The 57,671-nt window shown below is 64.9% G+C and carries 40 protein-coding genes and 1 riboswitch (2 of these 41 only partly in view); of the genes, 17 read left to right on the top strand and 23 right to left on the bottom strand.

Annotation, left to right across the window (positions count from 1 at the left end; all coding sequences use genetic code 11):
• Positions 1-2,039 carry the 5' portion of a TonB-dependent receptor gene (locus tag FHT08_RS02220; protein WP_180969623.1) on the bottom strand. It extends 244 nt beyond the left edge of the window, so the window shows 2,039 of its 2,283 coding nt (coding positions 1-2,039); its start codon is at positions 2,037-2,039; its stop codon lies beyond the left edge, outside the window.
• A 297-nt stretch (positions 2,040-2,336) separates the two neighbouring features.
• Here FHT08_RS02220 and FHT08_RS02215 point away from each other — a divergent pair, with 297 nt between their 5' ends.
• Positions 2,337-2,954 carry an HAD-IA family hydrolase gene (locus FHT08_RS02215; protein WP_166774163.1) on the top strand — a complete coding sequence of 206 codons (618 nt, stop codon included), beginning with the start codon at positions 2,337-2,339 and terminating at the stop codon, positions 2,952-2,954.
• Between the two features lie 197 nt (positions 2,955-3,151).
• Here the strand turns inward: FHT08_RS02215 and FHT08_RS02210 are convergent, their stop codons facing one another.
• Complete coding sequence (locus FHT08_RS02210) at positions 3,152-4,378, bottom strand: acetylornithine transaminase (RefSeq protein ID WP_166774753.1); 1,227 nt, start codon at positions 4,376-4,378, stop codon at positions 3,152-3,154.
• A 72-nt stretch (positions 4,379-4,450) separates the two neighbouring features.
• Between FHT08_RS02210 and FHT08_RS02205 the strand changes: the two genes are divergently transcribed.
• Positions 4,451-5,323 carry an ion transporter gene (locus FHT08_RS02205; RefSeq protein ID WP_166774752.1) on the top strand — a complete coding sequence of 291 codons (873 nt, stop codon included), beginning with the start codon at positions 4,451-4,453 and terminating at the stop codon, positions 5,321-5,323.
• A gap of 497 nt (positions 5,324-5,820) precedes the next feature.
• On the opposite strand, the gene FHT08_RS02200 is transcribed toward FHT08_RS02205, so the two are convergent.
• The 4 genes from FHT08_RS02200 to FHT08_RS02185 all read right to left on the bottom strand — a co-directional run bounded on the left by FHT08_RS02200 (position 5,821) and on the right by FHT08_RS02185 (position 9,674).
• Positions 5,821-6,762, bottom strand: coding sequence for a YiiG family protein (locus FHT08_RS02200; RefSeq protein ID WP_166774162.1), 942 nt, complete (start codon positions 6,760-6,762; stop codon positions 5,821-5,823).
• Between the two features lie 108 nt (positions 6,763-6,870).
• Complete coding sequence (locus tag FHT08_RS02195; protein WP_181126159.1) at positions 6,871-7,842, bottom strand: YiiG family protein; 972 nt, start codon at positions 7,840-7,842, stop codon at positions 6,871-6,873.
• A gap of 228 nt (positions 7,843-8,070) precedes the next feature.
• Positions 8,071-8,886, bottom strand: a complete 816-nt coding sequence (locus FHT08_RS02190; RefSeq protein ID WP_166774161.1) for an NAD(P)-dependent oxidoreductase — start codon at positions 8,884-8,886, stop codon at positions 8,071-8,073.
• A gap of 128 nt (positions 8,887-9,014) precedes the next feature.
• Positions 9,015-9,674 carry a serine/threonine-protein kinase gene (locus tag FHT08_RS02185; RefSeq protein WP_104536227.1) on the bottom strand — a complete coding sequence of 220 codons (660 nt, stop codon included), beginning with the start codon at positions 9,672-9,674 and terminating at the stop codon, positions 9,015-9,017.
• Positions 9,675-9,832: 158 nt separating this feature from the next.
• Between FHT08_RS02185 and FHT08_RS02180 the strand changes: the two genes are divergently transcribed.
• Positions 9,833-11,920 (top strand): bifunctional DedA family/phosphatase PAP2 family protein, encoded by a 2,088-nt coding sequence (locus FHT08_RS02180; protein WP_166774160.1) that lies wholly within the window; start codon positions 9,833-9,835, stop codon positions 11,918-11,920.
• A gap of 338 nt (positions 11,921-12,258) precedes the next feature.
• Here the strand turns inward: FHT08_RS02180 and FHT08_RS02175 are convergent, their stop codons facing one another.
• The 4 genes from FHT08_RS02175 to FHT08_RS02160 all read right to left on the bottom strand — a co-directional run bounded on the left by FHT08_RS02175 (position 12,259) and on the right by FHT08_RS02160 (position 16,148).
• Positions 12,259-13,143, bottom strand: coding sequence for a bestrophin family ion channel (locus tag FHT08_RS02175; RefSeq protein ID WP_166774751.1), 885 nt, complete (start codon positions 13,141-13,143; stop codon positions 12,259-12,261).
• Between the two features lie 140 nt (positions 13,144-13,283).
• Positions 13,284-13,880, bottom strand: a complete 597-nt coding sequence (locus FHT08_RS02170; protein WP_104536230.1) for an LON peptidase substrate-binding domain-containing protein — start codon at positions 13,878-13,880, stop codon at positions 13,284-13,286.
• A complete protein-coding gene (gene mpl, locus FHT08_RS02165) occupies positions 13,877-15,247 on the bottom strand; it encodes a UDP-N-acetylmuramate:L-alanyl-gamma-D-glutamyl-meso-diaminopimelate ligase (RefSeq protein ID WP_208408807.1) in 1,371 nt (456 codons plus the stop codon). Before mpl ends, FHT08_RS02170 begins: the two co-directional genes overlap by 4 nt.
• Positions 15,248-15,584: 337 nt before the next feature.
• Positions 15,585-16,148 (bottom strand): adenylate kinase, encoded by a 564-nt coding sequence (locus tag FHT08_RS02160; protein ID WP_166774158.1) that lies wholly within the window; start codon positions 16,146-16,148, stop codon positions 15,585-15,587.
• A 157-nt stretch (positions 16,149-16,305) separates the two neighbouring features.
• Here FHT08_RS02160 and FHT08_RS02155 point away from each other — a divergent pair, with 157 nt between their 5' ends.
• Positions 16,306-17,562: a 6-phosphofructokinase gene (locus FHT08_RS02155; protein WP_104605095.1), complete on the top strand. Its 1,257-nt coding sequence runs from the start codon at positions 16,306-16,308 to the stop codon at positions 17,560-17,562.
• Positions 17,563-17,822: 260 nt separating this feature from the next.
• Here FHT08_RS02155 and FHT08_RS02150 read toward each other — a convergent pair whose 3' ends face one another.
• Positions 17,823-18,347 carry a hypothetical protein gene (locus tag FHT08_RS02150; protein ID WP_104605097.1) on the bottom strand — a complete coding sequence of 175 codons (525 nt, stop codon included), beginning with the start codon at positions 18,345-18,347 and terminating at the stop codon, positions 17,823-17,825.
• Between the two features lie 249 nt (positions 18,348-18,596).
• On the opposite strand from FHT08_RS02150, the gene FHT08_RS02145 reads away from it, so the two are divergent.
• A complete protein-coding gene (locus FHT08_RS02145) occupies positions 18,597-20,624 on the top strand; it encodes a sodium-translocating pyrophosphatase (RefSeq protein ID WP_166774157.1) in 2,028 nt (675 codons plus the stop codon).
• A gap of 130 nt (positions 20,625-20,754) precedes the next feature.
• Here the strand turns inward: FHT08_RS02145 and FHT08_RS02140 are convergent, their stop codons facing one another.
• Complete coding sequence (locus FHT08_RS02140) at positions 20,755-21,243, bottom strand: hypothetical protein (protein WP_166774156.1); 489 nt, start codon at positions 21,241-21,243, stop codon at positions 20,755-20,757.
• 196 nt (positions 21,244-21,439) lie between these two features.
• Here FHT08_RS02140 and ppa point away from each other — a divergent pair, with 196 nt between their 5' ends.
• Both ppa and FHT08_RS02130 read left to right on the top strand, forming a co-directional pair.
• Complete coding sequence (gene ppa, locus FHT08_RS02135) at positions 21,440-21,976, top strand: inorganic diphosphatase (protein ID WP_002804918.1); 537 nt, start codon at positions 21,440-21,442, stop codon at positions 21,974-21,976.
• A gap of 113 nt (positions 21,977-22,089) precedes the next feature.
• Positions 22,090-23,238 carry an HDOD domain-containing protein gene (locus FHT08_RS02130; protein WP_166774155.1) on the top strand — a complete coding sequence of 383 codons (1,149 nt, stop codon included), beginning with the start codon at positions 22,090-22,092 and terminating at the stop codon, positions 23,236-23,238.
• Positions 23,239-23,533: 295 nt separating this feature from the next.
• Here the strand turns inward: FHT08_RS02130 and FHT08_RS02125 are convergent, their stop codons facing one another.
• The 4 genes from FHT08_RS02125 to thiC form a co-directional block, all read right to left on the bottom strand.
• Entirely contained in the window at positions 23,534-26,377 is a 2,844-nt protein-coding gene (locus FHT08_RS02125) for a TonB-dependent receptor (RefSeq protein WP_166774154.1), read from the bottom strand.
• 48 nt (positions 26,378-26,425) lie between these two features.
• Entirely contained in the window at positions 26,426-27,319 is an 894-nt protein-coding gene (locus FHT08_RS02120; RefSeq protein ID WP_024940093.1) for a helix-turn-helix domain-containing protein, read from the bottom strand.
• A 110-nt stretch (positions 27,320-27,429) separates the two neighbouring features.
• Complete coding sequence (locus FHT08_RS02115; protein ID WP_166774750.1) at positions 27,430-29,760, bottom strand: winged helix-turn-helix domain-containing protein; 2,331 nt, start codon at positions 29,758-29,760, stop codon at positions 27,430-27,432.
• 422 nt (positions 29,761-30,182) lie between these two features.
• Complete coding sequence (gene thiC / locus FHT08_RS02110) at positions 30,183-32,060, bottom strand: phosphomethylpyrimidine synthase ThiC (RefSeq protein ID WP_166774153.1); 1,878 nt, start codon at positions 32,058-32,060, stop codon at positions 30,183-30,185.
• A 114-nt stretch (positions 32,061-32,174) separates the two neighbouring features.
• A riboswitch (TPP riboswitch) is annotated at positions 32,175-32,272 on the bottom strand.
• A 429-nt stretch (positions 32,273-32,701) separates the two neighbouring features.
• Between thiC and FHT08_RS02105 the strand changes: the two genes are divergently transcribed.
• Both FHT08_RS02105 and FHT08_RS02100 read left to right on the top strand, forming a co-directional pair.
• Positions 32,702-35,473 (top strand): TonB-dependent receptor, encoded by a 2,772-nt coding sequence (locus tag FHT08_RS02105; RefSeq protein ID WP_104605201.1) that lies wholly within the window; start codon positions 32,702-32,704, stop codon positions 35,471-35,473.
• A gap of 347 nt (positions 35,474-35,820) precedes the next feature.
• The gene (locus FHT08_RS02100; protein WP_243848927.1) at positions 35,821-37,758 is read left to right on the top strand and encodes a prolyl oligopeptidase family serine peptidase; all 1,938 of its coding nucleotides are present in this window, start codon (positions 35,821-35,823) and stop codon (positions 37,756-37,758) included.
• A 9-nt stretch (positions 37,759-37,767) separates the two neighbouring features.
• Here FHT08_RS02100 and FHT08_RS02095 read toward each other — a convergent pair whose 3' ends face one another.
• Complete coding sequence (locus FHT08_RS02095) at positions 37,768-39,606, bottom strand: methyl-accepting chemotaxis protein (protein WP_166774152.1); 1,839 nt, start codon at positions 39,604-39,606, stop codon at positions 37,768-37,770.
• An 87-nt stretch (positions 39,607-39,693) separates the two neighbouring features.
• A complete protein-coding gene (gene ggt, locus FHT08_RS02090; RefSeq protein WP_166774151.1) occupies positions 39,694-41,403 on the bottom strand; it encodes a gamma-glutamyltransferase in 1,710 nt (569 codons plus the stop codon).
• Between the two features lie 471 nt (positions 41,404-41,874).
• On the opposite strand from ggt, the gene FHT08_RS20120 reads away from it, so the two are divergent.
• The 6 genes from FHT08_RS20120 (at position 41,875) to FHT08_RS02065 (ending at position 47,805) form a co-directional block, all read left to right on the top strand.
• Positions 41,875-42,009: a hypothetical protein gene (locus tag FHT08_RS20120; protein WP_258077176.1), complete on the top strand. Its 135-nt coding sequence runs from the start codon at positions 41,875-41,877 to the stop codon at positions 42,007-42,009.
• 36 nt (positions 42,010-42,045) lie between these two features.
• Positions 42,046-43,047 (top strand): ketol-acid reductoisomerase, encoded by a 1,002-nt coding sequence (ilvC, locus tag FHT08_RS02085; RefSeq protein WP_104645129.1) that lies wholly within the window; start codon positions 42,046-42,048, stop codon positions 43,045-43,047.
• Between the two features lie 42 nt (positions 43,048-43,089).
• Positions 43,090-44,811, top strand: coding sequence for an acetolactate synthase 2 catalytic subunit (ilvG, locus tag FHT08_RS02080; RefSeq protein ID WP_166774150.1), 1,722 nt, complete (start codon positions 43,090-43,092; stop codon positions 44,809-44,811).
• Positions 44,795-45,052, top strand: a complete 258-nt coding sequence (locus FHT08_RS02075) for an ACT domain-containing protein (protein WP_104605111.1) — start codon at positions 44,795-44,797, stop codon at positions 45,050-45,052. The genes ilvG and FHT08_RS02075 overlap by 17 nt, the downstream gene beginning before the upstream one ends.
• Before the next feature lie 75 nt (positions 45,053-45,127).
• Complete coding sequence (locus FHT08_RS02070; protein WP_104645131.1) at positions 45,128-46,246, top strand: threonine dehydratase; 1,119 nt, start codon at positions 45,128-45,130, stop codon at positions 46,244-46,246.
• Complete coding sequence (locus tag FHT08_RS02065; RefSeq protein WP_104645132.1) at positions 46,243-47,805, top strand: 2-isopropylmalate synthase; 1,563 nt, start codon at positions 46,243-46,245, stop codon at positions 47,803-47,805. The genes FHT08_RS02070 and FHT08_RS02065 overlap by 4 nt, the downstream gene beginning before the upstream one ends.
• Before the next feature lie 1,469 nt (positions 47,806-49,274).
• Here FHT08_RS02065 and leuB read toward each other — a convergent pair.
• The 4 genes from leuB to leuC form a co-directional block, all read right to left on the bottom strand.
• Entirely contained in the window at positions 49,275-50,348 is a 1,074-nt protein-coding gene (leuB, locus tag FHT08_RS02060; protein ID WP_104645133.1) for a 3-isopropylmalate dehydrogenase, read from the bottom strand.
• Positions 50,349-50,385: 37 nt separating this feature from the next.
• Positions 50,386-51,174, bottom strand: a complete 789-nt coding sequence (locus tag FHT08_RS02055) for a class I SAM-dependent methyltransferase (protein ID WP_166774149.1) — start codon at positions 51,172-51,174, stop codon at positions 50,386-50,388.
• Positions 51,171-51,818 carry a 3-isopropylmalate dehydratase small subunit gene (leuD, locus tag FHT08_RS02050; RefSeq protein WP_166774148.1) on the bottom strand — a complete coding sequence of 216 codons (648 nt, stop codon included), beginning with the start codon at positions 51,816-51,818 and terminating at the stop codon, positions 51,171-51,173. Before leuD ends, FHT08_RS02055 begins: the two co-directional genes overlap by 4 nt.
• A gap of 71 nt (positions 51,819-51,889) precedes the next feature.
• Entirely contained in the window at positions 51,890-53,329 is a 1,440-nt protein-coding gene (leuC, locus tag FHT08_RS02045) for a 3-isopropylmalate dehydratase large subunit (protein WP_104645134.1), read from the bottom strand.
• A gap of 120 nt (positions 53,330-53,449) precedes the next feature.
• On the opposite strand from leuC, the gene FHT08_RS02040 reads away from it, so the two are divergent.
• Positions 53,450-54,334, top strand: coding sequence for a LysR family transcriptional regulator (locus FHT08_RS02040; protein WP_104605123.1), 885 nt, complete (start codon positions 53,450-53,452; stop codon positions 54,332-54,334).
• A gap of 36 nt (positions 54,335-54,370) precedes the next feature.
• Here FHT08_RS02040 and FHT08_RS02035 read toward each other — a convergent pair whose 3' ends face one another.
• Positions 54,371-57,379, bottom strand: coding sequence for a ligand-binding sensor domain-containing diguanylate cyclase (locus tag FHT08_RS02035; protein ID WP_166774147.1), 3,009 nt, complete (start codon positions 57,377-57,379; stop codon positions 54,371-54,373).
• A 275-nt stretch (positions 57,380-57,654) separates the two neighbouring features.
• Here FHT08_RS02035 and FHT08_RS02030 point away from each other — a divergent pair, with 275 nt between their 5' ends.
• Positions 57,655-57,671: the beginning of a TetR/AcrR family transcriptional regulator gene (locus FHT08_RS02030; protein WP_047127206.1), read on the top strand. The gene runs 637 nt beyond the window's last position; 17 of the gene's 654 nt are visible here — the first part of the coding sequence; it begins with the start codon at positions 57,655-57,657; its stop codon lies beyond the right edge, outside the window.

Below are 57,671 nucleotides of genomic sequence, written 5' to 3'. Positions count from 1 at the left end.
GTGTATTTGGTGTCGAGGTTGGCGAAGAAATGCTCGCCCTCCCAACCGCCGTTGAGGCTGAACATCACCTTGGGCGAGTCCGGCACTTCGTTGCCTTCCACCTGCACCAGGTTGCCGCTGACCGGGCCGAAATAGTTGTCCTGGAACTCGGATTTGTTCCAGGTCAGCGACGCTCCCAGCCGCCAGCCCGGTGCCGGCTTCCACATGCCGGACACTTCCGCACCATAGGTCTGCACGTCGCCGACGTTGGCGTAGATCGTGGGTGCGACCACCAATGGGTCCGGGTCGGTCAGCGCGATGATGCGGTTCTCGTAATCGATCTTGTAGGCAGCGACGTAGCCGCTCCACTGGCTGGATTCGGCGCGGATGCCGATATCGATATTGGTCGATTCCTCCGGCGCGATATCCGGATTGAATGCGCCCGAGGTCAACGCCAGCCGCGGCGCCGAGCTGAAGTTCTCCGCGTAGTTGGCGAATACCTGCACGCCGTCGGCGAGCTGGAAGCTGGCGCCGACCTGCGGCTGGAACCAGTCGCTGTTCTTGATGGTGACATCGCGGCGCACGCCGACATTGAAGTCATCGAGATTGGCGATGCCGTTGTAATCGCGTTTGACATCCAGCCCCTTGGCGCCGAACTCCATGGTGAGCCGGTCATCGAGCAAACGCAGCGTGTCCTTGATGTAGAGCTGCTTCACCTCGGTGGAGAAGTGGTTGTCGTAGTAGATGACGATCGGCAGCGAGCCCTTGAGCAGTGCGCCGGTGGCCGGGTCCAGGTTGTACAGCGGGCGCACCTGGTCGAAGTCGTAGTTCTCGTACCACGCACCGACTTCGAGCTTGTTGTGCTCGGTCTCCCACGACACCGCGGTGGTCACGCCGTAGCGATCGCCGCCCATGATTTCCTCGCGCCGCGTCATCGCACCGACGCGGGTGACATTGCCGTTGGCATCGACGATCTGCGGGTCGTTGATGGCGATGTCGGTGCGCCCTGGCGTACCGGCGATGGCATCGTTGTACAGGCCAGTGGCCGTGCTCGGCGGCGTGCCGCCGACGCCGTAACCATGCTTGTTCTCGTAGTAGCCGGTGAAGGTGAAACCGATCGCATCGTTGAACAGGAAATCGCCGTGCAGGCTGAGCAGCGAGTCGCGGCGGCCGTTCTGCCATTCGCTGTAATGCTCGGCATCCACTTCCGGATTGCCGGTGATGCGTTCGTGCAGATCCCACGCCACCGAGCCGTCGGAGTTGTACGACTGCACGTCGTAGTCCTTGCGGTTGTTGTAGATCCAGCCCAGGGTCAGGTGGCCCACGTCCCAGGCCTGGCGGATCTTGGCTTCGAAGTGATCGCTCTTCTGCGTGGCCGGTTCCATGTCCCACACCCCGCCCTGCGTGCGCGAGGCAGACAGATAGGCGCTGGGGCCGCCTTCCCACCAGTCCGGCGTATCCAGCCGCACGAAGCTGCGTACCAGATCGTCCGAGCCGATGGTCTGGGTGAGATTGCCGCTCCAGCTGTCGCCGCCCTTCGGGGGCAGGCTGGTGTAGCGGATCGCACCGCCAAGTGCGTGGTACGAAGGCTGGGTGACATCGCCGGAACCGGCCGACACGGTGACGTCGAGCAGGTTCTCGCTGGACACGTAGCGGGTGATCGGGCCGCCTTCGCGGGTGTCGAAGGTTTCGATCGGAATGCCGTCCAGGGTCACGCCGATCTGGTTGGCGGAAAAGCCGCGGATGGTCATCGAGTCGCCGAACTCGTACAGCCCGAACGGATCGGTGGTCTGCACATTCACGCCGGGCAGGCTCGCCAGCAACTGCTGCGGTGCCACGCCGGGCACCTGGGCCTGGATCTCGGCAACGGAGATGGAAGCCGTGGTGCGCGTGGAGCCGGTACCGACCACGCTGACCGCGTCCAGCGTGCGCGCTTCCTGTGCCAGGACGGGCAGGCTGTGTGCGCCAGCCAGCACCAAGGTCATCGAAGCCAGCGTGCGACCACGCGTGGCAGTGGTGAGAATGGCGGCGACCGACGCCGCCAGTTGATCGGTGTTCAAGCGCTTGCGCATGCAATCGACCCCCTGGATGGTGTGACGTGCTGAGTGACCGGGCCCGCTCCCCAAGACCGGCTGACACCGCGGATGCGGCATGCATCGACCATACCCAGCACAGTTCCACCGCAAGCGCCGCGCGGAGGGTAGGGGCGGCGCGGGTGGGTAGGTTGCTGCCGAATTCAACGATCTGAATGGGTACCATCCCTACCCACCTGCGTGGATCCGGACATACCAGGTCTTGCACGCTTGCCATCCCGTGGTGAATCGACAACGCTGCCCCGCCACATTCCGAGTGCACCCATGCCGCCTGCAGCACCGTCCCTGTTACTGCTCGATTTCGACGGCGTGCTGGCCAGCTACTCGCGGCCGCGCCGTGTGGCGGCGCTTGCCAATGCGGCGGCGCGCACGCCGCAACATGTGCAAAAGGTGTTGTTCGAGCAGGGCCTGGAGCGCGCCTACGACGCCGGGGTGATCGACACGCCCGCCTATCTGGCCCAGCTCAGCGACGGCCTTGGCTGCGCGATCGATCGCGCCACCTGGATCGCCGCACGCGTGGCGGCATGCCGCGCCGACCCGGCAGTGCTGACGCAGGTGCTGGCGGTGGCGGCAACCACCGCGGTGGCGGTGCTCACCAACAACGGGCCATTGATGGCGGAAGCGATTGAGCGGATCGTGCCGCCGCTGTTTCCGCTATTGCAGGGCCGCGTGCTGTGCAGCGGCGCGCTCGGCGGCCGCAAGCCCGATGTGCAGGTGTATCAGCGCGCGCTTGCACAACTGGATGCTAGTGCTGCGCGCACGTTGTTTGTCGACGATCTATTCGTCAACGTCCGCGGCGCGCGTGCCGCCGGTCTGCATGCGGACACGGTGCGCGATGCGCGGGCGTTGCGGCGGGTGTTGAAACGGTATGGGCTGGGGTGAAGGGCCGGGATTGGGGATTGGGGATTGGGGATTGGGAATCGTTGAGCATCACGAAAGACTGATCACCCTCAAGGGTGACGCAAGACGCTGCTCGCAGCGTTGAACGCGTCGAAGAAACGCAACGACCCGCGCCGCTTACCCCACCGCGCTTACCGTCGCGGCACCCGCCACGACGGTGCAGAACGCGCAGGACTCCATCACTTCTGCGCCACGTACTCGGCAATGGCCAGGTGCAGGCGTTCCAACCCATCGGCCAGCTCGGCATCGGTCAGATTCAGTGCCGGCACGAAGCGCAACACATCCGGCCCGGCCTGCAGCAACAGCAGGCCATGCTTGGCGGCAAAATCCAGGATCGCCCCGGCCTGCCCGGCATGCGCCGGCGCCAGCACTGCGCCCAGCATCAGGCCACGCCCGCGGATCTGGGCGAACAGGCCGAACTCGGTGTTGAGCGCCTCCAGGCCGGCGCGCAGCGCCGCCGACTGACGCGCTACGTTCTCGGCGATCTGCGGCGAGGCCAGCTTGCGCAGTGCCACGCGCGCCACCGCCGCGGCCAGCGGGTTGCCGCCGAAGGTGGTGCCGTGCGCGCCGAACTGCATGGTTTCGGCCACCTTGGGGCCGGCCAGCATCGCGCCGATCGGGAAACCGCCACCCAGCGCCTTGGCCAGCGTCACGATGTCCGGCGTCACCTGCTCCTGCCAATGCGCGAACAGCGTGCCGGTACGGCCCATCCCGCACTGGATCTCGTCCAGCACCAGCAGCGCATCGTGCTGGTCGCACAACGCACGCACGCGGCTCAGGAAGCCCGGCGCCGCCGGCATCACCCCGCCCTCGCCCTGGATCGGCTCGACCATCACCGCGGCCACATCGCCCGCGGCCATGGCCGCTTCCAGCGCAGCGACATCGTTGAAGTCCACATAGCGAAACCCGCCGGGCAGCGGCTCGTAGCCTTCCTGATACTTGGGCTGCGCGGTGGCGGTGACCGCCGCCAGGGTGCGCCCATGGAAGCTGCCGCGGAAGGTCACGATCACGCGCTTGTCGGCCGGGCGGCCCTGACTGCTGGCCCACTTGCGCACCAGCTTGATCGCCGCTTCGTTGGCCTCGGTACCCGAATTGCACAGGAACACCTTGTGCGCGAAGCGCGAGGCGGTGACCAGCTCTTCGGCCAGCTTCAGCGGCGGTGCGCTGAAGAACACATTGCTGGTGTGCCACAGCTTGCCGGCCTGCTCGGTCAGCGCGGCCATCAGATCCGGATCGTTGTGGCCCAGCCCGCTGACCGCGATGCCGGCAGACAGGTCCACATACTCACGGCCCTGATCGTCCCACACGCGACTGCCCTGACCACGCTCCAGCACCACCTGACGCGGGCGGTACACCGGCAGGTAGTAATGCGCGAGGGACAGGGGCGAATCGGCAGCGGTGCTCATGATGGTGGGTCGCAGAAGCGGAGGGAGAACGCGCATTCTCGCGCATTCGCCGGCCTGCGGCACAATGCACGGATGCGCCCCTTCTCCGATCCTCAGCTCACTCCTGCCACCGACCACGGCTGGCGCCGGCAATGGTTCGACATCATCTACCGGCACGACACCCGTCCGTCGCGCAATTTCGACCTGATGCTGGTGGTGGCGATCCTCACCAGCGTGGTGGTGATCATGATCGACAGCGTGCCGCGCATCCATTCGCATTCGGCGCACTGGCTGGTGCCGCTGGAATGGGCGTTCACGGCACTGTTCACCATCGAATACGCGTTGCGCCTGGCGGTGGTGCGGCGCCCGCTGCATTACGCACTCAGCGTATGGGGCGTGATCGACCTGTTCTCGATTCTGCCCAGCTATCTGTCGTTCTTCGTGCCCGGTGCGCAGACGCTGCTGGTGGTACGCGTGCTGCGCATCCTGCGCCTGTTCCGCATCCTCAAGCTCACCCGCTACATCGAAGAAAGCGGGCAACTGGTGGACGCGCTGTGGCGCAGCAGGCGCAAGGTGCTGGTGTTCCTGTTCAGCGTGCTCACCATCACCGTGATCGCCGGCGCCACCATGTATGTGATCGAAGGACCGCAACACGGGTTCACCAGCATCCCGACCAGCATGTACTGGGCCATCGTGACCATGGCCACCGTGGGGTTTGGCGACCTGGTGCCGCAGACTACGCTGGGCCGCTTCATTACCTCGGCGCTGATCCTGATCGGCTACAGCATCATCGCCGTCCCCACCGGCATCTATACCGCCGAACTGGCCAGCACGCTGCGCGAAGGTGGCCACACCGGCAAGCGCGATGCGCGCAATTGTCCACGTTGCGGACTGGAAGGCCACGCGCCCGACGCACGCTATTGCCGCCAGTGTGCCGAGCCGCTGCCGGAGATCTCCAACGGCTGACGCGCCGATCTGCGAGTTTGCTGCAGGGCCCTTGCCCGCCCACCATCGCAGGACACGCCGCAAGTACGTCCTTGTAGGCTCTGGCGCGGCATCCATGCCGCTCAAGGTCCCGCGACGGTGGACGGGCAAGGACCATCGAAGATGGCCGGTGTGCATGTTGCAAGCAGGTAATAAGGTGCGTTGCTTGTGTAGTGGCCTGCTCACTTACTTGTCCAAGGCAAGCCGAGCAATGAGCAGGCTTTCAATGAAGCAACCTGGAATCTCTCTGATGCGGTGTCTGTGCCGGTTGCGGGACCCTTGGCGGCATGGATGCCGCAAAAGCGCCTCTACGGACGGATTCACGACGTGTCCCGCAAGCGGTGAGGGCATCGCGCTCTCGACCGACTCTGCATGGAAGCATCCAACGGCGCTGAAGTTCTAGATCGCAGCGTCTTCGAAGCTTGCACAATCGCCTGCGCGATGTGCTTACACAACGCGACAGAGATGCGTGCACAACATCAATGCGACATCCGGTTGCTCATGTCGATCAGATCGTTGTAGCTGGCCAGCACGGCGTGGCGGGTGCCACCCGGCGGCATCGAACCGCTTTCCAGCAGCATCTGCTCGCTCTTGTTCAATGGTGTCTTGGTGCGGATACGCTCGACCAGGCGCCCCGACTCGCGCGCAAGCTTGTCGGCGGAACGTTCCATGTGGCCCCACATCGCATCGCCCTGGCCGACCTTGGCCTTCTGCGCCTCTTCCAGAATGCTTTGGTAGCGCGTGAGCTGGGCCTGCGCTGCGGCAAGATCCGGCGTGTCGCTGTCGAGCACCTGCACCAGCTGCTTGCCTTCGCCGATGATCTTCAAGTGATACCAGGAGGCGCTGCGGCCTTCTTCTTTTTCGATCGCATCGATCTGCGCCTGGCGACGCGTGTCTTCGTTATGTTCAAGCGCGGTATTCATGGCTTGGCCGGCTTCGAAGAACGCGTGATAGGCCTGCATCAGCGGTGCGTGCAGCGCCTTCATGCCGTTGCCGTCGTCGCGCAGATAATCCTCGCGGTCGTAGTAGCGCACCGCCTCGCCGATACGCTCGTTGAGCGTGGTGAAACGTTCCTGATAGGTCTTTGCCACCGGGTCGAGCTCGGGGCTGGCGGGCGTTTGCGCCAAGGCCGCGGTCATCGGCGCGCCGCATTCGTCCACGTGATGCGACAGTACCGTGCCCGGTGCATGGATACCGCTTTCCTTGCCGGTCGGACCAGCCTCGGGGTCCTGCATCCACTCGATGTATTGCTGATAGCTCTCATGGATCGGCTGCTCGACGCCGTTGAAGCACGTGATGTAGGCATTGATCTTGTCGGCGCCTTCCACTGCGGCGGCGGGCGCGTCTTTCTGGCAGCCGGCAAGCAGCGCGGCGAAAGCCATCGCCGCGGTGAGCGGCGCATAACGAAGTCGATGGGTCATTTCAGGTTCCGTTGATGGGTTGGAGAAGGTGGCGCCGCAACGTGCGGCCGAATGACATCTGGCGCAGCCGGTCACCGGCACGCGCGCGATGGTTGAGGACAGCGGTGATTACTCACGATTGCTTTCGGACACCAGCGCGTTGTAGGTGTTGAGCAGCTTGCGCGACGAGCCTTCGGGCGCCAGCGAAGAGCTATTCAACCAGCCCTGTTCCATCTTGCTATAGGGCGTTTTTTCGATCACGCGTTTCACCCGCGCCTTGGCTTGTCTGCGGAAAGTTTCCGCAGCGGTTTCGAAGCTGTTCCAGGTCAGCCTGCCTGGCTCCTGATCGGCCACCGTGGCATGTGCCTCATCGGAGAGACGGTTGAAGCCGTCCAGCAAAGCGTTGACCCGCGGCACGTCGAACTGATCTTCTTCCAGCGCATCGGCGATCTTCTTGGCGTCGAGCATCATCGCCAGCCGGTAGTACTCGCGCGTGCGGCCCTCGCCCTGCTCCAGCAGCTTGAGTTTTTCGCGTTGCGCCGCGTCGTTTTGCATGTCCAGTTCGGCACTGAAGGCAGTACTGGCATCGGCATAGTTTGCCAGCGCCTCCATCAGCTCCGGGTGCAGCTGTTTACCCTTGGCGAACTGGTCGTCTTCGTAGTCCTGACGCGTGTAGTAATCGGCCACCGCGTGACTGATCGGCTGCAGTGCCTTCAATGCCGCGCGATAGTCGCGTGCCGCCTTGTCCAATGCAGGCAGCGATGGTTTCGCCGCGGCGGCCGCGCTGATCGGCGCATAGCACTGCCTCATGTCGTCGTGGTCGATATCGTACGGACCGGTCATGCCGGACTCGCGACCGGTCGGGCCGGCGAACGGGTCCTGCATCCAGCCGGTGTAGTACCTGGCGCCGGCGTGCACCTTCGCGTTGACGCGGTTGAAGCAGTCGATGTAGGCGCCGAGCTTGGTGTTGAGGCCCTGCAAGGAATCCAGCTGTCCTTCAGTCGTTTTGCTATCGGCACCGGTTGCAGGCTGCAGCGGCTTTCCGCCGCAGCCGGCTGCCAGGACGGACACCGAAGCTGCCATAACAAGCACACGAAACATCGAAAACACGCGCGATACATTCCCTGTTGGAAACGTTTTCAGCCGCGTACGATAGCAAACCCTACTGTGAACCTTTTGTGCTTACTGCAGGGCGGGCGTGACGTGGTTGAGCTTCTGGGCCGCGGCCGATGGGCAGCCATCCCCTTACGCCGAAAACGCTGCAACTGCGCACGCTGATCCGGGGTGCCCCTCCTGTCCGGCCGGCGCGCGGTGCGATGTTGGCCACGCTCAGTCGAGAAACAGATCCGGCAACAACGCACGCGACGGGTCGACCGCATAGCCGCTCAGGTCGGTGATGCCGGCCTGGGCCAGCACCTGGTCGTCGATCAGGAACTGGCCATGAAATCCGGCCGCCTGGCGCGTCAGCACCGCATGTGCCGCGTCGGCCATGATCTCCGGCCTGCGACACGCGGCCGCATCCACGCCATCGATCATGTTGATCGCATCGGTGGCGATGACGGTGCGCGGCCACAGCGCATTGATCGCCACGCCCTGCGGGCCGAACTCGGCTGCCAGCCCCAGGGTCACCAGGCTCATGCCCATCTTCGCCAGCGTGTAGCCGGTATGCGCGCCCCACCACGCCGGGTTCAAGGACGGTGGCGGAGCCAGCGTGAGGATGTGTGGATTGGGCGCCTGCAGCAGATGCGGCAGGCACGCTTGTGCGCACAGAAAACTGCCCCGCGCGTTGACTTGCTGCATCAGGTCGAAGCGCTTCATCGGGGTGTCCAACGCACCACGCAACCAGATCGCACTGGCGTTGTTGACCAGGATATCGATGCCGCCAAATGCATCGATCGTCGCGGCAACGGCCGCACGCACCTGGTCTTCGTCGCGGATATCGCACCTGAGCGCCAGCGCCTGCCCACCGGCCGCGGTCACCGCCGCGGCCGCGCTATGGATGGTGCCGGGCAACTTGGGATTGGCCACTGCCGATTTGGCCGCGATCGCCACATTGGCCCCATCCCGCGCCGCCCGCAACGCAATCGCCAGCCCGATCCCGCGCGAGGCACCGGTGATGAAGAGGGTTTTGCCTTTCAAGGTCATGGGATTGGGGAATCGAGAATGGGGAATCGCAAAAGCTTAGCGCCTTGAATGTTCAGCAGCCTATGAACGATCAGCCGCCGCGATGCGCACTACCGATTCCCTACTCCCGATTCCTGATTCCCCGCCCCTCAAGGCTTCGGCCCCTGCCCCTCGTTGTCTTCCCAATGCAGCACGCGGCGGGTCACGAAGCGGTAGACCGGCTTGCCGGTGGCGAACCACAGCTTGCGGACCCAGGAGGTGCGCTTGAGCACGCGGCGTTCCACCGGGGTGATCGCGGCCGGGCAATACATGCGCTTGTGCTTGAGCAGGTGACGCAGGTCTTCGCGTGCAAGCAGACGCATCCAGGGCGCTCGGGGATGGCCGCGTACCGCCAGCTGGAAATCGATGACCGCCGGGCAGCCGTCGTCCTGCACCAGCCAGTTGGCTTCCTTGGCCAGATCGTTGTGCGCCACCCCGCGGCGGTGCAGCTGCTGCAACAACTTGCGCGCGCTGCGGAAGTAGGCCAGATCGCCGCGCGGCGGGCGCTGATACATCGCATCGCCGGCCAGGTAGCTGCGATCCAGATGGCGTCCGTCCCAGCGCAACAGACGCGGCGTCCGCGCCAGGCCGTCCAGCTGGCGCAGGGCCAATGCCTCGCGCCGCGCCAGCCACCAGGCCACGCCGCGCAGCAGCCACGGCGCCACGCTCAGGTCGCGCCGCACAAACAGGCGGTCGGCGTCGCGAATCAACAGGATGCGCCCGAAGGTATCGGACTTCAGCGGCAGATTGCCGGCAGGATCGTCACTCATCCCCCATTGTAGGCGGGGCGCCTGCATCGCTACAGCACGCGCTGCCAGCACGCCACGCACCGGTGCTGCGTCGTCCGCTCGCAACCTCAGGTGAAGCGGACAGGCCGATGTGAGGACGGCGCAAGTCACCCGTCGCCATGCCCACCTATAATCGCGGGATGAATTCATGGATCGACGCCACGCTGGAGTGGATCGGACACCACCCCACCCTGGCTGGCGTGGCGATCTTTGCCATCGCATTTTGCGATGCGGTGATCGTACTCGGTGCCATCGTGCCGGCGCTGCCGTTGCTGTTCGCCATCGGTGTGCTGATCGGGTTGGGTCAGATCAACGGGCCGTACGCGGTGGCCTGCGCCACCCTGGGCGCCTTCGTCGGCGATGCGCTGAGTTTTTGGGTCGGCCATCGTTGGGGCCACCAGTTGCACACCTATTGGCCGTTTCGCCGCTACCCGCAGCTACTGGAGCGTGGCGAGCTGCTGTTTCGGCGCAATGCGTTCAAGAGCATCCTGATCGCGCGCTACGTGGGCGCGGTGCGGCCGTTCGTGCCGGCCATCGCCGGCATGGCGCACATGCCGTTCAAGCGCTATCTGGTCGCCAGCGGCCTGGCCTGCATCTCGTGGGCGCTGCTGTTCCTGGTGCCCGGCTGGGTGCTGGGCACTGCCTACGACGCGGTGGCCGCGGTCGCCGGCCGTCTGTTCGTGGTGGTCACCTTGCTGGCCGCAGTGATCGGCCTGGCCTGGGCGATGGTGCTGTACTCGTACCGCTGGTCGGCCGGCCATCTGGATGCCTTGCTGGCGCGGCTGCTGGAGTGGTCGCATCGACATCCGGTGCTGGGCAACTGGTCGGTGAGCGTGTTCGACCCGCGCCGTCGCGAGTCGGTACCGCTGGCGATGATGGCGCTGATGCTGTTGCTGCTGGGCTGGGGCTGGTTCGTGTTGCTGATGGTGGTGCTGGCGCATGGCGAGCCGCTGCGCGTGGACCTGGCCGTGCACGATCTGATGCTGGCGCTGCGCAATCCGCTGGCCGACTACCCGATGGTGGCGCTGGCGTCGCTGGGCGACTGGCAGGTGCTGCTGCCGGCGATCGCGGCGGCGATGGGCTACCTGGCCTGGCGGCGCCGCTGGATGGCAGTGACGCACTGGGTGATCGCGCTGGCCTTCGGCCTTGCGTTGACACAGTTGCTGGGTGCCACCGTGCAGGTGGTACGCCCGCCGGCAGCCAGCAGCGGCTTCGGGTTTCCGTCGGTGGCGGTCACCATGGCCACGATCGGCTTTGGTTTCTTCGCGCTGCTGATCGCGCGCGAGCTGCCGGGCCGGCGCCGGGTGTGGCCGTATCTGGTCAGTGGTGCGATCGTGTCGCTGATCGGCTTTGCGCGCCTGTATCTGGGCGCGCACTGGCTCAGCGACGTGGTCGGCGGCATGCTGTTCGGCATCTTCTGGCTGCTGGTGCTGGGCATCGCCTACCGCCGTCGTGCCACCCGCGCGTTCTGGGTCAAGCCGGTCTCGTGGATCTTCTACGGCGTGTTCCTGACCTGCGCGGTCGTGTTCGCGCCGCGCGATCTGCATGCCAAGCTGGCCAAGTTCGAACCGCCGCCGCCGTCACTGATGGAATTGCCTGCCAACGACTGGTGGAATGGCCAGTGGCGCCTGCTGCCCGCACGCCGCAACGAATTCGACGACGACCAGCGCTGGCCGCTGGACGTGCAACTGGCCGGCCCGCTGGCACCGCTGCAGCGTCAGCTAGAAGCACGCGGTTGGCGGGTGCAACCGCAGGCTGGCTGGGAACAGGCGCTGCATCTGCTCGATGTCAGCGGCCGCCCGGACGAGGTACCAATCCTGCCGGCCACGCTAGACACGCAGGTGGAAGCCCTGCTGATGGTGCGTCACGCTGCGCCCGGCCATGTGCATGTGTTGCGCCTGTGGCCAGCGGCCGCACGCCTGCAGCCCGGCGCGCAGCCGTTGTGGGTGGGCAGCACGCAGACGCTGCGCTACAGCCGGCACTTCAGCCTGATCGGCCTGTGGTATCCGCTGCGTGGGGTCGACCCGGCACTGAGTGCATTGCGCCAGGCACTGGACCCGTTGCCGTATCGCCTGGAACAGCGTCGACGCTCGCAGGTACCGGTGATCCTGATCGACAGCACGGCGGGAAATGCGATGCAGCAGGAGGACAAAGACAACGCTGCACCGCAGACGGAAACCACGGCATCCAATCCGGCTGCATCGGGTCCATCACGACAGCGCCGTTGATCGATCGGGCAATAGCGATCGGTCAACGAACGCGTAGTCCTGTAGATAAGACCTGCTAATAAAACTTCTTGAACGCTGTATCGATGGCGGCAACGTGGTCGCACCGCTTGGATGCAGCCGAATGTTCAGGTCACCAGCCTGGTTAGTCGAGCGCGCGGCGCCCTCACCGCTGGCGGGACACGCCATGCATCCGTCTGTGGAGGCTCGGTGGCAGCATCCCGCGACGGCTCTACAACCGACGCATCCGCACCGTTCGATCACCTCTCAAGGTGATCGAGAGCTTGCGCTTCAGCGCCGTTTGGATACGCACAAGCCGCATTGGTGCAGGCGCGAAGCACTCACCACAACACGCCATCCACCGGCTGCGTCGGCTCCGGCGCCCGTTCGCCGATCGCCTGCAGCACATCGATTTCCACCGTGCGGCACATGCTGTCCAGCGGCAGGTCGTGGATGGTATTGGCGAACGGGTCGACCAACTCGTCGCCGATCTTGAGCACCGCCAGGAACATCAGGCCGGCCACGGTCGACCCCACAGGCGTTGCGTACTGCAGCGTTTCCACCAGGCCGATCGGCAGCAAGACGCAGAACAGCCGCGTAAACAGGTTCGGATAGAAGCGGTACTGATATGGCAATGGGGTATTTTTCAGCCGTTCCATGCCGCCCTGTGCGTTGGCGATATCCACCAGGATGCGCTCGACACTGGCTTGCTGGATGCTGTCGATCCAGCCATCGCGACGCGCCTGTTCGATGTTGCGCCCGGTGATGTCGAGCAGGCCATTGGCGACATTGGTGCGCGTGATCACCGCAGCCACTTCGTCGGCATGCAGACGCGGCTCCAGCGCCATCGCCACCGGAAGCCGACGTAGCTGGCACCGCAACGCATTGACATAGGCGATCTGGCGCAGCGCAATGGTGCGTCCCAGCGCTGCCGCTTCCGGCGCGGACAGGATGCTGACGCTCAGGCGCACCAGATTGCGCGATGCATTGATCATCTGGCCCCACAGCACACGCCCTTCCCACCAGCGTTGGTAGGTCGAGTTGGCGCGAAAGCCCAGGAACAACGCCAAAGCCGAACCGAAGATGGTCAACGGCAACGCGGGCGCGCGGAACGGCAGCACGTAGTAGATGATCGTGATCAATACGTCCCATACGAACAAGACCGCCAGGGTTCGCCAGACCTGACTGAACACATCCGCCACACGCGGTTTGACATCGATGATCAAGGCACACCCCATGGAGCGATAACGAATGACGCCGATGCACACATCCACTGCATGGATGCCATCGTGAGCGCACTCAAGCGTGGCGAGTGTGCCGTTGCGAGGGTGCAAGCGCGGTGATGGGTCGCGCTTGTCTTACCGCGTCACGGCATCCAGGCGAGCAACTGGTCCAGACGCCGATGCGGATCGTCCTGCTGCAACAGCGACAGACGCTGCTGTTCGGTCAACGGCAGCAGCTCGGCCAGCCGCCAGCCTACCCATGCCGCCTGGTCCAGCAGCTGCGGCCCGGCAGAGGCGAATTCGCCGCCGACCTGTTCGAGCATGCGCTCGAGCACGGTTGCCAGCAGGCCATGCTCGGGCCGCAGTTCATCGTCGCTGTCGGGCTCGCACCAACTTACCTCGCCGACCACCAGCCCGTTGTCGCGGATGCGCGAGCGCTGCACACGAAAGCGACGCGTGCCGCGCAGGCGCAACACCAGCACGCCATCGGCACCGACATCGAAATCCTCGATACGCACTTCGGTGCCGAACGCAGCCGGTGTCGCCGGCACGCCGACTTCAGTGCCATCCAGGATCAGGCACACGCCGAAGCTGCTACCGGTGCGGCCGCTCTCGCGCACCAGATCCAGATAGCGGCGCTCGAACACGCGCAAACCGATTGCCGCACCCGGCAACAACACGCTGTGCAGCGGAAACAGCGGCAAGGCGCTGGTGTCGGCGGTGCTTGTGAGGTCGGTCATGGGGCCAATTGCGCCAGGAAGCGACGCGGCGCGCCATCGAAACCGCCATTGGACATGAACACCACATGGTCGCCCGGTTGCGCGATCTCGCCCAGCGTCTGCAGCAATGCCTCCACGTCATGCGCCACATGCGCTTCACCGCGCACCTGCGCGATGATCGGTGCGGCATCCCAGGCCAACTCGGGCCGATGCAGAAACACCACCGCATCGGCATCGCGCAACGACGGCGCCAATGCCTGCGCATGCGCGCCCAGCCGCATCGAATTGCTGCGCGGCTCCATCGCCACCAGTACGCGCGCCGCGCCGACCTTCGCACGCAAGCCTTGCAAGGTGGTCGCAATCGCGGTGGGGTGATGGGCAAAGTCGTCGTACACGGTGATGTCGCGTGCCTGCCCCAACAGCTCCAACCGCCGTTTGACGCTTTGAAAGCGCGCCAGCGCCGGCATTACCGTCGCCGGATCCACGCCCACCGCATGCACGGCCGCCAGTGCCGCCAATCCATTGAGCACGTTGTGCCGACCGACCAGCGGCCACTGCACCTGGCCGATCTCCACCCCATGCCGCAACACCGCGAACGCGCTGCCGTCGGCGGCGATCAAGCGCGCGCTCCAGTCGAGGGAGGCATCGAAACCGAAGCGCTCCACCGGCGTCCAGCAGCCCATCGCCAGCACCTCGGCCAGGCGCGCATCCTCGCCGTTGACGATCAGCCGCCCGCGCGCCGGCACCGTGCGCACCAGATGATGGAACTGGCGCTGGATCGCGGCCACGTCCGGAAAGATGTCGGCGTGGTCGTACTCGAGGTTGTTGAGGATCGCCACCAGCGGCCGGTAGTGCACGAACTTGCTGCGCTTGTCGAAGAACGCGGTGTCGTATTCGTCTGCTTCCACCACGAATTCGCGTCCCTGGCCCAGCCGCGCAGACACGCCGAAGTCTTCGGCCACGCCACCGATCAGAAAACCCGGCGCGCGCCCGGCGGCTTCCAGCAGGTAGCTCAGGATGGTGGTGGTGGTGGTCTTGCCATGCGTGCCGGCGACAGCCAGAGTGTCGCGGCCCGGCAGCACCTGCTCGGCCAGCCACTGCGCACCGGAGGTATAGCGACGCCCGGCATCGAGCACCGCTTCCACCGCCGGGTTGCCGCGCGATAAGGCATTGCCGATGACGACATCGCTGGCATCTGCCGAGATATTGGACGGCGCGTAGCCTTGTGCCAGCGCGATGCCGAGGGTTTCCAGTTGGGTGGACATCGGCGGATAGATGGCCTGGTCGCTGCCCTCTACCTGCCAGCCCAGCTCGCGCGCAAGGGCGGCGACACCGCCCATGAAGGTCCCGGCGATGCCGAGGATGTGGAGTTTGGTCATGGAGCGCATTGTCGCCGATCGCCGGAGGTGCGGGCCATTCCGCTCACTGCCGAGCGCGGTATCGGCAAGCCCCTGCCACATCGTCATAAATGTCCCGATGTGCGAACTGCGTCACCTTCATCACCATGCTGAACGCCAGTCGCGACCCCTTTAGTCCTACTCCCCCGACAGGCCAAACTTCCCAGGCAACTCATGCTGTGGAGCGCTGAGCAAGCTCGTTACCGGCGTTGTTCTGCCCCGGTCGTCCCATACGCCAGGGGCGTCTGTTTTTGCAACGTCGCGCGAGCCGCACCAGCTGCCAGCGCGCGGCTCGGCGGACCGGGCACACTGCCCGGCCCCAACCGACTCAGCGACCGAGCGCGGTGCCGATACGCTCCAGCACTTCATCCAGCGAGCCCACGCCGTCCACGCGTGCCAGCTTGCCGCGCTGTTCGTAGAAACCGATTACCGGCGCCGTGGAGTCGGTATAGACCTGCAGGCGCTTGCGCACCGACTCGGGATTGTCGTCCTCGCGGCCCTCGGCCTTGGCGCGGCCGGCAATACGCTCGACCAGCAACTCGCTGGCCACGTCCAGCTGCACCACTGCATCCAGCGGCTGGCCGATCTTGCCGAGCAGGTCATCCAGCGCATTGGCCTGCGCCACGTTGCGCGGATAGCCGTCGAGGATGAAACCGTTGGCGACATCGGCCTGACCGAGCCGCGCCTCCAGCATGCCAAGCAGAATCTCATCGGAGACCAGATCACCGCGTGCCATCACTTCCTTGGCCTTCAGGCCAAGCGGTGAGCCGGCGGCCACTTCGGCGCGCAGCAGATCGCCGGTGGAAATATGCGGGATCTCAAACTTGTCTTTGAGACGTGTCGCCTGGGTGCCCTTGCCCGAACCGGGCGGTCCCAACAGAACCAATCGCATCAGTGGACTCCACTTTCGAATAAAAACGCGTTGCGGTAGGCGGCGTTAGACTCAGGTCTTCGCCAGCGCTGACCGTATGGTCCTGCAGCTTACCGCATCCGGGGAATGTCCCGGCACTGTCCCCTGCGCCATGTCCCGTGTGAGGAGTCCGCCCCCTATGTCTACTGGCAACTTGTTATATGCCCAATCCGGCGGCGTCACTGCCGTCATCAACGCCACCGCCGCCGGGGTGATCACCGAGGCGCGCGCGCGCAGGATCAAGGTACTGGCCGCACGCAACGGCATCCTGGGCGCATTGCGCGAGGAGCTGATCGATACCTCGAAGGAGTCTGCCGCCGCGATCGCCGCACTGGCGCAGACCCCCGGTGGCGCGTTCGGCTCGTGCCGCTACAAGCTCAAATCGCTGGAGGAAGACAACGCCAAATACGAGCGCCTGCTCGATGTGCTGCGTGCGCACGACGTGCGCTGGTTCCTCTACAACGGCGGCAACGACTCGGCCGACACCGCCTGGAAGGTCTCGCAGCTGGCCAAGGCCTATGGCTACCCGCTGCACTGTATCGGCGTGCCCAAGACCATCGACAATGATCTGGCGGTGACCGATACCTGCCCCGGCTTCGGCTCTGCGGCCAAATACACCGCGGTGTCGGTGCGCGAGGCCGCTCTGGATGTCGCCGCCATGGCCGACACCTCGACCAAGGTCTTCATTTACGAGGCGATGGGCCGCCACGCCGGCTGGCTCGCCGCCGCCGCAGGCCTGGCCGGCCAGGGCCCGGACGATGCGCCGCAGATCATCCTGCTGCCCGAGCGTGCCTACGACCAGGCCCGGTTTCTGGCCAAGGTCAAGCAGGTGGTGGAAAAGGTCGGCTGGTGCGTGGTCGTGGCCAGCGAAGGCATCCAGGACGCAGACGGCAGCTTCGTCGCCGATGCCGGCGGCGCGACCGATTCGTTCGGCCATGCGCAACTGGGCGGCGTTGCATCGTTTCTCGCTGCGCAGGTCAAGCAGGAACTCGGCTACAAGGTGCACTGGACGCTGCCCGATTACCTGCAGCGTTCCGCACGCCACCTCGCATCCGGGACCGATTGGGAACAGGCGCAGGCCGTCGGCAAGGCCGCGGTGCAGTACGCACTCAAGGGCATGAACGCGGTGATCCCGGTGATCGAACGCGTCAGCGACGTGCCGTACCGTTGGAAGATCGTGCCGGCCCCGCTGCACAAGGTGGCCAATCACGAAAAGAAGATGCCGCCCAGCTTCCTGCGCAAGGACGGCTTCGGCATCACCGAACGCGCCCGTCGCTATTTCGCCCCGTTGATCAAGGGCCAGGCCCCACTGGCCTACGGCAGCGATGGCCTGCCGAAATATGTGACGTTGAAGAATGCGGCAGTGGCGAAGAAATTGCCGAAGTGGGAGGGATAAACGTCGGCGTGGGCGATCGGAAGGGGTGGTGGACACTGCAAAACCATACACCCGCTCGCACATCTGTCTCAGTGCTCATGCACCGCGACACGGGATGCGGGCCATCGATACAGCGCTTACCGTCGTGGTCCAGGTGTTTGACGACGCTGATTGACGGATACGCCGCTGCGACGATGCATGCGTTTTATGAAGCGTCATGCAAACAACCCCGGCCTGGCCGGGGTTTGTTGTCAATAGAGTGACTGACGCGAACGCCCGGGTTACCGACAGGCCTTGCCTTCCACCGTCATCTGCGCAGCGAACATCGGCACCTGCGGGATCTTTCCGGCGGCAGCCTGTTGCTTTGCATCTTCCAGGTAGATGCGCGATTGGCCTTGGCCATCGAGCTGCGGCTTGGCATCCACCGGCTTGCGCCAGACGCGCACCACTGCCTGCTGCGCAGGGCAGGCAGCGCTGGGGACGCGGATCACGTCGTTGAAGATCCAGCCCGACGCGACACTGGGGGTGGCCTTGGCGAAATCCACGAAGCGCGCGCGCGGTTGACAGGTGGGACTGCTGCGTACAATCGACAACGTATACGGCTGCGCAGCATTGCCGGTGAACACGCCTTCCAGGCGCGCACAGGCTTCGGGGATCTGGCGCAGGGTGTGCACGGCGCCGACCGCTTGGGCGGTGCCGGCTGGGCGTTGTTTCAGTTCCGGTGTCGGTTCGGCAGCGAGCGCATGGGCGCTGAGCAGTACTGCAGCGATCGTCACGGCATATTTTGACGCGGCATGGTTCGACATAGTCACTCCTGGATCGGCTCGATCACGTTGGCCGCAGGCTGTCATGCCGCGACTGAACGACGCGCCAAAGCCGCGGTGCTGGCAGCGGCGCCAGCGCCGGCGCATACTCGCCCGCAATCCGGCCACCCGAACATCGCGACGCGCATTACGGCTGCCATGGCCGTCGAGTCCGTATTCGCCACTCCACTCGCTGCGTGCATCGCCCTTGGTTCGTCCCGACCGGACGACATCCATTCTCTGGGAGGGGTCATGCTGGAACACTACGGGTTACCACTTGCGCTGGGCTGTGCGGTCCTGGCAATCGTCTATGGCGGTGTGTCGGCACGCTGGGTGGTCGCGCAGCCGAGCGGCAACGCACGCATGCAGGAGATCGCCGCCGCGATCCAGGAAGGCGCACGCGCGTATCTCAACCGGCAATACCTCACCGTTTCGATTGCCGGCGGCGTGCTGTTCGTCCTGGTCGGGCTGTTTCTGAGTTGGTACACCGCCATCGGGTTTGCGATCGGTGCGGTGCTGTCCGGGTTGGCCGGCTACATCGGCATGAACGTATCGGTACGCGCCAACGTGCGCACGGCCGAGGCCGCACGCCATGGCATCGGCCGTGCGATGGACGTGGCGTTCCGTGGCGGCGCCATCACCGGCATGCTGGTGGTGGGGCTGGGATTGCTCGGGGTAGCCGGTTACTACGCGGTGCTGCAGGCGATGGGCCTGCCGCTGGAGCGCAACCTGCATGCGCTGGTGGGGCTGGCATTCGGCTCGTCGCTGATTTCGATTTTCGCGCGCCTGGGTGGCGGCATTTTCACCAAGGGTGCGGATGTGGGCGCGGATCTGGTCGGCAAGGTGGAAGCCGGCATCCCCGAGGACGACCCGCGCAATCCGGCGGTGATCGCAGACAATGTCGGCGACAACGTCGGCGACTGCGCAGGCATGGCAGCGGATCTGTTCGAAACCTATGCGGTCACCGTGATCGCCACGATGCTGCTCGGCAGTCTGACGCTGACCGAAACCGGGCCGCATGCGGTGCTTTATCCGTTGGTGCTGGGCGGTGTCTCCATCATCGCTTCGATCGTGGGCGCCTCGTTCGTCAAGGTCAACGCGGGCGGCTCGATCATGGGCGCGCTCTATCGAGGCGTGATCGTCTCCGGCCTCTTGGCCGCACTCGCCTACTGGCCGATCACCCAGTCGCTGATGCGCGACAACACGCATGGCGCCATGGCCTTGTACGCCTGCGCATTGATCGGCCTGGTGCTCACCGGCCTGATCGTCTGGATCACCGAGTACTACACCGGCACCCAGTACAAGCCGGTACAGCACGTGGCCGCCGCAAGCACCACCGGCCACGGCACCAACATCATTGCCGGGCTGGGCGTCTCGATGAAATCCACCGCGCTGCCGGTCATCGCGGTGTGCGCGGCAATCTGGGGCGCGTTTCATTTCGGTGGTTTGTACGGCATTGCGACCGCAGCCACTGCAATGCTGTCGATGGCCGGTATGATCGTGGCGCTGGATGCGTACGGGCCGATCACCGACAACGCCGGCGGCATCGCCGAAATGGCCGAACTGCCGCCGGAGGTGCGCAACATCACCGATCCACTGGATGCGGTAGGCAACACCACCAAGGCAGTTACCAAGGGCTATGCGATCGGCTCGGCCGCGCTGGCCGCGCTGGTGCTGTTTGCCGACTACACGCACAACCTGCAGGCGGCCAATCCCGGCCAGGTCTTCGCCTTCGACCTGTCCGACCACAGCGTGATCATCGGCTTGTTGATCGGCGGCTTGATCCCGTATCTGTTCGGCGCGTTGGCGATGGAGGCGGTTGGGCGAGCGGCAGGCGCGGTGGTCGAAGAAGTGCGTCGCCAGTTCCGTGAGATCCCGGGGATCATGGCCGGCACTGCCAAACCGCAATACGACCGCGCAGTCGACATGCTGACTCGCTCGGCAATTCGCGAAATGATCCTGCCCTCGCTGCTGCCGGTGGTGGTGCCGGTGGTGGTCGGGCTGCTGCTCGGCCCGCGTGCACTGGGCGGATTGTTGATCGGCACGATCGTGACCGGCCTGTTCCTGGCGATTTCGATGACCACCGGCGGCGGGGCCTGGGACAACGCCAAGAAGTACATCGAAGACGGCCACTTCGGCGGCAAGGGCAGCGAGGCGCACAAGGCCGCCATCACCGGCGATACGGTAGGCGATCCGTACAAGGACACCGCCGGGCCGGCGATCAACCCATTGATCAAGATCATCAATATCGTGGCCCTGCTACTGGTGCCGCTGCTTTGAGGACCACGTGCCGCAAGCTGCGGGCCGATCGAAGGTGATGGAAGCCGGGACCCGGCACGTGCCAACCCGCGCTCCGGGTCCCAGGCGCCGCGCCAGGTCCTGCGATTGCTTGCAGCGCTTATCGGGCCGCTCAGAGGCAACCGATCAAGCCGTCATAGATCGGCGGCGCGCCACCGGGCAGCGGCTCGAACAGCGGGTTGGTCACCGCCAGGGTGCGGTACATCTCGTCCAGATGCGTCCCAGCCTTCAGGGGTGCCGTGCAGCGCCAGACCCGACTGTCCGAGCGCAGGTACCCGCTGCCGGGATCGACGCTCACTTCGCTGGCACCGAAGGTCCAGATGCAGCTGCGCACCACGCCGCTCACCCGGTGCACCGAGCAGCGGAAGCGTAGCGGCTGGTAGTCGCTGAACTCGCCGCCGCAGAAGGTGTCGCCGCAGATCTGGTCGAAGTCGTGCTCCAGCCGCTGTTCCAGATCAACAAAGGCTTCCCAGCCTTCGCCGTTGGAGGGCCAGTCCACCGCATCGACGAAAGTCGGCAAGGATGCCGGTGTCGCCGCAGTGGCGAGCTGGGCGACACCGGAGAGCAGCAGCACAACGAGCAAACGCACAGGCTTGAACATGGCAGTTCCCGAGCAGTGGATGAGTCTGCAGCGTGCTCCGTGCCCTGGGCTGCGACGATCGGGCAACTCCCTTGGATGAATGCGGGCTATGCCGCACACGGCGGTCAGAACATTGCCCATTCAGTGTCGCTGCACCGCAACAGCCGAACGCGTAGAATCGCGCTCCACACTGGATGACGCCTCGGGAGTTACGCGCATGGGTCTTGAACTGGTCACCTCCGGCAAGAATCTGCCGGAAGAAATCAATGTCGTCATCGAAATTCCGAAGGATTCGGAGCCGGTCAAGTACGAAGTGGACAAGGCCAGCGGCGCGATCTTCGTCGACCGCATCCTGTCCACGCCGATGCGTTACCCCTGCAACTATGGCTATGTGCCCAACACCCTGTGCGGCGACGGCGACCCGGCCGACGTGCTGGTGGTGCTGCCGCTACCGTTGGTACCCGGCTCGGTGGTGCGTTGCCGTCCGGTCGGCGTGCTGCGCATGAGCGACGAGGCCGGCAGCGACGAGAAGATCCTGGCGGTGCCGATCGAGAAGATCTTCTCCGGCTACGCGCATATCGAGGATATCGACCAGGTGTCCAGCCACTGGATGGAGCGCATCGGCCATTTCTTCGAGCATTACAAGGACTTGGAGAAGGGCAAGTGGGTCAAGCTGGATGGCTGGGGTGGCGCGGCCGAGGCCAAGCGCATCCTGGTGGAGTCGGTGGAACGCTATAATTCCGACGCACCCTGATCCAACGACCGTGATGCAGCCCCGTGATCGCGGGGCGATCGGGATCACGCTTTCGGCGTGATCCCGATGACTGCCGGCGGCGGATTGGGTACATTGCCGACAGCGTTTGGCCGGTGTCTGTCACTGGTGACTCTTGGGGAAGTGTCTTGCGTATTCTGTTTGTTGGGGACGAAGCCAGCCTTCCGTCCGAACTGGGCGACTATGTCGCCGATCTGGGTGATCAGTGGCAAGTGCAGCAGGTGGCCGACGGCAACTCGGCGATCGAGGCGGCCGCGTTGTCGCCGTTCGATGCGGTCATCGTCGCCCCCGTCCTGCCCGATCTCACGTCCGCCACGTTGCTGGGACAGATCCGTACGCTGCGCCCGGACACCATCCGCATCGCCTTGATCGATGCCCAGGATGGTCAGCGCACGCCGCCGGCGCGCATCATTGGCGTGGCGCACCGCTTCCTGCCGATGCCGCTGGCCCCGGAAGTCCTGCTCGAAGCCATCACCAGCCTGGAAGAACTGCGTGACCTGCTCAGCGATCCGCGCTTGCGCGCTGCGATCGGCCGGATCGAAAAACTGCCGTCGCCGCCGCATCTGTATCTGAGCCTGATGCATGCGCTGGAAGAAGACGAGGGCGCCGACGCGGCCGATATCGCCAAGCTGATTGCCGGCGATCCGGCAATTGCGGCCAAGGTGCTGCAGCTGTGCAATTCCGCGTTCTTCTCCGGCGGACGCAGCATCACCGATCTGCGCACGGCAGTGACCCGCCTGGGCGTGGCAACGCTGCGCGATCTGGTGCTGGCCAGCGAAGTGTTCTCGGTGCAGACCCTGACCCCGGCCGAGCGCAATGCGATGCAGCGCCGCGCCCTGCTCTCCTCGCGACTGGCAGCCAAGGTGTTGCCGCCCACCAGCGCAGAACTCGGCTCCACCGCCGCACTGCTGGCCGATATCGGCCTGTTGCTCCCTGGCGTGCGCGACGAGCGCGAACCGCCATTGGAAGGCGGCGACGATCGTCTGGGCCATACCGAAGCCGGCGCGTACCTGCTCGGCTTGTGGGGCCTGCCGATGCCGATCATCGAAGCGGTGGCCTTCCATCGCCACCCGCAGCGCTCCAGCCTGCGCAGTTTCTGGGTGACCGGCGCGGTGCATGTGGCGACTGCATTGGCCAGCGGCGAAACCGTGGACGAGGAGTACCTGTCCAAGGTGGGCGTGCTCACACGCTTGCCGACCTGGCGCGAACAGGCCGATACCTTGCTGGGGCTTGCTGAGGCTTGAGCTGCCTGCAAAAAAAAAGCGGCGAAAGCCGCTTTTTTTTTGCCGCTCCGCTGCAACAAGGCTGCACTGGAACACCGTCGCAGAGGTGCGGCTGGCACATCCCTTCCAATCGGCGGCTTGCCATATCCACGCAGATGTCATCAGTGATGGCGGTCGTGTCCGGATCGTCAGTAAGGTCGCTTGGCGAGCGGACGATCGGAAAGGCCGACAGTGCCTTCATTCATCCCATCCACCTCCGCAAAAAGAAAAGACGGGCCTTGCGGCCCGTCTTCTTGTGTTACAGCGCGTCGATGGATCAGAAACGCTGGGTGTACTTCATGTACACGAAGCGACCGATTTCGAAGCCGCCGTAATAGGCGAAGCTGCTGTTCGGTGCGGAGTACTGAAGCGGACCGCGGTGATCGAACACGTTGTTCGCGCCCAGTGCAACCGTCGCGTCCCAAGGCGCCTTCCAGTTGACCTGCAGGTCGTGGAAGGTGTTGGAGCCGGTGTGGCGCAGCGGATCGGATTCGCCGTTGGCGAAATGGTCTGGTGCATCGCAATAGCCCTCGGCCAGCGTGATGCAACTTTCCTTCATGCCCGAGTAGTAACGCAGGGTGTAGTTGACGCCGAAATCACCCAGCGCCCAGTTCACGCCAACATTGGAACGCACGCGGAAGATGCCTGGCTCGCCAACGCGGCCGATCATGATGGCGTTGCCCGCGCTGTCCTGGCCGGCTTCGTCGTACTTGCTGACGTAGCTGGTCTGCCAATCCAGGGTGAAAGAGCCGATTGCGGTTTCGGGCAACCGGTACTTAACGCCTAGATCGTAGCCTTCGGTTTCCATCTGGCCGAGGTTGGCCACGCCGTAGGTCATCGACGAGATATGGCCGTCAGCTGCACGCGTCACGCCTGCGCAACGTTCCGAATTGCCGAGCACGTAGCAGTCGCGCAGGATGCGGTCGACGCTATCGGCGATGATCATGTCGTTGATCTCGTAGCGGTACCAATCCAGCGAGATATCCAGGCCCTGCACCCAACGCGGGCTCCACACCAGACCAGCGGTCTTGCTGGTGGAGGTTTCCGGCTTGAGGTTCGGGTTGGCACCGCTGACGAATTCGTCAGGCGTCTGGCACGGATAGGTCGTGCAAGGCACGAAGCCCTGGCCGAGCTGGGTATAGCCCAACGGTACACCGGCATTGGTGCAAGCCGCATTGCCGTTGACGCTGTTCGGAGCACCGACGCCGCAAGGATCGATGTAATCCTCGAAGCTGCTGCTCAGGCCACCGTACAGGTCGCTGATGGTCGGCGCGCGGAAACCTTCCGCATAGGTCGCACGCACCAGCAGGTCTTCCAGCGGACGCCAGGTCAGGCCGAACTTCGAGTTCAGCGTATTGCCGAAGTTGCTGTAGTCCGAATAACGCGTCGCAGCGTTGAAGGTCAGTTCCTTGGCGAATGCGACGTCGCTCAGCAGCGGCACATTCAATTCAAGGTAGACCTCATCCAGCGAGTACTGGCCCTGCGTGGTCTTGGCACCCAGGCCCGTACTCTCGCCCGACTGCGCGAATGCATCAGGAGAGAAGCGACCTTCTTCCTTGCGGTGTTCATAGCCAACGGCAATGCCCAGATCGCCAGCCGGCAGTTCAACCACCGAACCGGACAGGTTGGCAGTGAAGCTGGTGGTCTTGGTCAGGCCGGTATCGGTGAAGGTGGGGAACAGGAATTCCTGCAATGCCGGATCGGCAAGCGAGCCCTGACCTGCAACGTTATACGGCAGCAACGGATTCCACGGACGGCAAGCCGACAGAGGGGTCGGGTTGGCAGCAGTGCCGCATTGTGCAACGCCCTGGCCGTTGATGAAGGACGGGCCCAGTGCCTGACGCGATGCGATCAGGCTCATGTCGCCATGGCTGCGCTTGGTGTTCTCGTTGCGATTCCACAACGCGCCAACGTCCCAATCCCAGGTCTTGCCACCGAGATCGAAGTAGCCGCTCAAGGTCGGCGCAAACCGCAGGGTCTTGAGCTGATTTTCAGTGGTGCGCGGCACTTCCCACAGACGGCGACGGAAATCGACGTCCTGGCCAACCGGGTTGAACGCGCTGCCGGCTTCCAGCGGCGTGCCGAACGAGCCGGACTGGTACGGATAACCCGCGATCTGCCCGTCGGTCGTGCGCTCGTTGTAAGCGATGTCGGCATTGAAAGTGATGGCATCGGCAACGTCATAGTTGACGTTGGCAAACACCGACTTCCGCTCGATACCGGTCTGCACCATCATCTGCTGGTTCGAGTTGGCGTACTCGGCCGGGGTGATGGGGTGATAGTCGGCCGGGTTGTTCGGGTTACCGCCGGCATTGAGGGTCTGCCACACCGCGGTGTCCGGATCCGCGCAGTCGACCTGCAGCGGATTGCACCAGGAGCCATTCTGGCTGATCGGGCTCCAGCTGTTCGGGGTGGAGTTGGGACCACGCGAGCCATCGCGGCTGAACCAACGGTTCTTGGCGAACACCGGATCCTGCTTGGAATACTCAGCCGACAGCGTCACGCCACCGCGTTCGCCCTGCGAACCGACAGTGAAGGAGTACTGCGTGGTATCGCCGTCGCCCTGACCAAACTGGCCGAACTGCACGCTGGCTTCAGCGCCGTCGAAACGCTTGCGGGTGATGACGTTGACCACACCGGCAATGGCATCGGAGCCGTAGATGGACGAGGCGCCATCCTTGAGCACTTCGATACGCTCGATTGCCGACATCGGAATCTGGCTGAGATCCTGCAGACCGGAGGTCGATGCACCCAGACGCTTTCCGTTCACCAGCACCAACGTACGCTGCGCACCGAGGTTACGCAGATCGACGTAGTAACCGCCGACGTCTTCGCCTGACGACAGCGCATCAGCACGCGAAATCGCCGGCGAACCAGCGGAGGTCAGGTTCTGCAGCACATCGGCGACGGAGGTCAGACCCTGCTTTTCCAGTGCCTGACGGTCAAGCGTCAAAATCGGCTGCTGGGTCTCGACATCGGCGCTGCGAATGCGCGAACCGGTGATCTCGATACGGTCCAGCGTGGTGGTCGATTCTTGCGCGACGGCAAATGCCGGCGTCAACGCGATCGCAATACCGGCGGGCAACAGGCCCAGCCGCACTGCGGAAGTGCGAAGGTTCATCAATCTCTCCAAGGTTCGTTAGTGGCGCGTTAAGCGCCCCTGTGCAAATTACGATTGCGTGAACATCGTCGCTTTGCGCGTCACGTTCCGTGGCTTTGCCGAATCTGGCGGATTTGTCGTTTGGTCGCGGTAATGCGACGCGGAGACACCGAAGCGCGCACGAAACGCACGCGCAAAGCTGCAGCAATTGTCGAAGCCGCTTGCGGCGGCAACCTCACCGATCATCATCGAGGTGTCGCGCAGCAGATCGGAGGCGCGCTCCAGCCGCAGGCGTGCCGACAGGGCCTGCGGGCTTTCTTCGTACAGGCTCTGGAACGTCTTGGAGACATACCAGCTGGAGAAGTTGGTCAGCTGCGCCAGTTCGGCGATGCGCACCACCCGGTCGCTGTTGCCTTCCAGATACAGCCGGGCGCGTTGCATGCGGCCGAAGACCTGACGGCGACGGCTGCGCGAACGACCCGGGCAGCGCTGCTCCTGCGCGATGAAGTCGCGTTGCATCGCAGCCAGGTGCAACAGCAGGGGGCGTGCCGATGCCCCCCCGCTCTGCGCAGCCGCGTTGCGCCACAAACGCAGTGCAATGCGCAGATCGCCACGCGACAGCTGGCTGCGTCCCGGATATAGCGTGGCGTCGGTCAACTCGGCCAGGGATTGCAGGCTGTCGCCATCGAGACTGACGCCGACACAGAGCGCGCTGCGGTCGGCCTGCACGGTGGGATGCGATTCCTTGTCGAAGGCGATCCAGTCGCCGGCGCGCAGACGGAAGCGCCCTTCTTTGGATTCTACCCAGGCGCGGCCGCGCAACTGCACCCATAGCGTAAAGGTGGCGGCGGCGGTCCGGATGCTGCCCAGGCGCGAGACCGCCAGACAGGTCGTCGACGTCGGCTCGCTGGCACCGTCCAATGAAAGTGCGAGCCCGCGATCTGCGGTGATGACCTGTTGCATGGTGGCAGCCCCCTGTACAAAAGAAGGCGTAGTGTTTTGCCGAATCTGGCGTCAGTCAGGAAGTTCCGACGAAAGTCTGCCGAAATTGCCACGAAGTCTTTCCGAAAAACTTACGAGGCGATGTTTTTTAGAAAGATCAACAGGTTGGGCATCACGCCCAGGGGCGTTGCCAGGCGTTCCGGCAATGGCATGAAGGCGATCGCGCTGCCATCTTCCTCCGCCAGTGCCACATACAGCGCACCGCTGCGCTGATCCACGCTGAAGCCGTTGATGGTGGTGTACTTGGCCACGTCCAGGCATCGCCCGTCACCACCGCGCAGGTCGCTGTCATAGGTGGCACAGATGTCGGTGGACGCCAGGTAATGCAACTGACCACGCGCGCCGGGCGCCCAGCTGCGATAGCGCCAGCGCGATGGCTGCTGTGGATCGACCGGCTGCAAGGTGTCGGCCGCCAGCGACGGGGCGACCTGCCATACCCCACCGCCGGTCAAGCGCGTCAGCAGGACCTGGCCACTGACGCGGTCCAGCCGCAGCTGCGAGACGTCCTGCAGCGACGCCAGCGCGCGCCATGGAGCGCTGCGTCTGTCGTAGAGCGTGGCGAAGGTACGCCCGTCATCGGCGGCGGCCAGCACCAACAACCGATCGGGATCGGGAAGATGGATCGTCTGCAATGGTCGCGGCTGCGGTACCGGTAGCCGCAGCGCCTTGCCGGTGCTCGGGGTCACTTCGAACAGTGCCGCATGCCCCTGCGCGTCGCTGCCGCTGACCAGCACGCGTTGCGAGTCGGCCGACCAGTCAGCGGCCTGACGCGCATCCGGCCGCACGCCCTCGATCAGGCGCACCGAGCCGGGTTTGCCGACATCGCCCCACCACAGGCCGTACGCACCGGAGCGGTTGGAGGCGAAGATCAGCTGGCGCCCGTCCGGCGCGATCATCGGTTGGTCGTCGCGCCCGCTGGAGGGAAACAGCCGGCGGCGGATGTAGCCGCCGTTCATGGGGTCGTGAAGGACCTGATACACGCCGAATTGCGGTTTGCGCTGCACGAACACCAGATGCCCGTGCGCCACATCCGGTGCCTGCGCATCGTCCACCCCGAGGTCATGCAGGCTGCGGTCGACCAGATCGAGCCGGTAGAGCCGCGCTTCGCTGTCCACACGGCGCCCGAAGATCAGGCCGCTGCCGTCGGGCAACCAGCTCCAGCCGCGGATATCGGCGTTGTCGTGGGTCAGTCGTTCGGCGGTTCCGCCGCTTGCCGGAACGCGCCACAGATCGCCAAGCTGCGGATTGCGCACGAACACGATCCAGCGCCCGTCGGGCGAATAGCGCGGCGTGTAGTCGAAGTCGGTCGGCTGCGCGCTATAGCCCAACGGCTGCCACTGGCCGGTTTCCAGATCCAGCCGACGCATGCGCGACGCCCCGTATGCACCCGTCATGCTGCCGAACAGCAAGCCGCGGCCGTTCGGCGACCAACTGAAACTGAGCATGTCCGCGCCGTCGCAGCGCGCCACCTCGCGTGCGGACGCCGGGCCGGCGGCGGCGGCAATCATGATGCGGCAGGTGCCATCGGGCGCCTGCCGCGAGAAGGCGATCTCGCGTCCGTCCGGCGACCAGGCCGGCAGCCGATCGGAAATGCCGGCCGCCGGCGTCTCCAGCACGCGCGGATAGGCGTTGTTGGTGGTCTTGACCAGGATCGAGGTGCCCGCACGATCGCTGGTCAGCGAGGCGTACGCCACCATCGCTCCGTCCGGCGACAGGCTGGGCGTAAGGTCGAAACTGCCACCTGCGGTGATGATCTGATAGGGGCGCTTGGGGCTGCCGAGCACTGCCGAGGTCGCCGCGTCGCGGGCTGGCGCGCGCATCCACAGCGTCCGCGCCGCCAGCCCCAGCACCACCAGCAGGGCCACGCCGGCCACCGCCAGGGCCATCCAACGGCGCTGCTGCACTGCAGCCGGCGCGGGCCGAACCGATGGTGGAATCTGCGGGGTTGCCGGGCTGCGCTCCAATGCGGCAGTGGACGTGACGCCGACTGTGCGATCGCGCTCGCCAGGCACGTTATTCGATGCGGTTGCAGCCGTTGCACGCACGGCAGCATCGGCCGAACTGTCGGCCTGCTGTTCCCACGCAACCGGGGCCAGCAGACGATAGCCGGTCTTGGCGATGGTCTCTATATGTGCGAAGCGCTGGCTGTCGTTGCTGGCCAATGCCTTGCGCAGTTGCGTGACCGCCTGGGTCACCACGTCGTTGGTCGGCAGGGTGTCGGGCCAGACCTCGGCCAGTAGCTGATCGCGCGTCACCACCTGGCCCGGCTGCCGCGCCAGCGTCAGCAATACTGCCAGGGATTTCGGTGCCAGCCGCGCGGCGCGCCTGGCGCCCGGCGCATGCACTTCGCGTGAGGCGACGTCGACCACACACTGGCCGACACATAACCGGCCAGATGGCATCGCATTAGCGGGAGGAACACTCATCGGCAAAGACACGCATCGGCATGCAAGGACCACAAAGAACGCATCACGCAGTTCGCACGAAACGCCAAATTCAGCAAAGGACCACGACCAACTGTGTCATGCATCCATTTGGTGCAAATTTTACTCTATGCCTCGTTGCTTCCCTACGACAGGTGGCGACGTCAGGCTCTCTCTCTCTCGCCGACGAATTCAAATAATTACGATGTCCCCTTCGCGCCTCTGGCGCGATTTTTTTATCTGCGATTCATAAAAATGCCGCGAAATGCTTGCGGGCTGTAACCGCTTGCATTGCAGTCGCAGCACGGCACTTGCGTGCCGCGCCGCGATCTGCCTAAGCCGAAGCTGAATTTTTCCTAAGCAACCAATCGGTTTGCTGCACGCAACGACGATGCTGCATGTCAGGTGGCGCGATACACCTGCGCGCCTTGCGCCCGAAACTGCGCCGATTTTTCTTCCATTCCCGCCGACAAGGCATGCGCCTCGCCCATGCCGTGCTCGGCCGCGTAATCGCGCACGTCCTGGGTGATCTTCATCGAGCAGAAATGCGGCCCGCACATCGAGCAGAAGTGCGCCAGCTTGTGCGCGTCCTTTGGCAGGGTTTCGTCATGGAACTCCTTGGCCTTTTCCGGATACAGTCCGAGATGGAACTGGTCGTCCCAACGGAATTCGAAGCGCGCCTTGCTCAAGGCGTTATCGCGCACCTGCGCACCGGGATGCCCCTTGGCCAGGTCCGCCGCATGCGCGGCGATCTTGTAGGCCATGATGCCGTCGCGTACGTCCTGCCGGTTGGGCAGGCCCAGATGTTCCTTGGGCGTGACATAGCAAAGCATCGCGGTGCCGAACCAGCCGATCATGGCCGCACCGATCGCGCTGGTGATGTGGTCGTAACCGGGCGCAATATCGGTGGTTAGCGGCCCCAAGGTGTAGAACGGCGCCTCGCCGCATTCGCGCAGCTGCTTGTCCATGTTTTCCTTGATCAGCTGCATCGGCACGTGCCCCGGACCTTCGATCATGGTCTGCACATCGTGCTTCCAGGCGATCCTGGTCAATTCGCCCAGCGTTTCCACCTCGCCGAACTGGGCTGCGTCGTTGGCATCGGCAATGCAGCCCGGGCGCAAGCCATCTCCCAGCGAAAACGCGACGTCATAAGCCTTCATGATGTCGCAGATATCCTCAAAGTGCGTGTAGAGGAAATTTTCCTTGTGATGGGCCAGGCACCATTTGGCCAGGATCGAGCCGCCGCGCGAGACGATGCCGGTGACCCGCTTGGCCGTGAGCGGCACGTAGCGCAGCAGCACACCGGCGTGGATGGTGAAGTAATCCACGCCCTGCTCTGCCTGTTCGATCAAGGTATCGCGGAAGATGTCCCAGGTGAGCTCTTCCGCACGCCCGTCGACCTTTTCCAGCGCCTGATAGATCGGCACCGTGCCGATCGGCACCGGCGAATTGCGGATGATCCATTCGCGCGTTTCGTGGATATGCCTGCCGGTGGACAGGTCCATGACCGTGTCGCCGCCCCAGCGGATCGCCCACACCAGCTTTTCGACCTCTTCTGCAATACCGGACGACACGGCGCTGTTGCCGATGTTGGCATTGATCTTGGTCAGGAAATTGCGACCGATGATCATCGGTTCGCCTTCAGGGTGATTGATGTTGTTGGGCAGGATCGCGCGACCGCGTGCGATTTCATCACGCACGAATTCCGGCGTGATGCGTTGCTGGATCGCGGCGCCGAAGGCTTCGCCCGGATGCTGCTTGCGCAGGATCGCATCGGTCACCGCTTCCAGGCGCTGGTTTTCGCGAATCGCCACGAATTCCATTTCCGGAGTGATGATGCCGCGCCGTGCGTAATGCATCTGGGTGACGTTGGCGCCGGCGCGCGCCGCGCGTGGCAGACGCCGTGCAGGAAAACGCACCGCATCCAGGCGCGCATCGCGCTCGCGGCCGCGGCCGAAGCTGGAACTCAGGCCTTCCAGGGCCACGGTATCGCCACGCTCGTCGATCCAGCGCGCGCGCAGCGGCGCCAGACCCGCGACAAGATCGATCTGGGCATGCGGGTCTGTATACGGCCCGGAGGTGTCGTAGACGCTGAGCGGGGCATTGTCTTCGCCACCGAACAGGGTCGGTGTGCGGGTCAATGCGATCTCGCGCATCGGCACCTGCAGATCGGCGCGCGAGCCCTGCACGAAAATCTTGCGGGAGCCTGGAATCGGCTGGGTCACAGCCCCGGACAGCGACTGGGCTTGTTGCTGCAAAACGGTAGGCGCGGCATGCATGGCGTTCGTCCTGTGTGCTGGAAGACCAGCACCCACGGCGCTGGCTCTGCGAAGGATTCGCAGGCGGACGAAGCGGCGGCGCTCAATGGCGATGCGCCCGTGCAGGCACGGACCATCGCATCTAACGAAGCTTCCCTACGCCGGTATCAGCCGGATCAGGTTCGAAGGGACTATCTCAACCGCAGCGCACTGCGGTACCCCCACTTCGGCGGCGATTAAACCACATCGCCCCTTGCGCGGCTGAAAAATGTTGCGGGGCGTCGGCAACGCGCTCGGCGCCGAGCTGCGTCAGTGGCCCATTCCGTGCCGGACATTCGCCGCGCCTGCCTGGCTGCAAGCACAGCAGTTGTGGCGCCCGACAGCGACATATGTCGGTGCATGGCATCGCAGGTCAGGAACGCACACGCGCAACGTCGCGCCGGCATTGCATGGCGCGTCCACGCACTGCGCGCGTCACACCGCGACAGGACGCCGTCTGGTGAAAAACGGCGGCGAAATCCGCTCGTTAAATTCCCGCTAAGCCTACGTGTCGTGCCGATGAAATTGCATGCATGCAGGTGCCATCCAACGGGGATCGCGCTGTCGCTCCTCCTCTACCGGGAATCGCCGTACACATGACTATGCTCCCGCTCCACCCGACCCTGCGTCGGGGCTCGCTCGCGATCGCCATCGGCCTGTGCATCACCACCAGTGCTGTCGCTCAGGAACAGACCGACAAGAGTCCGACCAATCTGGACAAGATCGAAGTCACCGGCTCACGCATCCGCTCGGTCGATGTGGAAAATTCGCAACCGGTGCTGGTGCTCACGCGCCAGGACATCGAAAAGCAGGGCCTGACCTCGGTGGCCGATGTGCTCAAGCGCATCCCCTCCAACGGCGCAACGATGAACTCCACCGTCAACAACGGCGGCGACGGCTCGGCCACGGTGAGCCTGCGCAACCTGGGCGCCTCACGCACCCTGGTGCTGGTCAATGGGCGGCGCTGGGTGTCGGGCCTGTCCGGCTCGGTGGATCTCAACACCATTCCGTCGGCCATCGTGGAGCGCGTGGAAGTGCTCAAGGACGGCGCCTCGTCGATCTATGGCTCCGATGCCATTGCCGGTGTGGTCAACATCATCACCCGTTCCGATTTCGATGGTGCCGAGGTCAACGCCTACGTCGGCCAGTACGGCCAAGGCGACGGTCAACGCACCTCGTTCGATGCCACCGTGGGCGCCACCAGCGAGCGCGGCAACCTGGTGATCGGGCTGTCCAGCGTCAAGGAAGATGCGGTGATGGCAGGCGACCGCGAGATCTCGGCCGAGCCGGTGTATGGCGCAGGGTCGTCGGCCTACAGCAGCTACTCGGCGAGCGGCCGTCTGCGTGCAAATGGCAACAGCGGTGCCTGGACCGTGTTGCCCGGGAGCGCAACGGCCAGCGGCGACAGCAATTATCCGCGCTACGGCCTGGACCAGTACACCGCCTTCAATACCTCCGAATACGGCTACAACTACGCCAAGGACAATTACCTGGTCACGCCGCAAAAGCGCGATGCCTTGTACGTGCAAGGCAACTACGCACTCACCGACAACGTGCGCTTCAAGTTCGACGGGCTGTACAACCGCCGCCAATCGTCGCAGCAACTGGCCGGCTTTCCACTGGCCTCGGTCAACACCGGCATCCTGATGAGCGGGGACAGCTACTACAACCCGTACAACAGCGCCTACGGCGGCGACGGGCGCGATGTGGGTTGGTCGCATCGGTTGACCGAATTCGCGCGCACCTACCAGCAGGACGTCAAGACCTCGCACGTGTACACCGGGCTGGAAGGCGACTTCCAGTTTGCGGACAGGCAGTTCAGTTGGGATGTGGGCTTTGCGCACAATCAGACCGACCAGACCGAAACCCAGTACGGCGATGTCAACTTGCTCAACCTGGGCAATGCGCTCGGTGCATCCGCCATCGTCAATGGCACCCTGTCGTGCCTGGACAGCGGCGGCGCCGTCATTGCCGGCTGCGTGCCGTTCAATCCTCTGTCGCCGGCCGGTGGCGTGACCCAGGAAATGCTGGACTACATCCTGTTCACCGCGCACAACACCTACCAGTACAAGAACAGCAGTTTCACCGCCAACCTCACCGGCGATCTGTTCGAGCTTCCCGCCGGCTGGATGAGCTTTGCCGCCGGTGTCGAACATCGCGAAGAAAGCGGCTTCTCTTCGCCGGATGCCTTGATTTCGGCCGGTTACACCTCGGGCAATTCGTTCACCCCGACCTCCGGCTCGTACACGCTCAACGACTACTACACCGAGGTGGCGATTCCGCTGCTGAAGGATGTGGCCGGTGCGCAGTTGCTGGAATTGAGCGCAGCAGTGCGTTACTCGGACTACAACACCTTCGGCAGCACCACCAACAGCAAGTTCGGCTTCAAGTGGAAGCCGGTCGCCGATCTGTTGATCCGTGGCAACTACGCCACCGGCTTCCGCGCGCCATCGATCGAAGACCTGTACCTGGGCGCATCGGACAGCTTCGATACCTACTCCGACCCCTGCTCGACCAACAGCACCTCCTACACCAGCGCGATTGCCGCGGCATGCGCAGCCGGCGGCGTGCCGGCCAATTACGTGGCCGAGTACAACAGCGCCAGCGGCAACTCCGGCCAGACCATCTATCCGTTCACCTACACCAGCAACGCCAATCTGCAACCGGAAAAATCCAAGAACGCCACGCTCGGTTTCGTTTATAGCCCCGCCTCGGTGCAAGGCCTGGACGTGTCGCTGGACTGGTGGAAGATCAAGATCACCGACGCGATCACTGAATTCAGCGCCAACCAGATCCTGTCGCAGTGTTACCAGTTCAATGTCTCGGCGTTCTGCGACCTGGTCACGCGCGATGCCACCGGCACCATCACCGGCCTGGTGATCCAGCCAGTGAACGTCGGCGAGCAACGCATGCAGGGCTACGATTTCACCGCGCGTTACAAGCTGCCGCAGACCGCGATCGGCCAGTTCATGCTGACGCTGGATTCGACCTACGTGGCCGTCAACGAACAGAAGCAGGACGACAATTCGGCGTGGGAAAGCTACAACGGCATCTACCACACCAATAACCCGAACTGGCGCACGCGCGGCACGTTCACCCTGGACTGGAGCTACGGCAACCTGGCCGCCAACTGGGCCGTGCGCTACTACTCGGGCATGAAGGACTACGACTCGGAGCTGGACGACACCGGCAACTATCGCCACGTCGCGGCGACTGCGTTCAACGATATGCAGGTGTCTTACCAGCTGCCGTGGAAGGCGACCGTGCGCGTGGGTCTGAACAACGTCTTCGACCGCGACCCGCCGGTGGCCCTCAGCGCCTCTGCCAACTCGTTCGATTCGGCCTATGCCATCCCGGGACGCTACAGCTACCTGCAGTACACCCAGCGCTTCTGATCGCGGCCCCTGAATCGCCGGTCCGCTGCCTGGACACGCCGGTTGTCACAACGACCTCCTTCGGGAGGTCGTTGTGCATGTGCCAGGGCTGACACGCAACCGGTCGGCTGGCACGCAGCACGCCAGCGGCGCCATGCGGGGACATTTCCACGGCACATCGCAGCGCTAGCCTGCAGTCACTACAACAAGAAACCTGCTCTCTCTCCCTGCCGCCGATCTTCGGCGGCTTTTTTTTTGGTAAACCCACTTGCCACATCCATTGCCACTTCGTTATCTTTCTGTGAAACAGGGGATGGACGATGCAGATGCAGGGGATGCACCGGTTTGGTTGGACAGCAGTGCTGCTGATGATGGGGTTGTTTTCAGGGACCGCACAGGCCGCCTCCACGCCGCCTGCAGAGGCCTTCGTCGAGTCCGGTCCGATCTCCTCGCCGGCGATGTCACCCGATGGAAAGCATCTGGCGGTCAGTGCGGATCTGGGCGATGGCAACTACGCGCTGGTGGTTTACCGCATCGCCGGCATGCAATCCACCACGATGCTGCGCTTGCCGCGCTATGAGTTGCCGGTGCGCATCGCCTGGGTCAGCGACCGCCGGCTGGTGATCGGCAAGGGGCGCAAACTCGGCTCGCTGGAAGAGCCCATGCCGATGGGCGAGATCATCGCCACCGACCTGGATGGCAGCAATCAGCGCTATGTGTATGGCTACCTGCAAAGCACCCGCAATGCGGGTCTGGAGCGCGGATTCGGCTATATCGAGGGCCTGCCGAGTCGCCGCAACGGCCATTTCTACATGCGGCGTCTGTCGCTGGATTCGCGCCACTCGATGCTCTACGACGTCGACGCCAACACCACCACCCATCGCCTGATGGCCGACATCGACGTCCCCGATCTGCGGTTCGTACTGGACCACGATGGCGTGGCGCAATACGCATACGGCAGCGACGACAACGATAACCCGTTGCTGTTCCGCCGATCGGGCAACGGCTGGTCGTCGATGACCCAGGTCCAGGCCAGCTGGCGACCGATCGCATTTGCACGCCAACCAGGTCGCCTGTATGGCTGGTACAGCGAGGCGGGCGGCCCTGCAGTCCTGGTGGCCACCGATCCCGACGGCCAGCAGCGCAGCGTGCTCGCGTCCGACCCGTTCTACAGCGTGGACGATCTGCAGTGGGGCACGGCGCAGCAAACGCCATTTGCTGCGCGACTTGGACCGGGGCGGCCGACACTGCGCTATGTCGAGCAGGACACTGCCGAAGCGCAGCTGCACCGGAGCTTGAGCCAGACCCTGGCCGGCCAGTACGTGGACTTCATCAATTTCACCGAGGACGGCAACAGCCTGCTGCTCAGGGCCTACAGCGACCGCGATGCCGGGGCCTGGTACATCTTCGACCGGCCGAGCAATACGCTGAAACTTGTCATCAAGGCACGCAGTGCATTGCAGGCGGCGCAGATGAGCGAGCGTCGCATGGTGACCTTTCAGGCCAGCGACGGGTTGATCCTGGACGGTGTGCTCACCGTCCCCGGCACCGCTGCAAACGGGATGCGGTTGCCGATGATTCTGCTGCCGCACGGCGGCCCGCATGCAGATGGGGATGGCTGGGCCTTCGATACCGACGCCCAGTTCCTGGCCAGCCGCGGGTATCTGGTACTGCAGGTCAACTATCGCGGCGGACTGGGTCGTGGCAACCGGTTCGAACGCGCCGGGTATCGCCAGTGGGGCGAGCGTATCCAGGAGGATCTGATCGACGGCGTTCGCTGGGCGGTGGACCAGGGACTCGCCGATCAGACGCGCATCTGCAGCTATGGCGCCAGCTTCGGCGCGTATGCCGCCATGATGGTGCAGGTCAAGGCGCCGGAATTGTTCCGCTGCACGGTCGGCGTAGCCGGCATCTACGATCTGCAGATGATGTACAGCAAGGGCGACATCAATCGCAGCGACTACGGCCTGAATTATCTGGAGCGCGCCATCGGCCGCGATACCGCCGAACTGGCCGCGCATTCCCCGGTGATGTTGGCCGACCGCATCAAGGTGCCGGTGCTGCTCGTGCACGGCGAAGAGGACGAACGAGCCCCGTTTGCCCAGGCCAAGAGTCTGCGTGCGGCATTGACGCGCAGCGGCAACGCGCCGCAGTGGATGGCCGTTCCCAAGGAAGGGCACGGCTTCTACAAGGAAGCCAATCAAGTGACGTTCTATCGCACCCTCGAACGCTTTCTTGCCGAGCAGTTGGGGGGCACCACTGCGGCGGCGGCGCCCAGTGCCGTCTCCGCAGCGACGCCGCATTAACGACGCAAGCTACTCCAGCGTATAGCCCACTCGCAAACCGCCCCAGTGCTTGCCGCCGACATAGATCGGGGCCGACAGGTCGAACATGATCTGCCCGGTATCGCGGCGGTAGACCTGCAGGCGATACGGGTCGGTATGCGCGCCCACGCTACGGCCGACGCGGTCGGTAAACTTGCGCTTGGTGCGATTGCCGACCAGATCGCGCTTGGGATCGCCGGTCAGCGGCTGGCTGAAACGCAGGTTATGCGTGGGCACATAGCCGTCGGGATTGGCGCAGATGGCGAACACGATCCACGGATGCGCATCCAGCAGCGGCTCCTGCAAGGCCGGCAACACCTCGTCGCAAAGCGCATCGAAGTCGGTGCTGAACTTGGCAGGCTCCACGCCGGCAATCGGCGTGTAGCTGCGCGCGAACAGCGCCGCTTCGTCGATCTGGCCGCGTGCGATGGCCTGCGCCAGGGCAGTGCCGATGCGAGCGGCGGTCGCCACGGCGAGTTCCTTGACGCGCGCGTGCCTGGGCACTTTCAGCGGGTCGGCCGGCAGACGGAACAGGCCCACGCAATCGCGCAGCGTCTCGGTGCCGCGCTCCAGCGCTTCGCTACGTTCGGCCACATGCGCAGCATGCTGCAGGTTGCTGCGGCCCAGCGCCACCACGCCATCGACGGCACTTTCGATGCCGCGAATCTCGCCGTCCTGCGCCTGGATACGTCCGGCCACCGTGGTCATGGCGCTGCTGGCCTGGCCGAGCACGCGGGTGATGCCATCGAGCACCACCTCGGTGCCGCGCGCGGAGGCCGCGCCCTCGCCCACCGCGGCGCTGGTTTCGGCCAGGATCGTGCGCACGTCGCGCGCTGCCGCGGCCGCCCGTTCGGCCAGGCGGCGGATCTCGGTGGCGACGACCGCAAATCCGCGCCCGGCATCGCCGGCATGCGCAGCTTCGATGCTGGCGTTGATCGACAGGATGTTGGTCTGGAACGCCACCGAGTCGATGACTTCGATGACCTCGCCGGCGCGCGCGGCGCGGCGCTCCACTTCGTGCATGGCCTGGCCCAGCGCATGTGCGGCGGCGACGCCCTGACGTGCGCTTTCGTCGGCACTGGCGGCCAGCGCAATCACCTGAGCCAGGTCGGCATTGACGTCCTGCAAGCTCGAAGAGAGCCGCTCCACCGCCGTGCGGGCGCCATCCAGCGCGTCGGTCTGCGCCTGCGACTGGCGCACCATCTCGTCGTTCTCGGCCACAAGCGGCGGTACTTCGGCGGCGATCTGCACCGACAACGCCACTGCCTGCCGGATCGCCTCGGCCAGGTTGCCGAAGCCCGACTGCAGCCGGCGCCCCATGCAGGTCTCCGCCAGACCGGGCGGCAGCAACAGTTCCAGCTCGCAACCGGCCAGCGCCTGGGCAGTGCGCTCCAGCACGGTGCGGTCCTCGTGTTCGGCCTGCAGGCGCGCCACCAGCGGCTGCAGCAGCGGCGAGATCGGCACCGGCCGGCTGTCTTCGGCCAGACGGGTGGCCTCACGCAGCAGGATCGCGGTTTCCACATGCGGCAGCGACAGCATCCAGCCACCGTGCTCGCGGTCGCGCACATAACGCACGCGCCGGGCCGGGTCGTCCCCTGCGGCGGCCCATACGCCATCTTCGCCGACCAGATCGGCTGCACTCAATCCCCACAACACCGACGCCGACGCGCCTTGCAGCTCGCCGGCGGTCTTGCCCAGGACGTCCAGGCCTGCGCGGTTGCAGGCCACCACGCAGGCCTCGGCTGATAGCCGCAGCAGGGCGACCGGTGCATCGGGGAGCAGCGCCGCATGCGTTTGCGACGGCCGATCGGGCTGTTGCATCGAGTTCATGGCAATTCCTAATCCATCACCATCATTAGCGGCGCGCTGCGACTGCAATTGAGCCGCACCACGCACCCACAAGCGATTGCTCAGTCATCAGTAACCGGCAGCCTGACCGTCCTTGCGGCTTTCCGAAGCGCCGTAATACACCCCGCTGGCCGGGTCGCGCGCGATCGCCTGGTACCCGCCATAGGGGCCATCGGCAAAGATCACCCGGTGGCCTTTGCGCATCAGCGCGCGGATGGTGTCGTAGGAGAAGCCGGTTTCCAGGTTGACCTCGCCACCATCGCTCATCGCGGTGGCCTGGCCGGTCGGTTCGGTGGACCCTTCATGCTGGATGCGTGGCGCGTCGCCAGCCTCCTGCAGATTCATATGGAAGTCCACCAGGTTCATCAGGATCTGCACGTGCCCCTGCGGCTGCATCGCCCCGCCCATCACCCCGAAGCTCAGCCACGGCTTGCCGTCTTTGGTGACGAAGGCGGGAATGATGGTCTGGAACGGCCGCTTGCCCGGCGCGTAGCCGTTGGGGTGATCCTTTTTCAGCACGAACATCTCGCCGCGGTCCTGCAGGATGAAGCCCAACCCCGGCGGGGCCATGCCGCTGCCCATGCCGCGGTAATTGGACTGGATCAACGACACCATCATGCCGTCGGCATCGGCGACGGTCATGTAGATGGTGTCGCCTTCTTCCAGCTGCTTTGGCGTGCCCGGCTGCACTTCCTTGAGCGCCTTGTCCATGGAGATCAGCGCGCGACGCTGCGCGGCGTAGTCCTTGGAAATCAGCCTGGCCAGCGGCGCCGGCTGGAACGCCGGGTCGGCATAGAAGCGCGCGCGGTCGGCGAAGGCCAGCTTCTTGGCTTCGGTGAACAGGTGCACGTGCTCGGCCGAGCCATACGGGATCTTGGAGAAATCGTAGCCCTCCAGGATATTGAGCATCTGCAGCGCGGCGATGCCCTGACTGTTGGGCGGCAACTCCCAGACATCAAAGCCACGGTAGTTGGTGGACACCGGCTCCACCCATTCGCCGGTGTGGCTGGCCAGATCCTCGTAACTCAGGTAGCCGCCATTGGCCTTGAAATAGGCGCCGATGGTGCGGGCGATGTCGCCCTTGTAGAACGCATCGCGGCCGCCGTCGGCAATCTGCTGCAGGGTGTTGGCAAGGTTCGGGTTCTTCCACAGCTCGCCCTTGCGCGGGGCATGGCCGTCGATGGTGAACTGCTCCTTGAAGCCGGGGTACTGCGACAGGCGCGGCACCGAGCGGTCCCAGTAATAGGCGATGGTCTCGGCCACCGGATGGCCTTCGCGGGCGTAGCGGATCGCCGGGGCCAGGTTCTGCGCCATCGGCTTGCGCCCGAAGCGCCCGTGCAGCGCGAACCAGCCATCCACCGCGCCCGGCACCGATACCGGCAACGGGCCGGTCGGCGGAATGTCCTTCAACCCACGGCGCTGGAACTCGGCCAGGGTCAGCGACCTGGGCGAGCGGCCCGAGCCGTTGTAGCCGTAGAGCTTGCTGGTCTTGGGGTCCCAGACGATGGCGAACAGATCCCCGCCGACGCCATTGCCGGTCGGCTCCATCAGGCCCAGTGCGGCATTGGCGGCAATCGCCGCATCCACTGCCGAGCCGCCGTCCTTCATGACATCTAGCGCGATCTGGGTGGCCAACGGCTGCGAGGTCGCCGCCATCGCATGCGGGGCGATGACTTCCGAGCGGGTGGCGAACGGCTGCCCGGTGATCCGGTCGGCAGCACTGAGGGGCGGCGCGAGCAGCGCCAAGGCAGACACCAACAACACAGGTACGCGACGCATGACAGGAGATCCCCGGACAGCACATGTGAGTTGCCAACCATACCAGCGGGTCGGGCGGTGTCGCTCGGTGAGCACTGCGTGTCAGCACAAATGCCGCGCATTTAGGTGCCCATATCCTCCAACACTGGCCCGCGTCGATCCGGTTTCAACAGCAACCATGCTGCTGCCACGCGGTTTCGCGCGACATAACACCCATTGATGCGGCCGTTTCAGGCGCAAGGGTTGACACCCCACCTGCTGCGATGGTTATCTCAGTCACATGTCGCACCGCCACACCACCTCGAACGCCCCAGTGTCCGCGCCCTTCGGCGCGTCGGCAGCGTCGCTTCTCGTGCTCGTACTTATTACCTCGCCAACCGGTGCGGGACGGGACTTCGTGTAGGCAACAGACACACAAGGCTTCGATCAGACCCCGCACCGGCAACGGCGCGGGGTTTCGCGTTTCAGGGACCACCAAAAGTTTCGAATGACATGAACGACATCACCGACATCGCCACCATCTATCCCACCCGCGCCGACCACTGCGCTGGTGCAATGCCTGCATGGCCGGTGCCGTCGTCCATCCCCGCTTTGCTCGGCCGGCCAGCCTTCGACGCTGCCTGCTGATTCATTTCCCACTGCCAACCCCGCAAGGACTACTCCATGAGCAATGACACCCAACCGAAAATCGCGATCATCGGCTACGGCAGCCAGGGCCGCGCACATGCGCTGAACCTGCGCGATTCCGGCTTCGACGTCACCGTCGGCCTGCGTGCCGGTGGCCCGACCGAGTCCAAGGCCCAGGCCGACGGCTTCACCGTTGTGGCGCCGGCCGAGGCGGTCAAGAGTGCCGACCTGGTCGCGATCCTGACCCCGGACATGGTGCAGAAGAAGCTCTACGAAGAGGTCATCGCCCCGAACATGAAGCAAGGCGCCTGCCTGCTGTTCGCGCATGGCCTGAACGTGCATTTCGACATGATCACCCCGCGTGCCGATCTGGATGTGGTGCTGGTCGCGCCGAAGGGTCCGGGCGCGCTGGTGCGTCGCGAATACGAGATTGGGCGTGGCGTGCCGTGCATCTATGCGGTCCACCAGGACACCAGCGGCAAGGCCGAGCAGTTCGCGCTGACCTACGCCGGCGGTCTGGGCGGCGCGCGCGCCAACATCATCAAGACCACCTTCAAGGAAGAGACCGAGACCGATCTGTTCGGCGAGCAGGCCGTGCTGTGCGGCGGCGCCTCGTCGCTGGTGCAGGCCGGGTTCGAAGTGCTGGTGGAAGCCGGCTATCAGCCGGAAATCGCGTACTACGAAGTGCTGCACGAACTGAAGTTGATCGTGGACCTGTTTTACGAAGGCGGCATCACCCGCATGCTGGAATTCGTGTCCGAAACCGCGCAGTACGGCGATTATGTCAGCGGCCCGCGCGTGATCGACGCCAGCACCAAGGCGCGCATGAAGGACGTGCTGACCGATATCCAGAACGGCACCTTCACCAAGAACTGGGTGGCCGAATACGAAGCCGGCCTGCCGAATTACAACAAGTTCAAGCAGGCCGATCTGGAGCACCCGATCGAGGAAGTGGGCAAGAAGCTGCGCGCCAAGATGGTGTGGCTCAACGGTCAGCAGCAAGCCGCCGCCGCACCTGCGAATCAACAAGCGGCGTAATGCCGCCGCACCCCCACCGCTAACACCGAAGGTCCGCAACGCATGAACACCTCCGCACACAGCACGCCCCGCAACGGCGCGCGCTGGCTGACGCAGGCCCTGGAAGCCGAAGGCGTGGAAACGCTGTTCGGTTATCCGGGCGGCACCATCATGCCGTTCTACGACGCCCTGGTGGATTCCAGGCTCAAGCACATCCTGGTCCGTCACGAACAGGGCGCCGCGCTCGCCGCCAACGGCTACGCCCGTGCCAGCGGCCGGGTCGGCGTGTGCGTGGCCACCTCCGGCCCGGGCGCGTCCAATCTGGTCACCGGCATCGCCGATGCGATGCTCGATTCGGTGCCGATGGTGTGCCTGACCGGCCAGGTCGCCACGCCCCTGCTGGGCACCGATGCGTTCCAGGAACTGGACGTGTTCGGCATGACCATGCCGATCGTCAAGCACAGCTTTTTGGTGCGGTGCGTGGAGGAGCTTCCGGAGATGGTGCGCGAGGCGTTCCGCATCGCGCGCGAGGGACGTCCCGGGCCGGTGTTGATCGACCTGCCCAAGGACGTGCAGATCGCCGACGCCTCGCACCTGCCCGATCATGTGCCGGCGGTAGTGCTGCCGCCTCCGGCCCCGGACGATGCGAAATTGGCGCAGGCCCTGGCGGCCATCGCCAGTGCCGAACGCCCGGTCGTGTACGGCGGTGGCGGCATCGCCTTGGCCGGGGCGGTGGAGGCATTCCGGCACTTTGTCGAAGTCACCGGCATTCCCACCGCGCTGACCTTGCGCGGCCTGGGCGCGTTGCCGCATGCGCATCCGGACTATCTGGGCATGCTGGGCATGCACGGCACCCGTGCGGCCAATATGGCGATCCAGGAATGCGATCTGTTGGTGGTTGTCGGTGCACGCTTCGACGACCGTGCCACCGGCAAGTTGAGCGAATTCGCGCCCTTCGCACGCGTCATCCATCTGGATGCCGATGCGTATGAAATCTCCAAGCTGCGCACGGCCGACATCGCAGTGCCCGGCGATGTGGCAGTCAGTCTGAAGGCATTGAGTGCGGCACGCGGCAATTGCCAGGCATGGCGCACGCGCTGCTTTGCCAACCGCGAGAAGTTCGGCGCGCGTTACGATGCGCCCGGTACCGATATCTACGCACCGGCGCTGCTCAAGCGCCTGAGCGAAGTGGCTCCGGCCGACACCATCATCGCCTGCGATGTGGGTCAGCATCAGATGTGGGTCGCCCAGCATTGCCGCTTCAACGATCCGCGCAATCACCTCACCAGCGGCGCGCTCGGCACGATGGGCTTCGGCCTGCCGGCGGCGATGGGCGCGCAGTTCGCCTGTCCCGACCGCACCGTGGTGCTGGTTTCCGGCGACGGCAGTTTCATGATGAACGTGCAGGAGCTGGTGACGATCGCGCGCTGCAAGCTGCCGGTGAAGATCGTGCTGCTGGACAATAGTTCGCTGGGCATGGTGCGGCAGTGGCAGGAACTGTTCTTCGCCGAGCGTTACAGCGAAATCGATCTGTCCGACAACCCGGATTTTGCGGCCCTGGCGCGGGTCTTCGGCATCCCGGCCAAGCGCATCATCGCGCGCGGCGATGTCGATGCCGCGCTGGCCGAACTGCTGGCACAGCCCGGCCCCGGCCTGCTGCATGTGGCCATCGACGCGCGTGCCAACGTGTGGCCGCTGGTGCCGCCCAACAACGCCAACAGCACCATGCTGGACAGCAATCCCGCACATGCGGCCAAGGAGACATCGCATGCGTTACCGGCTTGATCTGGTGCTGAAGCCGGCCGAAGGCGCATTGGTGCGCGTGCTCGGCATGACCGAGCGACGCGGCTTCCGCCCCTGCGCCATCCAGGGCGCCAGCGCCCCGGACGATGCCGGCCGCTGGCATATGCAACTGGAGGTGGACAGCGCCCGCCCGCCGGAAACGCTGCGCCTGCAGTTGGAGAAGGTGTACGACTGCGAGTCGGTGGTGATCACCGCGCTGGACTCGGTCGAGGTCGCGGCATGAACGCCCAGACCTCACGCGACCATGAAACCGCTGTCCGGAGGTGTCTTCTCCCGGATCGGCCGTGCGCGTGCCGCAATGCCTGATTCCGGCCGCCCCTCCCCGCAGGAGCCAGACGTAGGCGACGTGGCGGTCAGCGTGGCCGACGTGCTGGCTGCGCAGGCACGCTTGCGCAAGTACCTGTCGCCCACGCCACTGCATTACGCCGAACGCTTCGGTGTGTGGTTGAAGCTGGAAAATCTGCAGCGCACCGGTTCCTACAAGGTGCGCGGTGCATTGAACGCCTTGCTGGCGGGGCTGGAACGCGGCGACGAGCGCCCGGTGATCTGCGCCTCGGCCGGCAACCATGCGCAAGGTGTGGCGTGGTCGGCATACCGGCTGGGCGTGCAGGCCATCACGGTGATGCCCTACGGCGCGCCGCAGACCAAGATTGCCGGCGTCGCACACTGGGGCGCCACCGTACGCCAGCACGGCAACAGCTACGACGAGGCGTTTGCGTTCGCGCGCGAGCTGGCCGACCAGAATGGCTACCGTTTTCTGTCTGCCTTCGACGACCCGGATGTAATCGCCGGGCAAGGCACGGTCGGCATCGAACTGGCCGCGCATGCGCCGGACGTGGTGATCGTGCCGATCGGCGGCGGCGGGCTGGCCTCCGGGGTGGCGCTGGCGCTGAAATCGCAAGGCGTGCGCATCGTCGGCGCGCAGGTGGAAGGGGTGGATTCGATGGCGCGCGCCGTACGTGGCGATCTGCGCGAAATCACTCCCGTCCCCACGTTGGCCGACGGCGTGAAGGTCAAGATTCCCGGCTTTCTGACCCGCCGCCTGTGCTCGAGCCTGCTCGACGATGTGGTGATCGTGCGCGAGGCCGAATTACGCGAAACGCTGGTGCGCCTGGCACTGGAAGAACACGTCATCGCCGAGGGCGCTGGCGCGCTGGCACTGGCCGCCGGTCGCCGCGTTGCAGGGAAACGCAAGTGCGCGGTGGTCTCTGGCGGTAATATCGACGCAACTGTTCTGGCCACACTCTTGTCCGAGGTACGGCCGCGGCCGCCACGCAAGCCGCGTCGTCGCAATACCGAGCGACTTCGCAACGAACGCAGCGCCAAGTCACTTCCCGAAACACCCGTTCTTTCCCGCCCATCCGCAGTCGCTCCAACGCCTGTCACCGCCATCGCCGTAGAGGAGTCTTCCTGGTGAACACGACCGTATCCAACCAGACCCCGCGTATCCGAATTTTCGACACCACCCTGCGCGACGGCGAGCAATCCCCCGGCTGCAGCATGACGCCCCAGCAGAAGCTGGTGATGGCGCGCGCGCTGGACGAACTCGGCGTGGACATCATCGAAACCGGTTTCCCGGCCAGTTCGCATTCGGACCGCGAGGCCGTCGCGATGATCGGCCGCGAGCTGCGCCGCCCCACGCTGGCGGTGCTGTCGCGCTGCCTGCAGGCCGACATCGAGACCTCCGCGCGTGCACTGGAGGCGGCCGCCAATCCGCGCCTGCATGTCTTCCTGTCCACCAGCCCGCTGCACCGCGAGCACAAGCTGCGCATGAGCCGCGAGCAGGTGCTGGAGTCGGTGCACAAGCATGTGACGCTGGCGCGCGGCTATATCGACGATGTCGAGTTCTCCGCAGAGGACGCCACCCGCACCGAAGAGGATTTCCTGGCCGAGGTGGCGCGCGTGGCGATCGCCGCCGGTGCCACCACGATCAATCTGCCGGACACGGTGGGCTTCACCACGCCGGAAGAAATCCGCGGCATGTTCTCGCGCCTGATCGCCAGCGTGGAAGGTGCCGACACCGTGATCTTCAGTGCGCACTGCCACAACGATCTGGGCCTGGCGGTGGCCAATTCGCTGGCGGCGATCGAAGGCGGCGCACGGCAGGTCGAATGCACCATCAACGGCATCGGTGAGCGCGCCGGCAACTGCGCACTGGAAGAAATCACCATGGCACTGAAGGTGCGCGGTGCGTTCTACAGCATCGATACCGACATCAACACCCCACGCATCGTCTCCACCTCGCAGTTGCTGCAGCGCCTGGTCGGCATGCCGGTGCAGCGCAACAAGGCGGTGGTCGGCGGCAACGCGTTCGCGCACGAGTCGGGCATCCACCAGCACGGCATGCTGCGCCATCGCGGCACCTACGAAATCATGCGCCCGGAAGACGTGGGCTGGGAGTCCTCGCAGATGGTGCTGGGCCGCCACAGCGGCCGTGCGGCAGTGGAACAGCGCCTGCGCGCCTTGGGGTACCTGCTGGAGGAGGAAGAGGTCAAATTGGTCTTCGAGCAGTTCAAGGCATTGTGCGAAAAACAGCGCGTGGTCACCGACGCGGACCTGCAGGCCTTGATGCAGGACGCCACCGTGCAGGAAGGCTATCGCCTGGCGTCGATGACCATCAGCGATGTCGGCAGCCGTGCCAATGCGCTGGTGGAATTGTCCGATCCGGAAGGCAATCGCGTGGCCGAAACCGCGCAGGGCAATGGCCCGGTAGATGCGCTCTTTGGCGCGCTGGCCTCGGCCACCGGCGTGAAGCTGGAACTGGACAGCTACCAGGTGCACAGCGTGGGCATCGGCGCGGACGCGCGCGGCGAAGCCAGCCTGAGCGTGCGCCACGATGGCGTGGAATACGAAGGCACCGGCACCAGCAAGGACATCATCGAAGCCAGCGCCCTGGCATGGCTGGATGTAGCCAACCGCCTGCTGCGTCAGCGCGAGCGCGGCGTGGTCGCCAGCAAGACTGCTGCGGTGGCGTAACGCCGGTCATTCACTGGACGATGCAAACCAGACGGCCGGCAGAGTGATCTGCCGGCCGTTTTGGTGCTTGGTGTTTCAACTTCTTTGCAAGTGCGTCGGTTTGCTCCCCGCGCCTGTGGGATACCGGCACTGAAAACGGTGCTGCGCCGGTGACCGACCTTGCGCGCGACGTCTCCGGGTTGTGTACGAATGCGTCGGTTTGCTGCGGGCGATTGCACGCGTACCGACACCGGAAACAGAACACGGAACAATCTCGCACACGAGGTCTGCCGGCTTTGTGCGAATGCTCCGGTCTGCTGCGGGCGCTTGCACGCGTGCAGGCGTGGGACACGCCGCAAGTACGTCCATGTAGGCTCTGGCGCGGCATCCATGCCGCTCAAGGTCCAACGCCGGCACCCGCGCAAGCACCACCGGTTGTTGTCGGTTGCGGAAATGCCGAGGGTTTGCGGACCTGTAGGTCCTTCGTAGCGTCCATCCTGGCGCCGTGAGAGCAGATAGATGGCTTACCGATTACGTTAGCCATGGCATCCGCAGGCATCCACACGTGCTTGGAAGCATTGCTTGCCGATCAGCGGTAGCAATCTTGGGAGCGTGGTGCCGCGTCCGGGGGCGGGACCGTGTGGCGGCATGGATGCCGCCACCGAGCCTCCACGGACGGATTCACGGCGTGTCCCGACACCGGATGCGGCGCCGCGCCGCCGACCGACTCCGCACACCGATCGATCTTGCGCACGACATCTGGCGTTTTCATGCGAATGCTCCGGTCTGCTGCGGGCGCTTGCACGCGTGCCGGCGTGGGACACGCCGCAAGTACGTCCGTGTAGGCTCTGGCGCGGCATCCATGCCGCTCAAGGTCCCACGCCGGCACCCGCGCAAGCACCATCAGTTGCTGTCGGTGGCTGAAAGAAATGCAGAGGGCCTGGTGGTCAGCAGGTCTTTCGGAGTGTCACCGTCGCTGGTGACATGACAGCAGATGGATGGCGTACCGATCACGTCGACCAAGAAATCCGCAGGCACAAACGCTTGCTTGAAAGCATTGCTTGCCGATCAACGGTGGCAATGTTGGGAGCGTGGTGTCGCGTCCGGGGGCGGGACCGTGTGGCGGCATGGATGCCGCCACCGAGCCTCCATGGATGGATTCACGGCGTGTCCCGACACCGGATGCGGCGCCGCGCTGCCGACCAACTCCGCACACCGATCGATCTTGCGCACGACATCTGGCGTTTTCATGCGAATGCTCCGGTCTGCTGCGGGCGCTTGCACGCGCGCCGGCGTGGGACACGCCGCAAGTACGTCCGTGTAGGCTCTGGCGCGGCATCCATGCCGCTCAAGGTCCCACACCGGCACCCGCGCAAGCACCACCGGTTGTTGTCGGTTGCGGAAAGAAATGCAGGGGACCTGCTGGTCTGCAGGTCTTTCGGAGTGTCACCGTCGCTGGTGACATGACAGCAGAGGAGAAGCGAGCGCTGTTACAGTGCGGCCACCACTGCATCACCCATTGCCATGGTGCCAACTTTGGTGGTGCCTTCCGACCAGATGTCGGCGGTGCGCAGGCCTTGGTCGAGTACCTTGCCGACCGCTTGTTCGATCGCATCAGCTGCAGCAGATTGCGCAAACGTATAGCGCAACATCATTGCCACCGACAGGATGGTGGCCAATGGATTGGCGATGCCCTTGCCTGCGATGTCCGGCGCCGAGCCATGACATGGCTCGTACATGCCCTTGCTATTGGCATCCAGCGAGGCCGAAGGCAGCATGCCGATCGAACCGGTGAGCATCGACGCCTGGTCGGACAGGATATCGCCGAACATGTTGTCGGTCACGATCACGTCGAACTGCTTGGGCGCGCGCACCAGCTGCATCGCCGCGTTGTCCACGTACATGTGCGACAGCGCGATGTCCGGATAATCCTTGGCCACTTCTTCGACGACGGCACGCCACAACTGGCTCGACGCCAACACATTGGCCTTGTCCACCGAGCACAGCTTTTTGCCGCGCAAACGTGCCATCTCGAAGCCGGCCTTGGCGATGCGGCGGATCTCGCCCTCACTGTATGGCAGCGTGTCGTAGGCCTGACGCTCGCCATTTTCCAGCGTGCGCGTGCCACGCGGCTGACCGAAGTAAATGCCGCCGGTGAGCTCGCGCAGGATCAACAGATCCAACCCGGACACCACCTCCGGCTTGAGCGTGGAGGCGTCGGCCAACTGCGGATACAGCAGTGCCGGACGCAGGTTGGCGAACAACCCAAGCTGCGAGCGGATCTTGAGCAGGCCACGCTCCGGGCGCAACGATGGGTCGATGGTGTCCCATTGCGGTCCACCGACCGCGCCCAGCAGCACCGCGTCGGCAGCGCGTGCCCGCTCCAGCGTTTCGTCGGCCAGCGGGCAGCCGTACTTGTCATAGGCCGCGCCGCCCAGTTCGTCGTACACCAGGCTGAAGCCCAATCCGTGCTGCGCATCAATGCGCATCAGCACCTTGACCGCTTCGGCCATGATCTCCGGGCCAATGCCGTCGCCAGGAAGAATCAGAATCTGCTTGCTCATGCAATCCTCGTGAGTTGGCGCCGTAGCGCCCAAAAAATCAACGTGCTGCCCATACCACCAGCACATCTGTGCTGAAGGAGCCATCGGCCGCAATCTGAAAGTAGTCGCGCACCTCGTCTACCGCTGCGCCCTGCAATGCGCGAATGGCCGCGCGCAACACCTCCGGCGTGCGCATGCGATCTACCCAGCTCAGATAGTCCAGCTGCAGCCGTTGGCAATGATGCCGCTGCACCTGCAAGCCGGCATCACCGAGCGTCTGCAACCACTGCGCAACACTGTAGTCACGCACATGGCTGGTATCGCGCAGCAACTCGATCGCCTGCAGGTGCGTATCCAGCAGCGGCAGGCCAGGCGCCACTACGTCGATGAAGGCCGCAATCCCGCCCGGACGCAGCACGCGCCGCACTTCGCGCAGTGCCTGCCCCAAGTCGCTCCAATGGTGCGCCGAGTAGCGGCTGACCACTGCATCCATGCTGCCGGTCTCGAACGGCAAGCGTTCGGCGGCACCTTGCACCGTGCACACTTGGGTCAGCCCGCGGTCTGCGGCGGTGGCCGCCACGACCTCGAGCATGTCGGCAGACAGATCGTAGGCCACCACCTCGGCCATCAGCGGCGCCAGCTGGAAACTCACATGCCCGGCACCGCAGCCCAGGTCGAGCAGTCGCCCGTTGCGACGATCCTGCAGACCAGCGCGGAGCTCGGCGAACTCGGCGCCTTGCGCATGCACGTCGCTATGCAGATAAGCCTGCGCCTGCGGCCCGAACTGCGCAGCGACATGCTCGCTCAACGCACCCGCATCGGCGGTGGCGGTGGCAACCGCACTCACTGCAGCGCGCCGAACAGCCACGGTTGACGCGCGCGATGGCCTTGCTCGAAGCGACCGATCGCATCGGCGTCCTGCAGGGTCAGGCCGATGTCGTCCAGGCCATTGAGCAGGCAGTGCTTGCGGAATGCGTCGACGTCGAAGCCGTATTCCACGCCATCGGGGCGGCGCACGCGCTGCTCGGCCAGATCCACGGTGAGTTGGTAGCCTTCGGTGGCAATGCACTGCTCGAACAAGGCATCGACTTCTGCTTCGGCCAGCACGATCGGTAGCAGGCCGTTCTTGAAACTGTTGTTGAAGAAGATGTCGGCGAAACTGGGCGCGATTACCGTGCGGAAGCCGTATTCGTCCAGCGCCCACGGCGCGTGCTCGCGCGAGGAGCCGCAGCCGAAGTTCTCGCGTGCCAACAACACGCTGGCGCCCTGATAGCGCGGGAAATTGAGCACGAACTCCGGATTGAGCGGGCGCTGGCTATTGTCGCGGCCGGGCTCGCCGATATCCAGATACCGCCATTCGTCGAACAGGTTCGGCCCGAAACCGGTGCGCTTGATCGACTTGAGGAATTGCTTGGGAATGATCTGGTCGGTATCGACATTGGCGCGATCCAGCGGCGCCACCAGTCCGGTGTGTTGGGTGAAAGGGGTCATCGGGATGCCGGGAATTGGGAGTGGAGAATGGGGAATTGGCAGAGCGGAGACGGGACGGACGTTGCGATTCTCTATTCCCGATTCTCGATTCCCTGCAACGCACGCACATCGACAAAATGCCCGCTGACCGCCGCCGCTGCCGCCATTGCCGGGCTGACCAGATGGGTGCGCCCACCGGCGCCCTGGCGGCCTTCGAAGTTGCGGTTGGAGGTGGAGGCGCAGTGTTCGCCGCTGCCCAGCTTGTCCGGGTTCATCGCCAGACACATCGAGCAGCCCGGCTCGCGCCATTCGAAACCGGCATCCAGAAACACCTTGTCCAGGCCTTCGGCTTCGGCCTGCGCCTTGACCAGACCCGAGCCCGGCACCACCAGCGCCTGCTTGATGGTGGAAGCGACCTTGCGACCCTTGGCCACCGCAGCGGCCGCGCGCAGATCTTCGATGCGCGAGTTGGTGCACGAGCCGATGAACACGCGGTCCAGGCGGATCTCGGTAATCGGCTGATTTGCGCGCAGGCCCATGTACTTCAGCGCGCGCTCGATCGAATCGCGCTTGGTCGGATCCTGTTCGGTTGCCGGGTCCGGCACCTGCCGGTCCACCGCCAGGACCATTTCCGGCGAGGTGCCCCAGCTGACCTGCGGCTTGATGTCTTCGGCGCGCAGCTCCACCACGGTGTCGAAGTGCGCATCCGCATCGGAGACCAGCGTGCGCCACAGCGCGACGGCTGCCTCCCAGTCGGCGCCCTTGGGCGCGAACGGGCGACCTTCGACGTAGGCAATGGTTTGTTCGTCCACCGCCACCATGCCTACGCGCGCGCCGGCTTCGATGGACATGTTGCAGATGGTCATGCGGCCTTCCATCGACAGCGCGCGGATCGCGCTGCCGGCAAATTCCAGCGCGTGGCCATTGCCGCCGGCGGTGCCGATCCTGCCGATCACCGCCAGCACGATGTCCTTGGCGGTCACGCCGAACGGCAGCGTGCCTTCCACGCGCACCTGCATGTTCTTCATCTTCTTGGCGATCAGGCATTGCGTGGCCAGCACGTGCTCGACTTCGGAGGTGCCGATGCCGTGCGCCAGCGCGCCGAACGCGCCATGCGTTGAGGTATGCGAATCGCCGCAGACCACGGTCATGCCCGGCAAGGTGGCGCCTTGCTCGGGGCCAACCACATGCACGATGCCCTGGCGCGCGTCGTTCATCTTGAACTCGAGGATGCCGAAATCGTCGCAGTTCTCGTCCAGGGTCTGCACCTGCAGGCGCGAGACTTCGTCAGAAATCGACTCCAGCCCGCCCTGGCGCTCGGCGCGCGTGGTCGGCACGTTGTGGTCGGGCGTGGCGATATTGGCGTCGATGCGCCACGGCTTGCGCCCGGCCAGGCGCAGGCCTTCGAACGCCTGCGGCGAGGTCACTTCATGCAGGATGTGGCGGTCGATGTAGATCAGCGACGAGCCATCGTCGCGGCGCGTGACCTCGTGCAGGTCCCACAGCTTGTCGTACAGCGTCTTGGCAGTCATTGCGGCGATCCGGTTGGCGGGTGGTGGGAGAATCCACCTGGCTGAAGTCGATGCTAGGAGCTTGCCTTGGATAACACAAATTCATATTGTCTATTCAACAAATGAAATTCAGGAATGGCAATGGATCTGGCAAGCCTCAGCGCCTTCGTGGCGATCGCCGAGAGCGGCAGCTTTTCGGCAGCCGGCGAGGCCTTGCACCTCACCCAGCCGGCGGTCAGCAAACGGATCGCCTTGCTGGAAGGGCAACTGTCGGCGCGGCTGTTCGACCGACTTGGCCGCCAGGTGGTGCTGACCGAGGCCGGCCAGGCCTTGCTGCCGCGCGCGCAACGCATCCTGGCCGAACTGCAGGACACCCGCCGCGTGCTGGAGCATCTTGGCGCGGCGGTCGGCGGGCGCCTGAGCCTGGCCACCAGCCATCATGTCGGCCTGCACCGCCTGCCCGCCCTGCTGCGCGGCTTCGCTGCACAGCACCCGCAGGCAGCGCTGGACATCCGGTTTCTGGATTCGGAGCTGGCCTATGCCGCCGTGCTGCGCGGCGAGGTGGAGCTGGCGGTCACCACGCTGGCGCCGGACACGCGTGCGCCGCTGCGCGCGCAACCGATCTGGCACGACCGCCTGCAGTTCGTGGTGGCGCCGGACCATCCGTTGGCCGCATTGCGCGCGGTGGCGCTGGAAGATGTGGTGGCGCATCCGGCGGTGCTGCCTGATCCGGGCACGTTCACCCATCGCATCGTCGCCGGCCTGTTCGCCGGGCGCGCACTAGTGCCGCGCCTGCGCATGACCACCAACTATCTGGAAACGATCAAGATGCTGGTGTCGGTGGGCCTTGCGTGGAGCGTGTTGCCGGAGCGCATGATCGATCATCAGATCGTGGCGCTGCCGCTGCGCGATGTGACGCTGTCACGCGAGCTGGGCTGCGTGACCCATGGCGGGCGCACCCTGTCGCGCGCCGCGCAGGCGTTTGTCGCGTTGTTGCATGCGCAGGCGGACCAGTTGCAGAAGTGAGCCCGGCAGCTCCACGCACCCGGCAACGCGTCAGCCTTATTGATCCACCAATCTATCACGCCCCAGCCGCTTGGCCTGGTACAGACGGCGGTCTGCCAGTGCCAGCAATTCGCGCCGGCTCGGTGCTTCATCGCTCATCGCCATGCCCATGCTGGCAGTGCAGCGCACCGTGGTGCCCTGCGTCTGGACACCGATCGCGGCGAGCCGTTGGCGCATGCGCTCGAACAGCGCGCGCGCCTGTGCCGCATCCACGCCGACTGCCGCGAGCAGAAACTCTTCCCCACCGTGACGTGCAGCAAAGCACTGCGCGTGATCCTGCTCGCTGAGTGCTTCGCCGATCGCACGCAGTACCGCATCGCCGACCTCATGGCCGTACTCGTCATTGATGCGCTTGAAGTGATCGATGTCCATCAGCACCAGCGCCAAGGGGGCACCACCGGCGCGCGCGTCGTCGAACCATTGCTGCAGGACACGCTCGGCCTCACGCCGATTCGGCAAGGCGGTCAGTACGTCGTGGCTGGCGCGGTATTCGAGCTGGCGCATCAGGGCTTCGCGCTCCTGGCTGGCCTGCTGCAGCGCGAGGTTCTTGTCGCTCAGCTCGCGCGTGCGTGCGTCGATCACCGTATTGAGCTGGCGCTGACGACGGCGATAACTGGCGGTGCGCCACAGATAAAACACGTAGATCAGGCTGCCCAGCCCGAGGATGCCCAAGGCGATCACTTCGCCACGCCGCCACCACGGCGGCGCCAGTGCGATCACCAGGCTGGATTCGCCCAACAGCGCGGTCCGCCGCCAGTCCACCGGCAGCGACATCGCCTGGACGCGGAAACGGAAACGGCCCGGCGGCAGATTGGTGTAGACCGCCTCGCTGGCGCTGTCGGCGTCCACCCAGTCCGGGTCGAAGCCTTCCAGCCGGTAGCGGTAGCGCACCTTGTCCGGACCACGAAAGTTCAGCCCCGCATAGCCAATGGCAATGCGCCGGGTCTCCGCACCGAAGCGATGCAGACCATTGAGCGGTTGCACCATGCCGTCGACCAGCAGGCGCTCGAACACGATCGGGACGCGATGGCCTTGCAGGGTGCCCACGCGCGACGGGTCGATCACGCCCAGGCCCGCAGCGGTGGGAAACAGCAGCTGCCCGGACTGCGTCATCCAGCCGGCTGGCGCACTGCTGCCGTTGCCCTGATTGCCGGGCATGCCGTCGCTGCGATCCACCACCTCCACACTCAGCTGCTCGCGGGTACCGGCGTCGAGCTGATCGAAATCGCTGCGCGCGATGCGGAACACGCCATGGTTGCTCGACAACCAGAAATAACCGCGCCCATCGTCGATTACCCGGAACACCTTGTCGCGCGGCAGCCCCACCCGATGGTCGTAGACGCGGAAGGTCTCTCCCCGCAGGCGCAGCAAGCCGCGATCGCTGGCGATCCACAGATCGCCGTTGGGATCGCGCAGGAAGTCGAATGCGTTCTGCCCGGGAAAATCCTGCTCGCCCAGCCATGCGCGCGTGCTGCCGTTTGCCGACAGCGCGGTCATACCGCGATCGGTGCCAATCCACACATTGCCCTGCGTATCGCGATACAGCACCTGCACCGAGCCATCGGGTACGCCGTCGGCGGCGGTGTAGCGACGTGCCTTGCCATCACGCCAGCGCACCAATCCGGCCGTGGTACCGATCCATAGCGCCTCGCCATCGGGCAACACCGCGCGCACCGACAGTGACGGCAGGCCGTCGGCCGCGCCAATGCGCGCCAGCACGTGACCTTGCGCGTCCAGACGCACCACGCCCTGGCTGTACGTGCCGGCCCAGACGCCGCCATCGCCGGCATCGGCCAGGGCCAGTACCGATTGCTCCAGCACGCGTCCGCCCTGGTTCGGCACCACCGATACGCGGCTGATCTGATTGGCGCGCCAGCGGTCCAGGCCCACCGCGCTGCCCACCCATACGGTGCCGTCGCCGGTCTGCAATACCGTGCGTACGTAGTCCGAGGCCAGGCCATCTTCGTGGGTGACGCCGTGCGCGGCGCCCTCGGCAATGCGGAACAGGCCATGTGTGCTGCCGACCCAGATCAGGCCCTCGGCATCTTCCAGCAGCGCCGGGCTGGCGACTCCTGAAATGGCGATCTGTTCGTCCGGTGCATCCGCGCCACTGTGCACCACCAGCGTGCCCGACGGCATGCTCATCCATAGATGCCCGCGCCGATCCAGCAGCAATGCATCCACACGCTGGCCTTGGCGGAAACGCTGTAGCCCGCCACCGCGGCTCCACCACCACACTCCGTCGTCACCGGCGACCAGCAGGCCGCCCTGACGATCGCTGGCCAGCCGTCGTACCGGAGCGGCGCGCATGCCATGGGCCTTGCCCCAAGCCTCGGCCGCGCTGCCGTCGCGCGGCAGACGATAGAGCCCGACTTCGGTACCCACCCACAAGTCGCCCTCACCATCGCCCTCGGCCGCCAGCGCAGTGATGCGCGCACGCGGCAGGCCGGCCTGGCGACCGACGTCCACCACCCGCCCGTCCGGCTCGATGCGGTACAGCGTCTGCGGCGTGCCGACCCACAATGCGCCATCGGCGCGTCGCAGCAATGCACTGACCGCCAGGTGACGCGCCGAAGCGTCGCCCAGTTGCTGCCAGTGACCGTCCTGGTAGTGGTACACCCCATCGAAGGCGGTGCCGAACAACATTCCGCCGCTGCTGTCGCGTGCCACAACGAACACGCCCCCCAGCTCGACACCCGGTGTGTTCTGGCGGTCATACACGGTGAAGTCGCGGCCGTTGAAGCGCGCCACGCCTTCCCAGGTGCCCAGCCAGATCAGGCCATCGGCGCCCTGCGCCACCGCATGGACCAGATTGTGCGGCAGGCCGTCGTCCATGCTCCAGCGCGTGACGGTGTGATGCGTCGTATGGGTCGGCGGCTGGGCGTGGGCCGGCCAGACGCCGAGCAGCACGCAGGCCAGCAACGCCCATCGCCACAGCGGTCCGATCCGCCGCACGCATGTGCTGCGGACGCAGCCTGCATGCGCATGCGCCCCGACCCTGTCCACGCTTCGACCCCCTCGTTGTGCTGGCCAAGAGTGCTGCCGACGTGCGTCGGCAGACCGTTAGTCAATCTATCACCGGGGGTTTTGCAACGCCCTAGGTGGATTCCCCACAAGGATGGGACGCACCATGACACCGGGAGGCATTCAGTTGAAACAATTAACGCCAATAACCAAGTTAGTGCGCAGCTGACGCGTAGGCACCACCGTTCCTGAGCGCTTCAAGGCGCTCCACGGGCGGCGAGTATAAATATAGAACCCGATGGTCTAGTATTGACGGCATGTCCAGCCCGCCCCC

This window comes from Xanthomonas sp. CFBP 8151 (assembly GCF_011761885.1).
GTDB classification, from domain to species: Bacteria; Pseudomonadota; Gammaproteobacteria; order Xanthomonadales; family Xanthomonadaceae; genus Xanthomonas; species Xanthomonas arboricola_B.
This window is presented reverse-complemented; position numbering and strand designations above follow the sequence as displayed.

What these genes read in the sequence shown, in the direction of transcription:
- thiC (WP_166774153.1), bottom strand. Translation starts at nt 32,060, where the DNA reads ATGCATGCCGCGCCTACCGTTTTGCAGCAACAAGCCCAGTCGCTGTCC.
- leuD (WP_166774148.1), bottom strand. Translation starts at nt 51,818, where the DNA reads ATGACCCCTTTCACCCAACACACCGGACTGGTGGCGCCGCTGGATCGC.
- FHT08_RS02180 (WP_166774160.1), top strand. Translation starts at nt 9,833, where the DNA reads ATGAATTCATGGATCGACGCCACGCTGGAGTGGATCGGACACCACCCC.
- mpl (WP_208408807.1), bottom strand. Translation starts at nt 15,247, where the DNA reads ATGCGCTCCATGACCAAACTCCACATCCTCGGCATCGCCGGGACCTTC.
- FHT08_RS02095 (WP_166774152.1), bottom strand. Translation starts at nt 39,606, where the DNA reads ATGAACTCGATGCAACAGCCCGATCGGCCGTCGCAAACGCATGCGGCG.
- FHT08_RS02185 (WP_104536227.1), bottom strand. Translation starts at nt 9,674, where the DNA reads ATGAGTGACGATCCTGCCGGCAATCTGCCGCTGAAGTCCGATACCTTC.
- ilvG (WP_166774150.1), top strand. Translation starts at nt 43,090, where the DNA reads ATGAACACCTCCGCACACAGCACGCCCCGCAACGGCGCGCGCTGGCTG.
- FHT08_RS02200 (WP_166774162.1), bottom strand. Translation starts at nt 6,762, where the DNA reads ATGACCCATCGACTTCGTTATGCGCCGCTCACCGCGGCGATGGCTTTC.
- leuB (WP_104645133.1), bottom strand. Translation starts at nt 50,348, where the DNA reads ATGAGCAAGCAGATTCTGATTCTTCCTGGCGACGGCATTGGCCCGGAG.
- FHT08_RS02170 (WP_104536230.1), bottom strand. Translation starts at nt 13,880, where the DNA reads ATGACCGACCTCACAAGCACCGCCGACACCAGCGCCTTGCCGCTGTTT.
- FHT08_RS02155 (WP_104605095.1), top strand. Translation starts at nt 16,306, where the DNA reads ATGTCTACTGGCAACTTGTTATATGCCCAATCCGGCGGCGTCACTGCC.
- FHT08_RS02145 (WP_166774157.1), top strand. Translation starts at nt 18,597, where the DNA reads ATGCTGGAACACTACGGGTTACCACTTGCGCTGGGCTGTGCGGTCCTG.
- FHT08_RS02190 (WP_166774161.1), bottom strand. Translation starts at nt 8,886, where the DNA reads ATGACCTTGAAAGGCAAAACCCTCTTCATCACCGGTGCCTCGCGCGGG.
- FHT08_RS02115 (WP_166774750.1), bottom strand. Translation starts at nt 29,760, where the DNA reads ATGCCATCTGGCCGGTTATGTGTCGGCCAGTGTGTGGTCGACGTCGCC.
- leuC (WP_104645134.1), bottom strand. Translation starts at nt 53,329, where the DNA reads ATGACTGCCAAGACGCTGTACGACAAGCTGTGGGACCTGCACGAGGTC.
- FHT08_RS20120 (WP_258077176.1), top strand. Translation starts at nt 41,875, where the DNA reads ATGAACGACATCACCGACATCGCCACCATCTATCCCACCCGCGCCGAC.
- ggt (WP_166774151.1), bottom strand. Translation starts at nt 41,403, where the DNA reads ATGCGTCGCGTACCTGTGTTGTTGGTGTCTGCCTTGGCGCTGCTCGCG.
- FHT08_RS02100 (WP_243848927.1), top strand. Translation starts at nt 35,821, where the DNA reads ATGATGGGGTTGTTTTCAGGGACCGCACAGGCCGCCTCCACGCCGCCT.
- FHT08_RS02215 (WP_166774163.1), top strand. Translation starts at nt 2,337, where the DNA reads ATGCCGCCTGCAGCACCGTCCCTGTTACTGCTCGATTTCGACGGCGTG.
- FHT08_RS02070 (WP_104645131.1), top strand. Translation starts at nt 45,128, where the DNA reads ATGCCTGATTCCGGCCGCCCCTCCCCGCAGGAGCCAGACGTAGGCGAC.
- FHT08_RS02075 (WP_104605111.1), top strand. Translation starts at nt 44,795, where the DNA reads ATGCGTTACCGGCTTGATCTGGTGCTGAAGCCGGCCGAAGGCGCATTG.
- FHT08_RS02205 (WP_166774752.1), top strand. Translation starts at nt 4,451, where the DNA reads ATGCGCCCCTTCTCCGATCCTCAGCTCACTCCTGCCACCGACCACGGC.
- FHT08_RS02040 (WP_104605123.1), top strand. Translation starts at nt 53,450, where the DNA reads ATGGATCTGGCAAGCCTCAGCGCCTTCGTGGCGATCGCCGAGAGCGGC.
- FHT08_RS02140 (WP_166774156.1), bottom strand. Translation starts at nt 21,243, where the DNA reads ATGTTCAAGCCTGTGCGTTTGCTCGTTGTGCTGCTGCTCTCCGGTGTC.
- FHT08_RS02195 (WP_181126159.1), bottom strand. Translation starts at nt 7,842, where the DNA reads ATGTTTCGTGTGCTTGTTATGGCAGCTTCGGTGTCCGTCCTGGCAGCC.
- FHT08_RS02160 (WP_166774158.1), bottom strand. Translation starts at nt 16,148, where the DNA reads ATGCGATTGGTTCTGTTGGGACCGCCCGGTTCGGGCAAGGGCACCCAG.
- FHT08_RS02125 (WP_166774154.1), bottom strand. Translation starts at nt 26,377, where the DNA reads ATGAACCTTCGCACTTCCGCAGTGCGGCTGGGCCTGTTGCCCGCCGGT.
- FHT08_RS02150 (WP_104605097.1), bottom strand. Translation starts at nt 18,347, where the DNA reads ATGTCGAACCATGCCGCGTCAAAATATGCCGTGACGATCGCTGCAGTA.
- ppa (WP_002804918.1), top strand. Translation starts at nt 21,440, where the DNA reads ATGGGTCTTGAACTGGTCACCTCCGGCAAGAATCTGCCGGAAGAAATC.
- ilvC (WP_104645129.1), top strand. Translation starts at nt 42,046, where the DNA reads ATGAGCAATGACACCCAACCGAAAATCGCGATCATCGGCTACGGCAGC.
- FHT08_RS02120 (WP_024940093.1), bottom strand. Translation starts at nt 27,319, where the DNA reads ATGCAACAGGTCATCACCGCAGATCGCGGGCTCGCACTTTCATTGGAC.
- FHT08_RS02210 (WP_166774753.1), bottom strand. Translation starts at nt 4,378, where the DNA reads ATGAGCACCGCTGCCGATTCGCCCCTGTCCCTCGCGCATTACTACCTG.